This is a genomic window from Streptomyces massasporeus, assembly GCF_014648995.1.
GTDB lineage: Bacteria > Actinomycetota > Actinomycetes > Streptomycetales > Streptomycetaceae > Streptomyces > Streptomyces massasporeus.
This window is the reverse complement of the sequence record NZ_BMSE01000001.1, coordinates 113,529-169,808: the sequence shown is the minus strand read 5'-3', so window position 1 is coordinate 169,808 and position 56,280 is coordinate 113,529. Positions and strand designations below refer to the sequence as shown.

General features: G+C 72.2%; 52 protein-coding genes and 1 pseudogene. 34 read left to right on the top strand and 19 right to left on the bottom strand.

What is annotated here, in order from left to right:
- Positions 1 to 51: 51 nt before the first annotated feature.
- Positions 52 to 1,338: a cytochrome P450 gene (locus IE153_RS00775; protein ID WP_189587600.1), complete on the bottom strand. Its 1,287-nt coding sequence runs from the start codon at positions 1,336 to 1,338 to the stop codon at positions 52 to 54.
- A gap of 28 nt (positions 1,339 to 1,366) precedes the next feature.
- On the bottom strand, positions 1,367 to 2,716 hold the full coding sequence (locus IE153_RS00770; RefSeq protein ID WP_189587599.1) for a glutamine synthetase family protein: 1,350 nt from the start codon (positions 2,714 to 2,716) through the stop codon (positions 1,367 to 1,369).
- 337 nt (positions 2,717 to 3,053) lie between these two features.
- Here IE153_RS00770 and IE153_RS00765 point away from each other — a divergent pair, with 337 nt between their 5' ends.
- From IE153_RS00765 to IE153_RS00720, 10 genes are all read left to right on the top strand, one after another.
- On the top strand, positions 3,054 to 3,242 hold the full coding sequence (locus IE153_RS00765; protein ID WP_031108213.1) for a ferredoxin: 189 nt from the start codon (positions 3,054 to 3,056) through the stop codon (positions 3,240 to 3,242).
- A 1-nt stretch (position 3,243) separates the two neighbouring features.
- Positions 3,244 to 4,455, top strand: coding sequence for an NAD(P)/FAD-dependent oxidoreductase (locus tag IE153_RS00760; RefSeq protein WP_189587598.1), 1,212 nt, complete (start codon positions 3,244 to 3,246; stop codon positions 4,453 to 4,455).
- Positions 4,452 to 5,264 (top strand): acetoacetate decarboxylase family protein, encoded by an 813-nt coding sequence (locus IE153_RS00755; RefSeq protein ID WP_189587597.1) that lies wholly within the window; start codon positions 4,452 to 4,454, stop codon positions 5,262 to 5,264. Before IE153_RS00760 ends, IE153_RS00755 begins: the two co-directional genes overlap by 4 nt.
- 98 nt (positions 5,265 to 5,362) lie before the next feature.
- Positions 5,363 to 6,826 (top strand): aldehyde dehydrogenase, encoded by a 1,464-nt coding sequence (locus IE153_RS00750; protein WP_189587596.1) that lies wholly within the window; start codon positions 5,363 to 5,365, stop codon positions 6,824 to 6,826.
- A complete protein-coding gene (locus IE153_RS00745; protein ID WP_189587595.1) occupies positions 6,819 to 7,748 on the top strand; it encodes a 3,4-dihydroxyphenylacetate 2,3-dioxygenase in 930 nt (309 codons plus the stop codon). The genes IE153_RS00750 and IE153_RS00745 overlap by 8 nt, the downstream gene beginning before the upstream one ends.
- A complete protein-coding gene (locus tag IE153_RS00740; protein ID WP_189587594.1) occupies positions 7,741 to 8,586 on the top strand; it encodes a fumarylacetoacetate hydrolase family protein in 846 nt (281 codons plus the stop codon). Before IE153_RS00745 ends, IE153_RS00740 begins: the two co-directional genes overlap by 8 nt.
- Positions 8,587 to 8,699: 113 nt before the next feature.
- Positions 8,700 to 9,302: a TetR/AcrR family transcriptional regulator gene (locus tag IE153_RS00735; RefSeq protein ID WP_189587593.1), complete on the top strand. Its 603-nt coding sequence runs from the start codon at positions 8,700 to 8,702 to the stop codon at positions 9,300 to 9,302.
- Positions 9,303 to 9,462: 160 nt separating this feature from the next.
- Complete coding sequence (locus IE153_RS00730; RefSeq protein ID WP_189587592.1) at positions 9,463 to 10,923, top strand: APC family permease; 1,461 nt, start codon at positions 9,463 to 9,465, stop codon at positions 10,921 to 10,923.
- A gap of 62 nt (positions 10,924 to 10,985) precedes the next feature.
- Positions 10,986 to 12,476 (top strand): aldehyde dehydrogenase, encoded by a 1,491-nt coding sequence (locus IE153_RS00725; RefSeq protein ID WP_189587591.1) that lies wholly within the window; start codon positions 10,986 to 10,988, stop codon positions 12,474 to 12,476.
- Positions 12,473 to 13,168 carry a gamma-glutamyl-gamma-aminobutyrate hydrolase family protein gene (locus IE153_RS00720; RefSeq protein ID WP_189587590.1) on the top strand — a complete coding sequence of 232 codons (696 nt, stop codon included), beginning with the start codon at positions 12,473 to 12,475 and terminating at the stop codon, positions 13,166 to 13,168. The genes IE153_RS00725 and IE153_RS00720 overlap by 4 nt, the downstream gene beginning before the upstream one ends.
- Before the next feature lie 14 nt (positions 13,169 to 13,182).
- Here the strand turns inward: IE153_RS00720 and IE153_RS00715 are convergent, their stop codons facing one another.
- Positions 13,183 to 13,755: a MarR family winged helix-turn-helix transcriptional regulator gene (locus IE153_RS00715; protein ID WP_142156674.1), complete on the bottom strand. Its 573-nt coding sequence runs from the start codon at positions 13,753 to 13,755 to the stop codon at positions 13,183 to 13,185.
- Positions 13,756 to 13,858: 103 nt separating this feature from the next.
- Between IE153_RS00715 and IE153_RS00710 the strand changes: the two genes are divergently transcribed.
- Positions 13,859 to 14,800 carry a TIGR03619 family F420-dependent LLM class oxidoreductase gene (locus tag IE153_RS00710; RefSeq protein ID WP_189587589.1) on the top strand — a complete coding sequence of 314 codons (942 nt, stop codon included), beginning with the start codon at positions 13,859 to 13,861 and terminating at the stop codon, positions 14,798 to 14,800.
- A gap of 15 nt (positions 14,801 to 14,815) precedes the next feature.
- Here IE153_RS00710 and IE153_RS00705 read toward each other — a convergent pair whose 3' ends face one another.
- The gene (locus tag IE153_RS00705; RefSeq protein ID WP_189587588.1) at positions 14,816 to 15,847 is read right to left on the bottom strand and encodes a helix-turn-helix transcriptional regulator; all 1,032 of its coding nucleotides are present in this window, start codon (positions 15,845 to 15,847) and stop codon (positions 14,816 to 14,818) included.
- 206 nt (positions 15,848 to 16,053) lie between these two features.
- Between IE153_RS00705 and IE153_RS00700 the strand changes: the two genes are divergently transcribed.
- The 4 genes from IE153_RS00700 to IE153_RS00685 are packed head-to-tail and all read left to right on the top strand — an operon-like array spanning position 16,054 to position 21,294.
- Complete coding sequence (locus IE153_RS00700) at positions 16,054 to 17,064, top strand: sugar ABC transporter substrate-binding protein (protein WP_189587587.1); 1,011 nt, start codon at positions 16,054 to 16,056, stop codon at positions 17,062 to 17,064.
- Positions 17,065 to 17,073: 9 nt separating this feature from the next.
- Positions 17,074 to 18,582 carry a sugar ABC transporter ATP-binding protein gene (locus IE153_RS00695; protein ID WP_189587586.1) on the top strand — a complete coding sequence of 503 codons (1,509 nt, stop codon included), beginning with the start codon at positions 17,074 to 17,076 and terminating at the stop codon, positions 18,580 to 18,582.
- A complete protein-coding gene (locus IE153_RS00690; RefSeq protein WP_189587585.1) occupies positions 18,579 to 19,562 on the top strand; it encodes an ABC transporter permease in 984 nt (327 codons plus the stop codon). Before IE153_RS00695 ends, IE153_RS00690 begins: the two co-directional genes overlap by 4 nt.
- A gap of 31 nt (positions 19,563 to 19,593) precedes the next feature.
- Complete coding sequence (locus IE153_RS00685) at positions 19,594 to 21,294, top strand: amidohydrolase (RefSeq protein WP_229828586.1); 1,701 nt, start codon at positions 19,594 to 19,596, stop codon at positions 21,292 to 21,294.
- 10 nt (positions 21,295 to 21,304) lie between these two features.
- Here the strand turns inward: IE153_RS00685 and IE153_RS00680 are convergent, their stop codons facing one another.
- From IE153_RS00680 to IE153_RS00670, 3 genes are read right to left on the bottom strand one after another with little or no spacing between them, the layout of a single operon-like run.
- Positions 21,305 to 22,186: a metal ABC transporter permease gene (locus IE153_RS00680; protein WP_189587583.1), complete on the bottom strand. Its 882-nt coding sequence runs from the start codon at positions 22,184 to 22,186 to the stop codon at positions 21,305 to 21,307.
- The gene (locus IE153_RS00675) at positions 22,183 to 23,031 is read right to left on the bottom strand and encodes a metal ABC transporter ATP-binding protein (RefSeq protein WP_189587582.1); all 849 of its coding nucleotides are present in this window, start codon (positions 23,029 to 23,031) and stop codon (positions 22,183 to 22,185) included. Before IE153_RS00675 ends, IE153_RS00680 begins: the two co-directional genes overlap by 4 nt.
- The gene (locus tag IE153_RS00670) at positions 23,028 to 23,948 is read right to left on the bottom strand and encodes a metal ABC transporter solute-binding protein, Zn/Mn family (protein WP_189587581.1); all 921 of its coding nucleotides are present in this window, start codon (positions 23,946 to 23,948) and stop codon (positions 23,028 to 23,030) included. The genes IE153_RS00675 and IE153_RS00670 overlap by 4 nt, the downstream gene beginning before the upstream one ends.
- A 184-nt stretch (positions 23,949 to 24,132) precedes the next feature.
- Between IE153_RS00670 and IE153_RS00665 the strand changes: the two genes are divergently transcribed.
- The 4 genes from IE153_RS00665 to IE153_RS00650 all read left to right on the top strand — a co-directional run bounded on the left by IE153_RS00665 (position 24,133) and on the right by IE153_RS00650 (position 27,089).
- Positions 24,133 to 24,813 carry a helix-turn-helix transcriptional regulator gene (locus tag IE153_RS00665; RefSeq protein ID WP_189587580.1) on the top strand — a complete coding sequence of 227 codons (681 nt, stop codon included), beginning with the start codon at positions 24,133 to 24,135 and terminating at the stop codon, positions 24,811 to 24,813.
- A complete protein-coding gene (locus IE153_RS00660) occupies positions 24,810 to 25,787 on the top strand; it encodes a pyridoxal-phosphate dependent enzyme (protein ID WP_189587579.1) in 978 nt (325 codons plus the stop codon). The genes IE153_RS00665 and IE153_RS00660 overlap by 4 nt, the downstream gene beginning before the upstream one ends.
- Before the next feature lie 141 nt (positions 25,788 to 25,928).
- Positions 25,929 to 26,288, top strand: a complete 360-nt coding sequence (locus IE153_RS00655; protein WP_189587578.1) for a cupin domain-containing protein — start codon at positions 25,929 to 25,931, stop codon at positions 26,286 to 26,288.
- 96 nt (positions 26,289 to 26,384) lie between these two features.
- On the top strand, positions 26,385 to 27,089 hold the full coding sequence (locus IE153_RS00650) for an SDR family oxidoreductase (RefSeq protein ID WP_189587577.1): 705 nt from the start codon (positions 26,385 to 26,387) through the stop codon (positions 27,087 to 27,089).
- On the opposite strand, the gene IE153_RS00645 is transcribed toward IE153_RS00650, so the two are convergent.
- Positions 27,090 to 28,448: a vWA domain-containing protein gene (locus IE153_RS00645; protein ID WP_189587576.1), complete on the bottom strand. Its 1,359-nt coding sequence runs from the start codon at positions 28,446 to 28,448 to the stop codon at positions 27,090 to 27,092.
- Complete coding sequence (locus IE153_RS00640; RefSeq protein WP_189587575.1) at positions 28,445 to 29,302, bottom strand: AAA family ATPase; 858 nt, start codon at positions 29,300 to 29,302, stop codon at positions 28,445 to 28,447. Before IE153_RS00640 ends, IE153_RS00645 begins: the two co-directional genes overlap by 4 nt.
- Positions 29,303 to 29,448: 146 nt before the next feature.
- On the opposite strand from IE153_RS00640, the gene IE153_RS00635 reads away from it, so the two are divergent.
- Positions 29,449 to 30,021, top strand: coding sequence for a TetR/AcrR family transcriptional regulator (locus IE153_RS00635; protein ID WP_189587574.1), 573 nt, complete (start codon positions 29,449 to 29,451; stop codon positions 30,019 to 30,021).
- A 189-nt stretch (positions 30,022 to 30,210) separates the two neighbouring features.
- On the opposite strand, the pseudogene IE153_RS00630 reads toward IE153_RS00635, so the two are convergent.
- A pseudogene (locus tag IE153_RS00630) lies at positions 30,211 to 30,360 on the bottom strand (ABC transporter ATP-binding protein); the annotation flags it as partial.
- Positions 30,361 to 30,518: 158 nt separating this feature from the next.
- Between IE153_RS00630 and IE153_RS00625 the strand changes: the two are divergent.
- A complete protein-coding gene (locus IE153_RS00625; protein WP_189587573.1) occupies positions 30,519 to 31,313 on the top strand; it encodes an SDR family NAD(P)-dependent oxidoreductase in 795 nt (264 codons plus the stop codon).
- A 9-nt stretch (positions 31,314 to 31,322) separates the two neighbouring features.
- Here IE153_RS00625 and IE153_RS00620 read toward each other — a convergent pair whose 3' ends face one another.
- From IE153_RS00620 to rhaI, 6 genes are all read right to left on the bottom strand, one after another.
- Positions 31,323 to 31,958: a LutC/YkgG family protein gene (locus IE153_RS00620; RefSeq protein WP_189587572.1), complete on the bottom strand. Its 636-nt coding sequence runs from the start codon at positions 31,956 to 31,958 to the stop codon at positions 31,323 to 31,325.
- Positions 31,955 to 33,433: a LutB/LldF family L-lactate oxidation iron-sulfur protein gene (locus IE153_RS00615; RefSeq protein ID WP_189587571.1), complete on the bottom strand. Its 1,479-nt coding sequence runs from the start codon at positions 33,431 to 33,433 to the stop codon at positions 31,955 to 31,957. The genes IE153_RS00620 and IE153_RS00615 overlap by 4 nt, the downstream gene beginning before the upstream one ends.
- Entirely contained in the window at positions 33,430 to 34,185 is a 756-nt protein-coding gene (locus IE153_RS00610; RefSeq protein WP_189587570.1) for a (Fe-S)-binding protein, read from the bottom strand. The genes IE153_RS00615 and IE153_RS00610 overlap by 4 nt, the downstream gene beginning before the upstream one ends.
- A gap of 70 nt (positions 34,186 to 34,255) precedes the next feature.
- A complete protein-coding gene (locus IE153_RS00605; protein WP_189587569.1) occupies positions 34,256 to 35,719 on the bottom strand; it encodes a rhamnulokinase in 1,464 nt (487 codons plus the stop codon).
- Positions 35,716 to 37,755, bottom strand: coding sequence for a bifunctional aldolase/short-chain dehydrogenase (locus IE153_RS00600; RefSeq protein WP_189587568.1), 2,040 nt, complete (start codon positions 37,753 to 37,755; stop codon positions 35,716 to 35,718). The genes IE153_RS00605 and IE153_RS00600 overlap by 4 nt, the downstream gene beginning before the upstream one ends.
- Before the next feature lie 116 nt (positions 37,756 to 37,871).
- Positions 37,872 to 39,032: an L-rhamnose isomerase gene (gene rhaI / locus IE153_RS00595; RefSeq protein ID WP_189587567.1), complete on the bottom strand. Its 1,161-nt coding sequence runs from the start codon at positions 39,030 to 39,032 to the stop codon at positions 37,872 to 37,874.
- Positions 39,033 to 39,293: 261 nt separating this feature from the next.
- On the opposite strand from rhaI, the gene IE153_RS00590 reads away from it, so the two are divergent.
- The 11 genes from IE153_RS00590 to IE153_RS00540 all read left to right on the top strand — a co-directional run bounded on the left by IE153_RS00590 (position 39,294) and on the right by IE153_RS00540 (position 50,864).
- Complete coding sequence (locus IE153_RS00590) at positions 39,294 to 40,811, top strand: sugar ABC transporter ATP-binding protein (RefSeq protein ID WP_189587566.1); 1,518 nt, start codon at positions 39,294 to 39,296, stop codon at positions 40,809 to 40,811.
- Entirely contained in the window at positions 40,808 to 41,848 is a 1,041-nt protein-coding gene (locus tag IE153_RS00585; protein WP_189587565.1) for an ABC transporter permease, read from the top strand. The genes IE153_RS00590 and IE153_RS00585 overlap by 4 nt, the downstream gene beginning before the upstream one ends.
- A complete protein-coding gene (locus IE153_RS00580) occupies positions 41,841 to 42,851 on the top strand; it encodes an ABC transporter permease (RefSeq protein WP_189587564.1) in 1,011 nt (336 codons plus the stop codon). The genes IE153_RS00585 and IE153_RS00580 overlap by 8 nt, the downstream gene beginning before the upstream one ends.
- Before the next feature lie 30 nt (positions 42,852 to 42,881).
- Positions 42,882 to 43,964 carry a rhamnose ABC transporter substrate-binding protein gene (rhaS, locus tag IE153_RS00575; protein ID WP_189587563.1) on the top strand — a complete coding sequence of 361 codons (1,083 nt, stop codon included), beginning with the start codon at positions 42,882 to 42,884 and terminating at the stop codon, positions 43,962 to 43,964.
- 17 nt (positions 43,965 to 43,981) lie between these two features.
- The gene (locus IE153_RS00570; RefSeq protein ID WP_189587562.1) at positions 43,982 to 44,302 is read left to right on the top strand and encodes an L-rhamnose mutarotase; all 321 of its coding nucleotides are present in this window, start codon (positions 43,982 to 43,984) and stop codon (positions 44,300 to 44,302) included.
- A 16-nt stretch (positions 44,303 to 44,318) separates the two neighbouring features.
- Positions 44,319 to 45,743 (top strand): BNR repeat-containing protein, encoded by a 1,425-nt coding sequence (locus IE153_RS00565; protein WP_189587561.1) that lies wholly within the window; start codon positions 44,319 to 44,321, stop codon positions 45,741 to 45,743.
- An 84-nt stretch (positions 45,744 to 45,827) separates the two neighbouring features.
- Positions 45,828 to 46,853: a LacI family DNA-binding transcriptional regulator gene (locus tag IE153_RS00560; RefSeq protein WP_189587560.1), complete on the top strand. Its 1,026-nt coding sequence runs from the start codon at positions 45,828 to 45,830 to the stop codon at positions 46,851 to 46,853.
- 108 nt (positions 46,854 to 46,961) lie between these two features.
- Complete coding sequence (locus IE153_RS00555) at positions 46,962 to 48,263, top strand: alpha/beta fold hydrolase (RefSeq protein ID WP_189587559.1); 1,302 nt, start codon at positions 46,962 to 46,964, stop codon at positions 48,261 to 48,263.
- Between the two features lie 49 nt (positions 48,264 to 48,312).
- Positions 48,313 to 49,047: a PIG-L deacetylase family protein gene (locus IE153_RS00550; RefSeq protein WP_189587558.1), complete on the top strand. Its 735-nt coding sequence runs from the start codon at positions 48,313 to 48,315 to the stop codon at positions 49,045 to 49,047.
- 33 nt (positions 49,048 to 49,080) lie between these two features.
- Positions 49,081 to 49,986 carry an RNA polymerase sigma factor SigJ gene (gene sigJ / locus IE153_RS00545; protein ID WP_189587557.1) on the top strand — a complete coding sequence of 302 codons (906 nt, stop codon included), beginning with the start codon at positions 49,081 to 49,083 and terminating at the stop codon, positions 49,984 to 49,986.
- A gap of 35 nt (positions 49,987 to 50,021) precedes the next feature.
- Entirely contained in the window at positions 50,022 to 50,864 is an 843-nt protein-coding gene (locus IE153_RS00540) for a pentapeptide repeat-containing protein (RefSeq protein ID WP_189587556.1), read from the top strand.
- Here the strand turns inward: IE153_RS00540 and IE153_RS00535 are convergent.
- Positions 50,826 to 52,322: a cytochrome P450 gene (locus tag IE153_RS00535; RefSeq protein WP_189587555.1), complete on the bottom strand. Its 1,497-nt coding sequence runs from the start codon at positions 52,320 to 52,322 to the stop codon at positions 50,826 to 50,828. The genes IE153_RS00540 and IE153_RS00535 overlap by 39 nt on opposite strands.
- A gap of 109 nt (positions 52,323 to 52,431) precedes the next feature.
- Between IE153_RS00535 and IE153_RS00530 the strand changes: the two genes are divergently transcribed.
- Complete coding sequence (locus IE153_RS00530; RefSeq protein WP_189587554.1) at positions 52,432 to 53,040, top strand: TetR/AcrR family transcriptional regulator; 609 nt, start codon at positions 52,432 to 52,434, stop codon at positions 53,038 to 53,040.
- Positions 53,041 to 53,125: 85 nt separating this feature from the next.
- Positions 53,126 to 53,854: a DUF2470 domain-containing protein gene (locus tag IE153_RS00525; protein WP_189587553.1), complete on the top strand. Its 729-nt coding sequence runs from the start codon at positions 53,126 to 53,128 to the stop codon at positions 53,852 to 53,854.
- Here the strand turns inward: IE153_RS00525 and IE153_RS00520 are convergent.
- Both IE153_RS00520 and IE153_RS00515 read right to left on the bottom strand, forming a co-directional pair.
- Entirely contained in the window at positions 53,822 to 55,009 is a 1,188-nt protein-coding gene (locus IE153_RS00520) for a lactonase family protein (protein ID WP_189588510.1), read from the bottom strand. The genes IE153_RS00525 and IE153_RS00520 overlap by 33 nt on opposite strands.
- A gap of 179 nt (positions 55,010 to 55,188) precedes the next feature.
- The gene (locus IE153_RS00515; RefSeq protein ID WP_229828581.1) at positions 55,189 to 56,262 is read right to left on the bottom strand and encodes a hypothetical protein; all 1,074 of its coding nucleotides are present in this window, start codon (positions 56,260 to 56,262) and stop codon (positions 55,189 to 55,191) included.
- Positions 56,263 to 56,280 lie beyond the last annotated feature (18 nt).

Here is a 56,280-nt window from a genome sequence, read left to right as displayed (position 1 = left end):
CCGCCGGGGGAGGGCCGTGCCGTTTCCCGGCCGTCTGCCCGCAGGCTCGCGTCAGGCCAGGGTGACCTCCACCGGCAGCTTCTTGATGCCGTTGACGAAGTTGGAGCGGACCCGCGGGACGTCGCCGGTCAGGCGGATGTCCGCCAGGCGCGGGATCAGTTCCTCGAACATGATGCGGATCTCGGTGCGGGCGAGCAGGTTGCCCAGGCACAGGTGGGGGCTGCCCTTGCCGAAGGTGACGTGGTCGTTGTCGCGGCGCGCGACGTCGAAGTCGTAGGGGTTACCGAAGACCTCCTCGTCGCGGTTGCCGGAGGCGAACCACATCACCACCTTGTCGCCCTCCCTGACCCGCTTGCCGCCCAGCTCGACATCGCGCGTGGCGGTGCGGCGGAAGTGGTAGACGGGGGAGGCCCAGCGCAGGAACTCCTCGACCGCGACCGGGATCAGCGAGGGGTCTTCCTGGAGGCGGGCCAGCTGGTCGGGGTGCTGGATGAGGGCCAGCATCGAGTGGGAGATGGTGTGCCGGGTGGTCTCGTTGCCGGCGACGACCAGGAGCAGGAAGTAGTTGTCGAAGTCCTGCGGGGAGAGCGGGACGCCGTCGCGGGGTGTGGTGTTGACCAGGCGGGAGACCAGGTCCGTGCCGTCGCCGCCGCGGCGCTGCCGGGCCAGCTCGCGGCCGTACTCGAAGACCTCCAGCGAGGCGGGGGAGCGGAAGGGCAGGTCGCGGTAGCGCTCGCTCTCCTCGCTGTGCAGCAGGACGTCGGCGTAGTCGGGGTCGGTGTGGCCGATGATGCGGTTACCCCAGTCGATGAGCCTCTGGTTGTCCTCCGGCGGTACGTCCAGCAGCCGGGCGAGCACGTTGATGGGGAAGTCGGCCGAGACGTCCTCGACGAAGTCGAAGCGGCCCTTGGCGAGGGCGGCGTCGAGGGTCCTCGCGGTCAGCCCGCGCAGGAAGTCGGTGTAGCCGCTGATCACGTTCGCGCCGAACTGCCGCTGGATCAGGCTGCGCAGGGCCCGGTGGCGCACCCCGTCCAGTTCGAGGATCGAGGCGCGCTTCTTGATCTGGTCGTCGTCGACCTCCTCCAGGTTGACGAACTTCGTCGACGTGAAGGTCTCCGCGTCACGGTCCACCCGCACGATGTCCTCGTGCCGGGTCAGTGCCCAGAAGCCGGAGTTGGGCGCCTCCTCGGGCTGCCAGTGCACCGGGTCCTCGTGGCGCAGGGTGTGGAACATCCGCCACGGCGTCACACCGTCGGTGAAGCGGTCCAGGTCGGAGAGGTCCACGTCGGCCAGGGGCAGCGGCTCGCGCACGGCGTCGGTCGGGGTCTCGGTGTTCATCGGCAGCTCCTCGGCGTCACAGGGGGCGTCACAGGTGGTAGGCGTACTCGGTGAACTCCCAGTCCGTGACATGCCGGTGGAAGCGTTCGACCTCGTCGCGTTTGTAGGAGAGGAAGGACGTGGTGAAGCCCTTGCCGAGCAGGTCGGTCAGGGCGGTGTCCGCCTCCAGCGCGTCCAGCGCGGCGGACAGGGTCTGCGGCAGGACGGCGGAGCGGGCGGTGTCGTAGCCGTAGCCCTCCAGCGGGGCGGGCGGTTCCTCGCCGGCCAGCACGCCCAGCAGTGCGGCGGCCGTCGTGGCGGCGATCGCCAGGTAGGGGTTGGCGCTGGCGTCGCCGAGTCGCAGTTCGAGCCGGGCGCCGGTGCCGCGCTCGGGCGGGATGCGCACCATGGCACTGCGGTTGTCCAGCCCCCAGTCGATCAGCCAGGGCGCGAGGGTGTCCGGGCCGAAGCGCTTGTAGGAGTTGACTGTGGGGTTGAGCAGCGCGGCGAGGGCGGGCGCGTGGGCGAGGACGCCGGCGACGGCGTGCCGAGCGGTGGCGGACAGGCCGTACGCGCCCGACGGGTCGTCGAAGGTGTTGCGGCCCTTCTCGTCGTCGCAGGACAGGTGGAGGTGGAAGCCGGAGCCGCCCGCGTCGTTGAAGGGCTTGGCCATGAAGGTGGCCAGCCGGCCCTCCTTGCGGGCCAGTTCCTTGATCGCGGCCTTGAAGCGGAAGGAGCGGTCGGCGGCCGACACGGCGTCCGAGTGGACCAGGTTGATCTCGATCTGGCCGCCGTCGAACTCGTGGTTGCCGCTGATCGCCCCGACCTTCAGATCGCGTACGTGGCGCAGGGTGCGCAGCAGGTGGTTGTCGGGGTCGGCGCGCAGCCCGGCGGTGTAGACGACCCCGGGGTCGGGCGCGTAGCGGCGCCAGCCGCCCGACGGGTCCGGCTCGCACAGGAAGTACTCGAGCTCGGGCCCGACGACCGGCCGCAGCCCGTGCTCGGCGCACCGGGCGAGGACGGACCGCAGCAGATCGCGGGGCGACTCGGGCGCGGGCGCACCGGTCGCCGGGTCGACGACCTCGCCCAGACAGGCGGCCACCCCCGGCTCCCAGGGCAGCGGCACCAGTGTGTCGAGGTCCGGGCGGACGCAGATGTCCGGCAGCCCCGCGTCCAGCCCGCCGCTGACCGGGACCACGTCCCCCTGCGGGCTGGTGTGGTAGACGGCCCGGCAGAACGCCAGGCCGTGCTCACAGGCCCGGGGCAGCTCTTCGAGCAGCACGTCACGCGCCCGGTCGGTGCCGATCAGGTCGGGGTAGGTCACCCGGACCACGTCGATGCCGTCGGCGGCGAGCCGGTCCATGTGGCGGCGGACTTCTTCGGAATCGTGAGCGCTCACCGTTGTCTCCTCGGGCGGACGTCGGGACACCTCCGGGACACGGGGCCGGGGAGGCGGGTGGCGTGAGAGCGAGCGTCCGGGCGCGGCGGAGCCAGGACCGCCCGGTGCTTGTTTGATGCCAAACGGTAGGGCGGGGCGAGGGGCCCCGCAAGAGGGCCGGGGCAAGAATTTATCCATCCGGATAGCTCTTGACCAGACCCCTGCCCCTGCCTACCTTGTTTGAAGCCAAACGAGTTCGGGGTGCTTCTCACGCACCCCGTTGGCCGGGGCCCGGCCCCTTCCGGCCCGGGCCCCATTTCCTTCCGCTTCGACGCCCTCACATTCAGGAGGACCGGCCATGAAGGTCGTCGTCGACATGAACAAGTGCCAGGACCACGGACAGTGCGTCTTCTCGGCCCCCGACGTCTTCCGGATGGACGACGACGGCCGCCTGGCCTACGTCCCCGACCCCGACGACGCCCTGCGCGACGAGGTCGAGGAGGCCGCGGACGTCTGCCCGCTCCAGGCCATCCGGATCGAGGACTGACATGAGCGGGCGCATGATCGTCGCCGGCGCCTCACTCGGCGGACTGCGGGCCGCCGAGCAGCTGCGCGCCGCGGGCTGGACCGGCGGCATCACGGTGATCGGCGACGAGCCGCACCCGCCGTACAACCGGCCCCCGCTGTCCAAGGAGGTCCTCGCGGGCAAGGCCTCCTTCGACTCCCTGGCCTTCACGCCGAAGGCCTCCGCGACGGACGTGGAGTGGCGGCTCGGCACGAGAATCGTCTCCGCCCGGCTCGCCGGCCGGACCGTCGAACTCGACGACGGCGCGGTGCTCTCCTACGACGGTCTGGTCGTCGCCACCGGGATGCGGCCCCGCCGGCTGCGCTGCCCCGGGCCGGTCGCCGGCCGCCACACGGTCCGGACCATCGACGACGCCCAGGTGCTGCGGGACGAGCTGATCCGCCCCGGCGCCCGGGTCGTCGTGGTCGGCGCCGGGTTCATCGGCTGCGAGGTGGCCGCCACGGCGGTCGGCCTCGGTGCCGCCGAGGTGACCGTCGTCGATCCGCTGCCGCTGCCGATGGTCGCGCCGCTCGGGGAACCGCTCGCCCGGGAACTGCGCCGGCGGCACGAGGAGCGCGGGGTCCGCTTCGTGCTCGGTGCGGGTGTCGCCGGGTTCGAGGGCGGGGACCGTGTCACCGGTGTCGTGCTCGCCGACGGGTCCGTGCTGCGCGCCGACGTGGTGGTGGAGTCCGTGGGATCGGTCGCCAACACCGAGTGGCTGGAGGGCAACGGGCTCGACCTGAGCGACGGCGTGCTCACCGACGGGCAGCTGCGCGTCGGCGGCCGTCCCGACGTCGTCGCGGTGGGCGATGTCGCCCGCTTCCCCAACGCCCGCTACGACGGTGTGCCGCGGCGGGTCGAGCACTGGTCGGTGCCGACCGACTCGGCCAAGCACGCGGCGAAGGTGCTGGTCGCCGGCGACGCCGGCCCGGCGCCCTTCGCGCCGCTCCCCACCTTCTGGAGCGACCAGCACGACTTCCGGCTGCAGTCCTTCGGGGCGCCCGCCCTGGGGCTCGGCGACATCCGGGTCCTCGACGGCGACCTCACGGGGGACGTGCTGGTCGGGTACCACCGCGACGGGCTGCTGGTCGGTGTCGTCGCCCTCGGCGGACTCTCGGCGGCCCGGACCGCCGCCCGGTACCGCGCCGAACTGCTCCAGCAGCCCGCCCTCACCCCGCAAGGAGCCCTCTCGTGACCGGACTTCGTGGTTACTTCCACCCCAAGACCGCGACGGGCGTGTCGTCGCTGATCCCCTCTCCGCCGTGGCGCTACTCCGGTGACCTGCTCACCGTCGAGTACCGGACGGATCCCGCACGGGTACGTGAACTGCTCCCCGAACCACTGGCGTTGGCGGACGAGGACCCGGGCGCCGTCGCCCTGATCTGGGCCGACTGGCAGTCGTGCTCGGCGTCGGGGGAGGAGCTGCTGGATCCCGTGCGGGCGCAGTACAAGGAGGCCTTCGCGGTGGTGCGGTGCCGGTTCCGGGGACAGACGTACTCGCGGTGCGTCCACATCTGGGTGGACAAGGACTTCGCCATCGCGCGGGGGCTGCACCAGGGGTATCCGAAGAAGCTCGGCTCCATCCACCAGACGCGGCCGCACCCCTACGGACCCGCTCCGCGGATCGAGGCGGGGGCGCGGTTCGGGGCGACGCTGGCGGCTGCGGACCGGCGTCTGGCGCAGGCCGTGGTGACGCTGCGGGAGCCGTCCGAGAGCGGCGGGTTCGTCAACGCGCATCCCATGGCGCATCACCGGTGGCTGCCGTCGATCGAGAAGGGCAAGGGGCTTGCCCTCGACGAGCTGATCGAGTCCGGGGCCGCGTCCTTCGAGGGGGGGCAGCCGTGGGTGGGTGACGCGGAGTTGGATTTGTTCGAGGCGCCGACGGAGGAGCTGGCGCGGCTGGAGATCCGGGAGCCGATCGCTGCGTACTACCGGCAGGTCGGGGTGGTCTGGGACGGAGGACGGCTGCTGGAGGGTGGTACGTCCGGGGCGGGTGCCGAGTAGTGCCGGTGGGCGGGTGCGGCGTTCGTCGTGGCTTGTCGCGCCGTTCCCCGCGCCCCTGAAGGACGTGCAGCAGCCCCTCGTTGAATGGAACTCTTCTCATGTCTGACAACATCACCGTCGCCGGCGTGTCCGTCGACACCCGGCACTGGATCGGTGGCGAGCGCGTCGCCTCCGCCGGCAGCTTCACCGATCACTCTCCCATCGACGGCACCGTGCTCGGCGAGATCGCCCGGGGCGGTCCCGCCGAGGCTCAGGCCGCCGTCGCCGCCGCCCGGGACGCGTTTCCCGGCTGGGCCGCCACCCCCCGCGCCGAGCGCGCCCGCATCCTGCACGCCGTCGCCGACGGTGTCGAGAAGCGGATCGAAGAGCTGGCGATCGTCGAGACCACGGACAACGGGGCGCTGCTGCGCTCCCACCGGCGGGGTGTCATGCCCCGTGTCGCGCACAACTTCCGGTTCTTCGCCGACTGGCTGCTCCGGCTCGACCACGAGGACTTCGAAACGCGCGGCCACACCAACCACGTCAGCTGGGATCCGGCCGGGCCCTGCGTGCTGATCACGCCGTGGAACGCGCCCCTGATGCTGGCCACCTGGAAGGTCGCCCCGGCCCTCGCGGCCGGCGACACCGTCGTCCTCAAGCCCGCCGAGTGGTCGCCGCTGACCGCCTCCCTGCTGGCCGACATCGCCGCGGAGGCCGGACTGCCCGCCGGTGTCCTCAACGTCGTCCAGGGGTACGGCTCCGAGATCGGCGACGCGCTCACCTCCCACCCCGACGTGCGCCGCATCAGCTTCACCGGGTCCGTGCCGACGGCCAAGCGGATCGCAGAGTCCGCCGCCGCGAACCTCACGCCCCTGAGTCTCGAACTCGGCGGCAAGTCACCCCTGTTGGTCTTCGCCGACGCCGACCTCGACCTGGCCGTCGACCTCGCCGTGGAGCAGTACGACAACGCCGGGCAGGTCTGCCTGGCCGCGACCCGGCTGCTCGTCGAGGAGCCGGTGGCCGAGGAGTTCACCCGCCGGTTCGTGGAGAAGGCCACCGCCCTGCGGCAGGGCGACCCGCGTGACGAGGACACCGACATCGGGCCCACCATCCACCCCCGTCAGCTGGAGAAGATCGACGGCTTCGTGCGGCGGGCCGTCGCGGCCGGGGCACGGGCGGTCATCGGCGGGCGGCGCGGGGACGGCCAGTACTACGCGCCGACGCTGCTCACCGACGTCGCCCAGGACTCGGAGATCGTGCAGGAGGAGGTCTTCGGGCCGGTGCTGACCCTCCAGACCTTCACCGGTGAGGACGAGGCCGTACGGCTCGCCAACGACACCCGGTTCGGGCTGGCCGCCACCGTCGCGACCGGCGACCGGGAGCGTGCCGAGCGGGTCACGGCGCGGCTCGTCGCCGGCACCGTCTGGGTCAACTGCTTCTTCGTGCGCGACCTCCAGGCGCCCTTCGGCGGCTCCCGTCAGTCCGGGGTCGGCCGCGAGGGCGGCACCTGGAGCTTCGACTTCTACTGCGACCTGAAGAACACCGTCACCGCACCGAAGGGATGGGACCGGGACCATGGGTGAGATCGTCGGGGCCGGGCTGCTGGCCCACGTGCCCACCATCGTGCTGCCCGAGGCAGACCGGCTGGAGCTCAACGAGGGCAAGGAGATCACCCTCGTCACCGGGCTGCGGGAACTGCGCAGGGACGTCTTCGAGCGGGATGCCGCCAACGATTACGACACCGTCGTCGTCCTGGACTCGCACTGGGCGACCACCGTCGAGTTCGTCGTGACCGCGCAGACCCGCAGGGCCGGACTCTTCACCTCCGAGGAACTGCCGCGCGGCATGTGCAGGATGCCGTACGACTTCCCCGGCGATCCCGAACTCGCCCACAACGTGGCCGCGTTCGCCGACAAGCACGGCACCTGGATCACGCCGATCGACGACGAGTACCTGCCGATCTACTACGCCACCCTCAACCTCTGGAAGTACCTGGGGGAGGGGCTGCCGGACAAGCGGTGGGTCACCATCGGCGTCTGCCAGACCGGCGACATGGAGGACCACCTGCGGCTCGGGAGGGCGCTGGCCGACGGGATCGCCGTGACCCCCGGGCGGCGGGTGCTGCTCATCGCCTCCGGCGCCCTCTCGCACACCTTCTGGCCGCTGCGCGAACTGCGTGACCATGAGGCCGGCGACCCGGTGCACATCCGCACCCCCGAGGCCCGAGAGGCCGATCAGCAGCGCATCGCCTGGTTCAAGGAGGGACGCCACGACAAGGTCCTCGACACGATGGACGAGTTCTGGCGGTACAAGCCCGAGGCGAAGTTCTTCCACTACCTGATGATGGCGGGCGCCCTCGGCGAGCAGGCCTGTGTCGCCAAGGCCCGCCAGTACGGCGCGTACGAGAACTCCGTCGGCACCGGCCAGGCCCACCTCTGGTTCGACCGCCCCGCCGGCGGCTGGACCGCAGACCACACCCCCGCGCAGGAGTCCACCCATGCCTGAGTACCGCCGCATCCTCCTCGACGGCGCCGCCGTCCAGGTCACCGTCGACGGCGACGAACTCGTCGCCGGGGACGGCCGCCGCGTCAAGACCGGGACGGCCCGGCACCTGCCGCCGGTCGTGCCGTCCAAGGTCGTCGCCGTCCATCTCAACCACCGCAGCCGGGTCGACGAGTTCCGGATCGGGCTCCCCGGCACGCCGACCTATTTCCACAAGCCGACCTCGTCCCTCAACGCCCACCAGGGCGCGATCGTCCGCCCCGAGGGCTGCAAGTGGCTCAACTACGAGGGAGAGGTCGCCATCGTCATCGGGAAGACCGCCCGCAACATCGCGCCGGAGGAGGCGGGGGAGTACATCGCGGGCTACACCGTCGCCAACGACTACGGCCTGCACGACTTCCGCGACACCGACGCCGGCTCCATGCTCCGCGTGAAGGGCTCCGACACCCTCTGCCCGCTCGGCCCGGGCCTGGTCACCGACTGGGACTTCCACGGCAAGCGGCTGCGGACCTACGTCAACGGAGAGGTGGTGCAGGACGGTTCGACCGACGAGATGACCTGGGACATGCACTACCTCGTCGCCGATATCGCCCGCACCATCACCCTCTACCCCGGGGACGTCCTGCTGTCCGGCACGCCCGCCAACTCGCGGCCCGTCCAGCCGGGCGACGTCGTGGAGGTGGAGGTCGAGGGGCTCGGGCGGCTCACCAACCACATCGTCACCGGCCCGACCGCCATCCGTACGGACGTGGGCGCCCAGCCCACGGAATCGGAGGAGGTCCTCTCGACCGCGCTCGGCGGCGACTGGGAGTTCCGTGGCATCCGGCCGCCGCGTCGCTGATGAAGCGGCTTCCGGTCGCCATCGATGGTGTGGCCTCCGGCCCCCGCGCCGCCGATGGCGTCGCATCCGGTCCCCGCGCCGCCGGGCGGGACGCCCCGGGTAGGGTCACGGGCATGACCGAGCCCGCCGGGCGCCGACCCCGCAAGCGCGTGAACTACGGCACGGGCCGCGAGGCCCTGCTGGAGGCCGCCGTGCGGGTCGTGGCCCGGGGCGGGCTGCGCAGGCTCACCTACCGGGCCGTCGCCGAGGAGGCCGGGGTCACCCACGGCCTCGTCGTGCACCACTTCGGTTCCCGCGACGCCCTGATCGAGGAGGCCGTGGCCCACGCCATCCGCTCCTCCCTGAGCAGCAGCGCCCTCGAACCGGGTACCGGCGAGGTCGCCGACTTCTCGGTGGGTCTCACGGACATGGTGGAGGCCGGGCCGGACCTCCAGGCGTTCCAGTACGAGCTGCTCCTGGAGTCCAGGCGCCGCCCCGAGCTCCTGGCCCACCTGCGGTCCCTGTACGACGAGTACTTCGACGCGACCCGGCGCGAGCTCACCCAGATGCTGCCCGGCCCGGTCGACGAGGGCCTGTCCCGGATGGTGTTCGCCACGCTGGAGGGACTCGTCCTGCACCAGCTGGTCTTCGGCGAGCGCGAGGTCATCGACGAGGCCCTGGGCGAGCTGCGCTCGGTGCTGCGGCTGCTCGCCGAGCGGCGCGACGACGAGGCCTGACCCTCTCGGGCCTCCTCCCGCCCCGGACGCCGGCCCCCTGCCGTCCCGCACCCCGCAATTCCTCGTCCCTCACCCCTTGCCAAACGGATAGTTCCGCCCCACGATGAGGCAACTCGTTTGGCCTGAAACGATCCTTCCTCCCCTCTGGCAGGTGATCCGAGTGGACAGTCAGACGGTCTCCCGGCACGCGACGGAACCGGACGCGCCCACCGCAGGCACGCTCAAGCCCAACGCCCTCGGCGTCCTGGGCATCCTCTTCTTCGTCCTGTCCGCACAGGCCCCGCTGACCGGCATCGCCGGCGCGGCCCCCATCGCCGTGGCCCTCGGCAACGGCCCCGGCGTCCCCGCCGCCTACCTGGTGGCGGGCCTGGTGATCCTGCTGTTCTCGGTGGGCTTCGTCGCCATGGGGCGGCACGTGGTGGACGCGGGCGCCTTCTACACGTACATCGGCAAGGGTCTGGGCCGCACCACCGGCACCGGCAGCGCGGGCCTCGCGCTCTTCGCCTACTGCACCATCCAGGCCGCGATGTACGGCCTCTACGGCGCCATCGTGAGCGGCCTGGTCGCGAGCCACACCGGCCTCGATCTGCCGTGGTGGGTCTGGACGCTGGCCACCATGGCCGTCGTGCAGGCGCTCGGCGCGGCCGGCGTCGAGATGGGCGCCAAGGTGCTCGCCGTCTTCGTCCTCGCGGAGTTCAGCATCCTGTCGGTCTTCGCCCTGGTCACCCTCTTCAAGGGCGGCGGACCCGAGGGGCTCGGCCTCGCCGACAGCTTCTCCCCGTCCGCCGCCCTGGACGGCGCCCCGGGCGTGGCCGTGATGTTCGCCGTGGCCTCCATGTTCGGCTTCGAGGCCACCGCCATCTACGGCGAGGAGGCCCGCGAACCCAAGAAGACCGTGCCGCGGGCCACGTACCTCGCGGTCGTCGTCGTCACCGGCTTCTTCGCGCTGGTCTCCTGGATGCTCATCTCCTCCTACGGCGCCTCCAAGGCCACCGCGGCCGCGGGCCAGGCCCTGGAGGGCGGCGACGGCGCCGGGTTCGTCTTCGCGCCCATCGCGGCCGACTTCGGCGGCTGGGTCGGCGACGTGCTGCCCGTGCTGCTCGCCACGTCCCTCTTCGCCGGCATCCTCACCTTCCACAACTCGGCCAACCGCTACCTGTTCTCCCTCGGTCGCGACCGGCTGCTGCCGCTGCGGCTGTGCCGGCTCAACCGCCGTCACGCGCCCTGGACCGCCGGATGCGTCCAGACGGTCCTGGCCCTCCTCCTGGTGGTGCCCTTCGCCCTGGCCGGCAAGGACCCGGTGCTGACGCTGTTCTCCTGGTTCAGCGGCGTCGCCGTCCTGGCGATGATGCTGCTGTACCTGCTGACCTCGGTGTCGGTCGTCGTCTTCTTCCGCCGGGCCCGCCTCGACGCGCGCCTCTGGAACACGCTGATCGCACCCGCCCTGGGCGCGCTCGGCCTCGCGGGCGCGATCTGGCTCATCCTGGCCAACTTCACCACCCTCATCGGCGGCGAAGGCGCCACCGCCCTGTGGCTCACCCTCTCCGTCCCGGTCGTCATGGCCCTCGGCCTGGTCGCCGCGCGGGTGCGGGGCCGGACCGTGGCGGCCGCCGACGGCTGACCGCACGCGCCGCCGTCCGCGGGCAGCCCTCTCCATATCGTTTGAAACCAAAGGAGGTCCTCATGCCGGCCGTCCCCCACGACGAATGGCTGCGCCGTGCCAAGGCGTTCCAGCTCTCCGGTGGCCATCACATCGACGGCGCCGAGGAGGCCGGGGGAGGGGCGACGTTCCCGGTCGTCTCCCCGCGGGACGGCCGGGTCGTCGCCGAGGTCGCGGACGGCGGCGCCGCCGAGGTGGACGCGGCCGTCGCCGCCGCCCGGCGGGCCTTCGACACCGGCCCGTGGCCGCGCCTGGCACCCGCCGAGCGCGGCCGGGCCCTGCTCCGCCTCGCCGACCTGCTCGAAGAGCGGCGCGAGGAACTCGCCCTCACGGTCAGCCTGGAGATGGGCAAACCGATCTCGGACGCGTACGGCATCGAACTGCGCGCGGTCATCACCACCTTCCGCTGGTACGGCCAGCTCGCGGACAAGCTCACCGACGAGTCCCCGCACACCGCCCCGGACGCCCTCGCCCTGGTCACCAGGGAACCCACCGGGGTGGTCGGTGCGGTGGTCCCGTGGAACTTCCCGCTGACCCTGGCCGGCTGGAAGGTCGCCCCCGCCCTCGCGGTCGGCTGCACGGTCGTCCTCAAGCCCTCGGAGAACTCCCCGCTCTCCGCCCTGCTCCTCGGGCGCCTCGCCACCGAGGCCGGCATCCCGCCCGGCGTGCTCAACGTCATCACCGGCGACGGCCCGACAGCGGGCAGCGCCCTCGGCCTGCACCCGGGCGTCGACGTCCTGGCGTTCACCGGCTCCACCGCCGTCGGCCGCCACTTCCTGCGCTACGCCGCCGACTCCAACCTCAAGCGCGTCTGGCTGGAACTCGGCGGCAAGTCGCCCAACATCGTCCTGCCCGACGCCCCCGACCTCGACCGGGCGGCCGCCACCGCCGCCTGGGGCATCTTCTTCAACCAGGGCGAGATGTGCACGGCCCCCTCCCGGCTCCTCGTGCACTCCTCGATCGCCGAACGGGTCACCGAGGCCGTGGTCCGGCGGGCCCGCGAACTGAAGGTCGGCGACCCGCTCGACCCGGAGACGGAGATGGGCGCACTCGTCGGCCGGGCGCACCTGGACCGGGTGGCCGGACACATCCGCCGCGGCGTCGACGAGGGCGCCCGGCTGCGCACCGGCGGCGACCGCGTCCTCGCCGAGACGGGCGGCACGTACCTGGAGCCGACCGTCCTCGACCGCGTGGACCCGGGCTCGCGACTGGCGCGGGAGGAGATCTTCGGCCCCGTCCTGTCCGTGCTCGCCTTCGACGACCTCGACGAGGCGGTCCGCCTGGCCAACGCCACCGAGTACGGCCTCGCCGCCGGCCTGTGGACCTCCGACCTGTCCACCGCCCACCGGGTCTCACGCGTCCTGAAGGCCGGAACGGTCTGGGTCAACTGCTACGAGGAGGGCGACCTGACCGTGCCCTTCGGCGGCATGAAGCAGTCGGGCAACGGCCGCGACAAGTCCGCCCACGCGCTGGAGAAGTACACCGAGCTCAAGACCACCTGGATCCAGCTGTGACCCGCCCCCTGATCGCGGTCCCCGCCCGCTTCTCGGCCACGACCTCCGCCCTGCGGTACGCCGCCGAGGTCAACGCCCGCGCCCTGATCGAGGCGGTCTGGCGGGCCGGCGGCGAACCGGTGAGCATCCACCCGGCGGACACCGGCACCGCCGACCGGCTCGCCCGTTTCGACGGTGTCCTGCTCCCCGGCGGCGGCGACCTCGCCCCCTCCCGCTACGGCGCCACCGACACCCACGACACCGTCTACGACGTCGACACCCTCCAGGACACCTTCGACCTCGACGTCGCCCGGCACGCCCTGGAGTCGGGGGTGCCGCTGCTCGCCGTCTGCCGCGGCCTCCAAGTCGTCAACGTCGCCCTCGGCGGCACCCTGGAGCAGGACATGGGCGGACCCGAGCGCGAGCACCGGCATCTCGTGCACCCCGTCACCCTGGAACCCGGCTCGCTCGTCGCCCGGGCCGCCGACGCCGAGAAGGCGGACGCGTCCTGCTACCACCACCAGCGCGTCGACCGCCCGGGCAGCGGCCTGCGCGTCACGGCCCGGGCGGCGGACGGCACGGTCGAGGCCCTCGAACTCCCGGGCGCCGCAGGCTGGTTCACGGCCGTGCAGTGGCATCCGGAGGACACCGCCCATGAGGACCCCGCCCAGCAGGGCCTGTTCGACGCGCTCGTGCGGGCCGCGACCCGGTGAGGCCGCGGCGGGACTCAGGCCCGGGGCCGCCGCCCGCTGCGCCGCGGGGCCGGCTCGGCGCCGCCCAGCAGGGACTGCCGCCGCTCCTCACCGTGCTCCTCCACCTGGAGCACCACACTGCGCAGCCCCTCGGCGAGGCGGCGGCACTCGGCGTCGCTGAGCCCGGCGGTGACGAAGGCCTCCTCCTCGTTGAACGCCGGGAACACCCGCGCCATGAACTCCTCGCCCTCCGGGGTGAGGCTCAGCAGCACCAGGCGCCCGTCGCTCGGATGACCGTCCCGCCGGAGCAGGCCACGGGACTCCAGCGTGCGCACCACACCCGTCAGCGTGCCCTTGGAGATCCCCGCCTCCTCCGCCACGTGCCGGGTCTCCGACTCGCCCCACACCCAGACCACCCACAGCACCACGAAGGCCGTCCAGGTCAGGTCGGAACCGCGCAGCACCGAGTTCTCCAGATGCTGGCGCACGGCGGACGCGGCCCGGTAGATGTTCGCCACCGCCGCCATCTGCTCCCGGCGGATCGCGATGCCGCCGAGCTTCGCCGCGGCGAGCTTCTCGGCTTCGGTGATGGATCGGTGCCCCGGCACGGGCGGCTCCTTCGTCTGGTCACACGACTCACGCACGGGCGGCTCGTCCCGGCCGTCCGGTCGTTCGGACTCAAATTGTACGAAGCCGAAAGGAAAACCCGTCATGCCCAGCCCACCCCGCATGCTCCTCGTCCTCAGCGAGAACTGGACCCTCACCGGCGGCCGGGCCGATCTGCCCGCCGCCGTGCGCTGGGCCCGCGAGGCGGAGGACGCCGGCTTCGACGCCGTCATGGTCAGCGAGCACATCGTCCTCGGCCCCGACGCGGCGGCCGCCGGCATCATGGGCAACCCCCGTGACTACGCCCTGCCCGGCAACCAGGACCCGCTCACCCCCTGGCCGAACTCCCTGCTGCTGCTCGCCGCGATCGCCTCCGTCACCTCCCGGCTGCGTCTGGCCGCCGCGGCCGTCCTTGCCCCGCTGCGCCACCCCCTGCTGCTCGCCCGCGAACTCGGCACCCTCGACCTGATCAGCGAGGGCCGGCTCGTCGTACAGCCGACGGTCAGCTGGAGCAGGGACGAGTACGACGCCCTCGGCGTGCCCTTCACCCGGCGTGGTCGGCTCCTCGACGAGCACCTGGAGGTGTGGGCGAAGGCCTGGGGCCCGTCCCCGCTCTCCCACGACGGACCGCACTACCCCTTCCGGGACGTCTGGTTCGAGCCCAAGGCGCACCGCCCCGACGGCCCCCGGCTCTGGTTCGGCGGCCAGCGCCTGCACGGCCCCGTCCTGCGCCGCCTCGTCGCGTACGGCCACGGCTTCCACCCGCTCGGCCGGCCCACGCCCGAGGACCTCCAGGGGCTCCAGGAGGCGATGTCCGCGGCGGGGCGGGACATCACGGACCTGGAGATGATCGGCGGCACCCAGGCCGTCTTCCCCGACGACCGCTCACCGGCGGACCTCGGCGCGGCGCTCTCCGTGATCCCGGAGCAACGGGAGCAGGGCTTCACGACGTTCTGCGTCAAGCCGAACCAGTTCATCGACGACCCCGACGGCGTGGGGGAGTTCTGCCGCGAGGTCATGCGGCGCGTCGAGGCGCTGACGTCCTGACGGGGCCGGCCCGGATCACCGTTCGACGAAGCGTGCGAGGTGATCCGGGTCCGGCCGCAGCACCCCGTCCCGCACCGCGAGCGCGGTGGCCTCGGCCCGGGAGGCGCAGCCGGTCTTGCGCAGCAGATGCTCGACATGGCTGTGCACGGTCCGCGGGGAGAGGTACAGCGCCTGCGCGATGGCCTGGTTGGTCTGCCCCGTGGCGGCCCGGGTGAGCACCTCCAGCTCCCGGGGGCTCAGCCCGTACGGCAGTTCCGTGGGCGTCTCGTGCACCAGCACCGCGTCCGCCGCCAGGCCGGGCCCGGCCGGATGCCGGTGCAGAACGACCCGTCGCCAGCTGCCGCCGGCCGGCCACAGCAGCCGCAGGCGCTGCCCGTCCGTGCCGCTGAAGGCGTGCAGCAGCGCACCGAACCCGCCCTCCTCCCGCAGCACCCCGGGGCGGTCGCGACCGGGCAGGTCGAGGACGCGGCCGTCGCCCGTGACCAGGCACGCCGCGTCCTCGCCCGCCAGGCCGTGCAGGTCACCGGCGTGCGCCAGCGGGTCGGCGAAGGCGGCCAGGGCCGGGATCACGGAGGCGAGCAGCCGCCGCGCTTCGGTGTCGTAGGCGTTCGCACTCTCGGTGGAGAGGTGGACCAGGCCCACCAGCCGGCCCCGGTGCCGCAGCGCCCCGGTGACGCCGTCCCGGAAGCCGGCCGGGCGGACCCGCTCGGCGTAGAACCAGCCGTGGCGGAAGCGCGGACCGGCGTCCTCGGAGTCCTCCGCGTCCTCCGAGATGGACGGCGGCAGCTCCCGCCGTACGACGTTGCGGTACCACGGAGTGGCGACGAACTCCCCGGCCAGGGCCTGCGATGCCTCGGCCGTGTAGCCGATGCTCGCGATCTGGACGTGGGAGCCGGACAGCGGGTCGATCGTGAGCAGGGTCGCCGCGTCCAGGGGGAGCGCACGGGCGAGTTCGCACAGGGCCTGCGCGGAGGCCGAGGCGGTGTCGCGCTCGCGGGTGAGCATGCCGATGCGCGCGGCTGCCGCGATCTGGTGGTGGCTGGTCATGGCGAGCCTCCGGACGGCTCGGACAGCAAGGTCGTTTGGGGCCTAACGATAGGGCTCCCGTCCGTGTCCGGCAAGGTGCTCACCAAGCCCGGCCGTATCCGCGGTCGGTATTTGTACGGATGGTGCGACGTGCCCCGCGGGTCTTTCCTGTTCGGCACAGCCGGACGCCCGCTCCAGTCGGGCCCGCCCCTCGGAGAGCCCACGCCATGACCCCACCCCCGTACACCGCCTCGCGCAGACACTTCCTCGCCCTGTCCGCCGCCGCCGCGCTCGCCGCCGCGGGCTGCTCGGCACCGGAGAACACGGCCGCCTCGGCCAAGCCCTCACGATCCGGCGGCACCCGCCTGACGAAGATCGGCCTCGACTACCCCTTCACCCAGCTCCCGCTCTACTCGACGCTGGTCAAGCTCTCCACCGCCCGGGCGAAGCAGCACGGCATCTCCCTGCTGACGACCAGCGACAACGCCAGTGCCGACACCCAGGCCACCAACCTCACCACCTGGGTCGCCCGCAAGGTCCCGGCGATCGTGTCCTTCCCCATGGTGTTCGAGGCCGCCGAGCCCCTCGCCAAGGCGGCCCTCGACGCGGGGCTGATCTGGGTGACCTACGGCGGCTCCCTGGAGCACCAGAGCGCCGACATCCGGTTCAGCTTCCGCGAGGGCGGCACCCTGCTCGGCGCGGCGGCGGCGAAGTGGGCCCAGGAGCACCTCGGCGGCAAGGGCAAGATCGCCTTCCTCACGGACGACACCATCGAGCTGGGCCGCGAACGCACCAAGGGCATGATCGACGCCTTCACCAAGGCCGCGCCCGGCGTCGACGTGGTGGCGCGGGAGCAGTCCATCGACCCGGACACGGGCCTGTCCAGGACGAAGGCGATCCTCGCCAAACACCCCGACCTCAACCTCGTCCTCGGCGTCACGGACGCCGCCGCGTACGGCGGGTTCAAGGCCCTCCAGCAGGCGGGCCGGGCCAAGGACGACGCGAAGACCTTCGTCGGCGGCCAGGACGGCTCCGCGCCCTCCCTCCTCGCCGTCAAGCAGGGCACCTTCTACCGGGCCTCCGCAGCCCTCGCGCCGAAGGACATCGCCGCCGCCATCGTCGACGTGCCGCGCGCGGTCGCCGCCGGGAAGGCGAACCCGAGCGCCCAGGTGCCGATCACGCTCGTCCAGCGCGCCGACACCGCCCGGATCGACGCCCTGCTCGCCCAGAACGCCTAGGCGGTCGCCATGACGACCACCACCCTCCGCATCAGCGGCCTGACGAAGTCCTTCGGCGGCGTCAGGGCCCTCGACGGTGTCGACCTCACCGTCCCCGCCGGCCAGGTGCACGCCCTGCTCGGCCACAACGGCGCCGGCAAGTCCACCCTCATCAAGTGCCTGGGCGGCGCCTACCCGCCCGACGCCGGCACCATCGAGGTCGGCGGGACGTCGTACACCCGGCTCACTCCGCGCGCGTCCATCGCGTCCGGCGTGGCGATCATCTTCCAGACGCTCAGCGTGGTCGACGCTCTGACCGTGGCGGAGAACATCTTCCTCGGCCAGGAGTGGACCCGGCACGGCCGTATCGACCGGCGCGCCCAGGAGGAGGTCGCCGCCGGGCTGATGGAGCGGGTGGCCGCGAAGTGCTCCCCGCGCGACCGGGTGGGTGATCTGCCCATGGGCCAGCGCCAGTTGGTGGAGATCGCCAAGGCCCTCAGCCGCAGCGCCGCCGTCCTGGTCCTCGACGAACCGACCGCCGCCCTGTCCGGCGCGGAGACCGACGCCCTGGCGCAACGCGTCGAGGACCTGCGCACCCAGGGCCTCGCCATCGTCTACGTCACCCACCTCCTGGGCGAGGTGGAACGGCTCGCGGACGCCGTCACCGTCCTGCGGGACGGGAGGGTGGCCCACCACGCGACGGTGTCGGGGCGGACGCGCCGGGAACTGGTGGAGGCGATCGCGGGACGGCCGACGGAGGTCGTACCGAAGTCCCCGCGGCCTCCCGCCCCACCCCGGCTGATCGCCGAAGACCTGCGAGGACCCGGCTTCGGGCCCGTCGGCCTCTCCGTCGCCGAAGGCGAACGCGTCGGTCTGTTCGGGCTCATCGGCTCCGGCCGCACGCGCATCCTGGAGACCCTCTACGGCAGGCGCCGCGCCACCGCCGGCACGATCCGCGTCGGCGACCGCACCGTCGCCCCGGCCCGCCCGGCCGACGCGCTCGCCGCCGGTATCGCGCTCGTACCGGCGGACCGGCGGGCCCAGGGCCTGTTCCCGTCGATGACCGCGCAGGACAACGCCCTGCTCCCCTCGGTCAAGCCTCTCTCCCGCCTCGGGGTAAGGGCGTTGCGCTCCGAGCGGCGGGTGTTCGACGGGCTGGCCACGGCGGTCGGGCTGCGTCCGGCCCGCTCCCGGCTGCCGGCGGGCGCGTTCTCCGGCGGCAACCAGCAGAAGCTCGTCCTGGGCCGGTGGATCAACGAGGCCCGGCACGTGGACGTGCTGCTGCTGGACGAACCGACCCAGGGCGTCGATGTGGGGGCCCGGCAGGAGATCTACCGCGTGGTGTCCACCCTCGCCGAGGAACGCGGCACCGCCGTGCTGTTCGCCTCCAGCGACCCCGAGGAGGTCGTGGCGCTCGCCGACCGCTGCCTGATCGTCGCCCGGGGCCGGATCGTCGGCGAGCTCTCCGGCACCGAACTCACCGAACAGGCCCTGCTGTCGGCCGTTCACGCCCCCCTGACCGCCGAAGGAGCAGCATGACCACCGCCGACCCGGCCCTCCCGCGTCCCCGCCCGCTCGCCACGGGCGGACTGGCCGTCGTACGCCGCAACCCGCTCCTCGTCGTGCTCGTCGCGATGGTGCTGATCTTCCAGCTGACCACGGGCAGCTTCCTCGACCCGGCCAACCTGAGCGGCATCGCCACCGACGCCGCCACCCTCGCCATCGTCGCCGTCCCGCTGGCCCTGCTCGTCATCAGCGGCTACCTCGACCTGTCGGTCGGCTCCACGCTCGCCCTCGGCGGGCTGGTCGGGGGCTGGCTGGCGGGGCAGCACCACCAGTCGCCCGCCGTCGCCCTGCTCGGGGCGCTCGCGGCAGGGGCGCTGGTCGGGGCGGTCAACGGCGTCCTGTGCTGCTGGTTCGGGCTGTCCGCGTTCATCGTCACCCTCGGCATGCTGACCGCCGTACGCGGTCTGGCGCAGCAACTGTTCCCGCTGCCGCTGAGCGGCTTCGGCTCCGGCTTCGCCTGGATCGGCGGGGCCCGCGTCGCCGGGATCGCCGCGCCGGTCGTCATCGCGGCCCTCGTACTGGCCGCGGGCGCCCTGTTCCTGGCGTTCACCCCCGCCGGCCGGCACGTCTTCGCCATCGGCGTCAACCGGGAGGCCGCCCACCTCTCCGGCATCCACATCCGCCGCACCCCGTTCGCGCTGTTCGTCGCCACCGGCGTGGCCGCCGCCCTGGCCGGGGCCATCAAGGCGTCGGTGCTGGACAGCGCGGTGGCCGGTACCTCCGGCGCCGGGTTCGAACTGACCGTCCTCACCGCGGTGCTGCTCGGCGGCGTCGCCCTCACCGGCGGCACCGGTTCCATCCTCGGTGTCCTGCTCGGTGTGCTCTTCCTCGGCGGCCTGCAGAACGGCCTGACCCTGCTGAACGTGCCGACGTTCTGGCAGCAGATGGCCCAGGGCGTCGCGCTGGTGGCCGGCGCGGCCCTGGCCTGCTTCGCACCCCGCACCGGGCGCTGACCCGACCCACCCCACCGAAATGAGGTCATCCGTGAGCGACGACACCGCTCCCACGCTCGTCCTGACCGGCGGTCAGGTCCTCACCGTCGACGCCGGGTTCACCGTCGCCGAGGGCGTCGCCGTGCGCGGCCGGGACATCCTGGCCGTCGGCAGCGACGCGGAGATGCGCGCCCTGGCCGGACCCGGCACCCGGATCGTCGAGCTGGGCGGCCGGACCGTGCTGCCCGGCATCAACGACTCGCATCTGCACGGAGCCGCCTACGGCATGACGAAACCGCCGTTCGCCCTCGATGTCGGCCACCCGGCGGTGCGGTCCCTCGCCGACATCGCCGCGGCGGTCGGCCGGGAGGCAGACGGGGCACCCGCGGGGGAGTGGATCATCGGCCTGGGCTGGGACGCCGGCTACCTCGCCGAATGCCTGGCCGACCCGGGGCGCTTCCCGCACCGGCGGGACCTGGACGCGGTGGCACCCGATCACCCGGTCTGCCTGACCGACTTCTCGTCGCACATGGTGTGGGTCAACTCCGAAGCCCTGCGCCGCTGCGGCATCGACGCGGACACCCCGGCCCCGCCCGGCGGCGTCATCGACCGTGACCCCGACGGCAGGCCGACCGGCATCCTGCGCGAGTCCGCCGGCCGGCTCGTCCAGGCCGAACTCCCCGCCCCGACACCCGCCCAGCGCCGCCGGGCCATCCAGGGCGTGATCCGCGAGCTGCACTCCCGGGGCATCACCAGCTACACCGAGCCCGGCCTGGGGCCGGGCGGGGCGGATTCCCTCTTCGGCGGCCTGAGCACCGACAACTGGACCGCCTACGCCGACCTCGCCGCGAGCGGCGAACTCCAGGCCCGGGTCAGCGTCCTGCTCCTGCCCGCTCCGATGGGCGGCTGCGCCGACGACGTCCGCAGGGGACTGGCCGAACTGCGCCGCCCCGAGTCGGCCGACCCCCGGCTGCTGCGGGCCATCGGCGTCAAGATCTTCGCCGACGGTGTGCCGCCCAACCGCACGGCCTGGATGAGCGAGCCGTACCCGGACGGCGGCCACGGCGCCCTGTGCGTGCACGGCGACACCCCCGCGCTCCAGGTGCACGAACTGCGCGAGATGATCAGGCTCGGTCACGAGGCCGGCTTCCAGCTCGGCGTGCACGTCACCGGCGACCGGGCCATCGACCTCGTGGTGGACGCCTTCCTCGCGGCGAACACGGCCGCACCCCGGCCCGACGCCCGCCACTACGTCATCCACGGCGACTTCATCAGCCCGGGCAGCCTGGCGAAACTCGCCGCGCACGGCTACGGCGTCAACATGAACCCGGCCATCAAGTGGACCATCTCCGACCTGATGGACGAGGTCGTCGGCCCCGAACGCTCCGCCTACCAGTGGCCGGTGCGCTCGGCGCTCGACGCCGGGGTGCGGGTCTGCGCCAGCTCCGACGCCCCCATCACCGAGCCCGACTGGCGTCAGGGCGTGGCCTCCATGATGCTGCGCGAGTCCAAGGCCAGCGGCCGCCCCAGCGGCCCCGAGCAGTGCGTACCCCTCGCCGACGCCTTGCGCGCCTATACCTCCACCGCCGCCTGGCAGGACTTCGCCGACGACTTCAAGGGCACCCTCGCACCGGGCCGGGCCGCCGATCTGTGCGTCCTGGACCGGCCGTTGCTGGACCTCGACCCGCACGAGATCACCGAGGTGCGGGTGGATCTCACGGTCTTCGACGGGCGGGTCGTCTTCGAACGGTGAGGCCCGCCGCTCAGGCCTCCCGCACCACCGCGCGCCGCGCTCCCCACCGCCGGTTCCGGAGCCGCCCGGCCACCCGGCACACCGCGTAGATCGCGAAGGAGATCGTCGTGACGTAGGGGCTGATGGGGATGCTGCCGCCCAGGGCGAGCAGGATGCCGCCCTCGATGGAGGCCACGGCGAACAGCACGCTCAGCACGGGCAGCAGCACCGGCGACGCGGTGACGCGGGCGGCCGCCGCGGCCGGGGTGACGACCAGGGAGAGCACCAGCAGCGCGCCCACGATCTGCACCGACAGGGCGACCGCGAGCCCGAGCACCAGCATGAACGCGAAGGAGAGCGTACGCACCGGAACCCCACGGGCCTGAGCCACGTCCGGATCCGCGCTGGCGAACGCGAGCGGGCGCCACATCACCGCCAGGGCGGCCAGCACCAGGACGGACGTGCCGAGCAGCCACGACATCTGCGGGGTGTCCACCGCCACGATCTGCCCGGTGAGCAGCCCGAACTTGTTGGCCGCCCGGCCCTTGTAGAGGGCGAGGAAGAGCACGCCGAGTCCCAGACCGAACGGCATGATGATGCCGATCACCGAGTTGCGGTCCCGCGCCCGTGCCCCGAGGACGCCGATGGCACCGGCCGCCAGGAGCGAACCGGCGATGGAGCCCGCCACGACGTTCGCGTCCAGGAGCAGCGCCGCCGAGGCCCCGGCGAAGGACAGTTCGCTGATGCCGTGCACCGCGAACGGCAGGTCCCGCATCAGGACGAACACCCCGGCCAGTCCGCCGACCAGGCCGAGCGCGACGCCGGCGACGAGGGAGTTGCGGACCAGGGCGAGGAGTTGGCCGTAGTCGGTGAAGTCGAAGATCTGGTGCCAGATCCCGTCGGCGAGTGTCATGCGCGCACTCCGTCCGTCTCGTGGGCCTGCTCGGGGTGGTGCGGCGGGCCGGTCGTCTCGTCGGGAGCTCCCGCGACGACCACCCGGCCCCGGACGCGCACCACGTCGACCCGGGTGCCGTAGAGACGGGACAGCGACTCGGAGGTCAGCACCTCGTCGGGGGTGCCGACCCGGTGGCCGCCCCGGGCCAGGTACAGCACCCGGTCGGCCAGGCCCAGCACCGGGTTGATCTCGTGCGTCACGAACACCACCGCCGTGCCGTGGGAGCGGCGCCGGGCGTCGATCAGCTCGGTGACGGCCCGCTGGTGGTTCAGGTCGAGCGACAGCAACGGCTCGTCGCACAGCAGGAGACGGGGGTCGGTCGCCAGGGCCTGCCCGATGCGCACACGCTGCCGCTCGCCGCCGGAGAGCATCCCGAGCGGGACGTCGGCGTAGGCCGAGGCGCCGACCGACTCGAGGATCTCGTCCACCCGGCGGCGGATCCCGGCGGTGCGCAGCCGCGGCCCGAAGCGGTGGCCGTCGATGCCGAACCGGACGAGGTCGCGGGCGCGCAGCAGGGCCTGCGCGGACAGCGCCGCCTGCTGGGGGACGTAGCCGATGTGCCGGGCGGCCTCGCGCGCGGGGCCGCCGAGCACGGTCAGCGTGCCGCCGGACAGCGGCCGGCGGCCCAGCAGGGCCCGGACGAAGCTGGTCTTGCCCGCACCGTTCGGGCCCAGCACGGCGAGGAACTCGCCGGGCCGTACGTCGAGATCGAGACCGCTCCACACCGCGCGGTCGCCGTAGGACAGGGCGGCCGCGCGCAGGGTGACGACAGGCGGGCCGTCCTGCCGGGGTATCGGGGTCACGTGGCCAGCGCGCTCGCGAGCGCGTCGAGGTTGGCGGTCATCCAGCCGAGGTAGTCCTCGCCCTTGGGCAGGGTCTCGGTCACGGGCACGACGGGGATGCCGGCCGCCTTGGCCGCCGCCTCGGCCTTCTCGGTCTGCGGGCCGGAGGTCTGCTCGTTGTAGACGAGGGCCTTGACCTTCTTGCCACTGAACAGCGCGAGGCTCTCCTGGAGGACGCGCGGGGAGACGTCGTCGCCCTCCTCGATCGCCTCGCTGAACTCCGCGGGCGTTCTGTTCACCAGGCCGCTCGCCTCGAGCATGTACAGCGGCACCGGTTCGGTGATGGCGACGCCGTCGCCGCCGTGCGCCTTCTTGATCTGCGCTTCCCGGGCCTGAAGCGGCTTGAGTTTCGCTTTGAAGGCGGCGGTGTTCTTCTCGAAGGCGGCGGCATCGCCCGGGTCGGCCTTGGCGAGGGCGGTCGAGATCCGGTCGGCGACCTTGGCGACGGTGGGGAAGTCGTACCAGACGTGCTCGTTGAGTTCCCCGCCCTCGGGCGCGGTCCTGCCGGACACGTCGACCGCGTTGATCACCTCGGCGGAGTCGTTGTGTCCGCCCTTGAGCATGTGGTCGACGAAGTCGTCGTAACCGCCGCCGTTCTCGATGACGACCTTCGCCTTGGACAGCGCCAGCTGGTTCTGGGGGTTGGCCTCGTAGGAGTGCGGGTCCTGGTCGGGGTCGCTGATGACCGACGTGACGTCGACCCGGTCGCCGCCGATGCGCCCGGCGATGTCGCCGTAGACGTTCGTGGAGGCGACCACGGCCACACGGGCCGGTGCGCTCTTGCCGTCGGCCGAGTCCGACGAGCTGCCGCAGCCCGCGAGCAGAGCCAGTGACGCGCTGGTCAGCAGCGCGAGGCGGCGGGACGTGGACAAGGACATGACTCCTCCAGGGCGGACGTGCACGGGGGTGATCGACAGGCATCACGCTAAGTGGGAATGAATGTCAAAAGCAGGTTCGGGTGGATGTCATGTGAAAACCATTGCCAACTGTTGGCGGTCACGTGGACTATCTATCCAAGCTCTGGACGTGTGGTCTAAGGTGGTGGAGCTGAGAGGAGGCCGGATGAGCAGTGAGCCGGATGCCGAGCGGGATGCGATCCTCGCCGCGCTGAGGCCGGTCGTGGACGGAATCGCCGCGACCTTCGGGCCGGTGTGCGATGTCGTGCTGCACGATTACCGCCACCCCGAGGAGTCGGTGGTCGCCGTGGCCGGATCGCTGACCGGACGTGCGGTCGGGGGCGCGATGAGCGAGATCGGCATGCGCGTCCTCGCCCGTGGCGACGAGGCGCAGGACGAACTGAACTACGTCTCCCGCACCCGCAACGGGACGCTGGTGAAGTCCTCCACGATGGTGCTGCGGGACTCCACGGGAGCCGTGTTCGGCGCCCTCTGCGTCAACGTCGACGTCACTGCCGTCACCCAGGTCCACGGCCTGCTCGGCGCGCTCGCCGGACTCGGCACCGCCCCGGCGGAGCTGCCGACCACCACCTTCGGCAACGACATCGACGCCGTGGTCGACGCCCTCGTCGACGTCCACCAGTCGAAGCAGCGGGGCAGCTGGGCGGAGCTCGACCGCGCGGAGCGCCTGGAGCTGTTCGGCGGGCTGGACACCCGCGGTGTCTTCGCCGTGCGCGGCGCCGTCGAGCAGGTCGCCGCCCGGCTCGGCATCTCCCGCGCCTCCGCCTACAACTACCTCTCCCGGGCCCGGGCCGCCCACGACACTTCCACCGGAGGACCCGCGTGACGACCACCACCCCACCGGTCACCCTCGACGACGTCCGCGACGCCGCCGCCCGCCTCAAGGGCGTCGCCCACCGCACGCCCGTGCTGCGCTCGCGCACCCTGGACGCCCTCACCGGCGCCGAAGTCCACCTCAAGTGCGAGAACTTCCAGCGCGTGGGCGCCTTCAAGTTCCGCGGCGCCTACAACGCCGCCTCCCGTCTCACCCCCGAGCAGCTGTCCCGGGGTATCGCCGCCTACTCCTCCGGCAACCACGCCCAGGCCGTAGCCCTGGCGGCCCGCGAGCTGGGCACCACCGCGGTCATCGTCATGCCGGATGACGCCCCGCCGTCGAAGCGGGCGGCCACCGCCGGCTACGGCGCCGAGATCGTCACGTACGACCGCTACACCGGCGACCGCGTCGCCATCGCCGAGGCCCTCGCCGCCGAACGCGGCCTCGCTCTCATCCCGCCGTACGAGCATCCGCACGTCATGGCCGGACAGGGCACGGCCGCTCTCGAACTCCTCGAAGAAGTCGGGGAGGTGGATGCCCTGCTGACGCCGGTCGGCGGCGGCGGGCTGATGGCCGGCAGCGCCACGGCGGCCAAGGGCCTGCACTCCGGCATCCGCACCATCGGCGTCGAGCCGGAGGCCGGGGACGACACGAAGCGCTCGCTGGAGGCCGGCCGGCGCGTCAGTATCCCGGTCCCGCACACCATCGCCGACGGCCAGGCCCTGCACACGCCCGGCGAGCTGACCTTCTCGGTCAACCAACGGCTCCTCGACGACGTCGTCCTGGTCACCGACGACGAGATCCGGGACGCGATGCGGTTCGCCTTCGAACGCCTGAAGATCGTCGTCGAGCCGAGCGGCGCCACCCCACTGGCGGCCCTGCTCACGGGCCGGGCGGGCCCCCTGCCGCGGCGCGTCGGCGTGATCATCTCCGGCGGCAACATCGACACCGGGCGCTTCGCCGAGCTGTGCGGCGGCGGCCGCTGAGCGCGCCTTCCCCGAATGGCGGCCCCGGGTGGCAGGGCGGACGATTGAGTGGTAGCGGGCCGGCCGCCGACGGCGGTGTCCAGGGCCGCCGGGGAGGGCCGGCCCCGGCCGCGGAGCATCGCGGCCGGAAGGGAGCGCGTCATGCTGGAAGTGAAGACGCTCGACAAGCCCGATGAACGGCGTGATTTCCCCCGCGGCCACCTCGAAGCCATCCATATGACGGAACTCGACTTCGCCGTGGCCACCTTCGAGCCCGGCTGGCGCTGGACGGAGTCCGTGGCCCCGATCGCGGGGACCGCGACCTGCCAGATGCATCACTACTGCTTCATGGCGCAGGGCCGCATGCACATCCTCATGGACGACGGCGGGGAGACCGAGGTCGGCCCAGGCGACGTCTTCGTCGTCTCGCCCGGTCACGACGCCTGGGTCGTGGGTGACGAGCAGGTCGTGGTCTACGACTTCGAGGGGCAGACGGCGAAGGAGTACGCGAAACAGGAGTAGCGAGCCCTGCCCTTGCTTTCGGAAACCGATCGGTTTACGCTTCCCGACATGGGAAACCGATCGGTTTCCGTGCTGTGAGCAATGAGGGAGACTCCCATGACCGCCATCGAAGGTTCCGTCGCCCTGGTCACCGGCGGCAGCCGCGGCATCGGCCGGGCGCTCGTCGAGGCCCTGTACGAGCGGGGCGCGCGGAAGGTGTACGCCACCGCCCGTGACCCGCGCACCGTCACGCACCCCGACGCCGTACCGCTGGCCCTGGAGGTGACCGACCCCGCATCCGTCGCCGCGGCGGCCGAACGGGCACAGGACGTCACCCTGTTGATCAACAACGCCGGCGCGTCGGTGAACGCCAACTTCCTCGACTCGCCCGTCGAGGACGTGCGTCGCGAGTTCGAGACCAACTTCTACGGGCCGCTCCTGGTGACCCGTGCCTTCGTCCCCGTCATCGAGCGCAACGGCGGCGGCCACATCCTCAACGTCCACTCCGTGCTGTCCTGGATCGGCCTCGCCGGCTCCTACAGCGCGTCCAAGGCCGCCTTCTGGTCGCAGACCAACTCGCTGCGCCTGGACCTGAAGCCGCGGGGGATCGACGTCACCGGTCTCCATGTCGGCTACGTGGACACGGACATGACCGTCGGGGTCGACGCCCCCAAGTCCACGGCCGGATCCGTCGCCGCACAGGCCCTCGACGGCATCGCGTCCGGCGCCTACGAGGTCCTGGCCGACGACCTCTCGCGGCAGGTCAAGGCGGGACTGGCGGCCGACCCGGCCGCCCTCTACCCACAGCTCACCGCCGCCTGATCACACCGGCAGCAGCCGCGCCACCAGCGCGCTCAACTGCCGGGCGTTGCGGCACTCGTGCATCGCGACCAGCTCGGCGTAGGCCGGCGCGACGGAGTCGCCCGTGCCCCAGCGGGAGCGCTGCTCCGGGTTCAGCCAGTGGACGCGGCGGGCGCGTTCGGCGATCTGCCGCACGGCGGGCAGGTTCGGGTCGCTCCGGTTCGTGCGGGCGTCACCCAGCACGAACACGGTCGTGCGCGAACCGACCGCGTCCGCGTACCGCTCGGCGAACTCGCCCAGCGCCATGCCGTAGTCACTGCTGCCGTGGTAGCCCGTGACCGCAGCCTCCCCCTGGATACGGCTGCTCAGCCCCTCCGGGTCGGCCCGGCCACGCTCCAGCAGCCCGGTCACCTCGTCGATCCGGTTGACGAAGGCGAACACGCGCACCTTGCTGAACTGGTCGTGCAGCGCCTGCACCAGCAGCATCGTGAAGTCGGAGAAGCCGGAGACCGACCCCGACACATCGCACAGCAGCACCAGTTCGGGACGGGCGGGCCGCCGTCGGCGCAGCACGGGCTTCATCGGCACCCCGCCCGTCGACAGCGAACCGCGCAGGGTCCGCCGCAGATCGATCGCGCCACGCGAGGCGCGACGCCGCCGGGCGGCCAGCCGGGTCGCGAGCTTGCGGGCCAGAGGCTGAACCGTCCTGCGCAGCTCGGCCAGCCGGTCCTGCCCGGCGAACAGGAAGTCGACCCGGTCGGCGGTCGGGGCCACCGCCCGCCGGGCGATCTCGTCCCGGCCGCGCCGCTCGGCGACCCGCCGCCGCGCCTCCGCCGCCACCAGAGCGCGGAAGGCGTCGATGCGCCGCCGGACCTCGTCCTCCAGCAAGCGGTCCGCGAACCCCTGGCTCCCGCCCTGACCCCGGACGTTGTCGCGCACCCGGGCCAGCAGCGTCTGGGGCCGCAGCCGTTCGAGCGCCTGGTACGACGACCAGCCGTCCGACTCCGGCGAGGAACCGTAGCCGCCGAAACCGTCGACCGCCTCGATCGCCAGCCGGCCCAGCATCGCGCGGTCGTCGGCGGTCAGGGCGTCGGTCAGCCTGTCCCGCAGGTCCTCCCGCCCGGCCGTCCCCTGCTCCGGGCCGCCGACGCCGCGCGGGAAGTAGAGGTCGAAGACGGGGTCGAACACCTGCCGTTGTCCGTGCCCGTGCAGCAGGGTCGCCGCGAGGCCCTCGCGCAGCAGCTCCCGGTCCGCGAGGCCGAGTTCCCCGACGGCCCGCGCCGCGTCGACCGTCTCGCCGGTGCCGATCCGCATGCCGTGCGCGCGGAGCGCCCCGACCAGGGACGTCAGCCGCTCGGCGACGCCCGTCGGCGTCGTCACAGGGCGTCCAGGTCGAGCTTGGCCGAGGCCTTGAGGACGTCGTCCTGGTGTTTGAGCAGCACCCCGAGCGTGGCTCGCACGACCGTCTCGTCGAGGGAGTCGGCGCCGAGGGCGAGCAGGGTGTGCGCCCAGTCGACGGTCTCGGCGACCGACGGCACCTTGCGCAGGTCCATCGCCCGCAGCGCGCCCACGACCCGGACGACCGAGCGGGCCAGCGCCTCGTCGAGGCCGGGCACCTTCAGCCGTACGATCCGGCGCTCCAGCTCCTCGTCCGGGAAGCCGATGTGCAGGAAGAGACAGCGCCGGCGCAGCGCCTCGGACAGCTCCCGGCTCGCGTTGGACGTGAGGACGACGAAGGGGCGCCGCGTCGCCGTGATCGTGCCCAGCTCGGGAACGGTCACCTGGAAGTCGCTGAGCACCTCCAGCAGCAGGCCCTCCACCTCGACGTCCGCCTTGTCGGTCTCGTCGATCAGCAGCACCTTCGGGTCGTCGCCCCGGATCGCGGTCAGCAACGGCCGCGTCAGCAGGAACTCCTCGCTGAAGATGTCCGTACGGGCCTCGTCCCACGTCTCGTCGCGGCCCGCGCTGATGCGCAGGAGCTGCTTGGCGTGGTTCCACTCGTACAGGGCGCGGGACTCGTCGACGCCCTCGTAGCACTGCAGGCGGACGAGCCGCGCCCCGGCCACCGTGGCGACGGCCTTGGCGAGCTCCGTCTTGCCGACTCCGGCCGGGCCCTCCACCAGGAGCGGCTTGCCGAGCCGGGCGGCGAGGAAGACGGTCGTGGCGACGGCGGGGGAGGCGAGGTAGCCGGTCTCGGCGAGGCGTGCGGAGACATCGTCGACGGACGTGAACAACGGGGCCTCCAGGACGGCGGCGTCGGGCGGACGGACAGAGCACTATCTAAGCGCTTGTTCACCCACGCTGTCACGGGGTTCTCGTCCGGGCAGTCGGCTAAACCGATCGGTTTCCTCGGAGCCCGGGGCGAGGTACTCTCGGCCGTATGGCCACAACCGGCAAGGCGTCCACCAGGGACCGGCTCCTCGACGCGGCGGCCGAGCTGTTCTATCGCGAGGGCGTCTCCCTCGGTGTCGAGACGCTGTGCCGCAGCGCCGGGGTCTCGAAGCGGTCCATGTACCAGCTCTTCGCGAGCAAGGACGAGGTCCTCGCGGCGAGCCTGGCCCGGCGGCTCCCGGCGTACGAGGAGCGGCTGGCTCCCGGCCCGCACGCGGACGCCGGCACCCCGCGCGAGAGGATCCTGCACGTCTTCGAGCGACTGGAGAAGGCCTCGGCCGAGCCCGCCTGCCGGGGCTGCCCCTATCTCGCCGCGCTGGTCGAGCTGAAGGATCCCGAGCACCCGGCGAGCGTCGTCGCCCGCGGGGCGAAGGACTGGCTGCTGGGTTTCTTCCGCACGCAGGCCGCGGAGGGCGGGGCGCGCGACGCGGACCTGCTCGCCCGTCAGCTGATGCTGGTCTTCGACGGGGCGAGCGCCCGGGCCGGGGCACGGATCGAGACGCTGGACGGCCTGACCACGGCGACGGTGACCGCGCTGCTGGACGCTGCCGGCACACGGTGAAAGGGCGGCCGCCACCGCGACCGCCCGTGGCCCGGACCCTGTCCTCACGTGGCCGGCGCCACCGTGACCGCCCGTTGCCCGGACCTCGTCCTCACGCGGCCGGCGCCACCGCCCGCACCGCCGGGGTGCGCAGCACCCGCCGGGCCGTGGCGAGACCCGTCCCCATCGTCACCGCCGCGGCGACCGCCTGAAGGTGCCCCGCCGCAGCCCCAGCGTCACCCCGTCCAGGGCGGTCACGGCACTGTCGGCGCTCCCGTAGGTCTTGGTGACCTTGACCAGCCGCAGCGCCTGCGCCGCGGGTCCCGGGTCCTGGTCCTGTCGTGGGCCGGTGCGGAACATCGTCGTCGTCCCCCTTCGTCGACACGCCCTGTGTCTCGCCCTCGACGCTACGGAGCAGGGGGCGTGACCACACTGGCCGCAGAACCCGTATCCCGGGGTGTACTCAGCGACACCCCGGGGGTACTCGATCTCTTCCGTACGGAAAGGGCTGACACGGCATGCAGATCGATCTGAAGGGCCGCACCGCTCTGGTCACCGGCTCCACGCAGGGCATCGGCGCCGCGATCGCCGCGGGCCTGGCCGGGTCGGGCGCCCGGGTGGGCGTCAACGGCCGCTCGCCCGGGCGGGTGCAGGAGGCCGTGGACCGGATGAGGGGCGAGGTGCCCGGCGCCGACCTGGTGCCGGTCGCCGCCGACGTCACCACCGACGAGGGCGCACGGCAGGCGGTGGAGGCGCTGGGTCAGGTCGACGTCCTCGTCAACAACCTCGGCGTCTTCGAGTCCGCCGACCCCCTGGAGATCAGCGACGAGGAGTGGCGCCGCTACTTCGACGTCAACGTCCTGTCGGCGGTTCGCCTCACCCGGCTCGTCCTGCCCGGCATGACCGAGCGCGGCTGGGGGCGCGTCCAGTACATCGCCAGCGACTCGGCGGTCGTCATCCCCGCCGAGATGATCCACTACGGCATGTCCAAGACCGCCCTGCTCGCGGTGAGCCGGGGCTTCGCCAAGCAGGCGGCCGGCACCGGCGTCACGGTGAACTCCGTCATCGCGGGCCCCACCCACACGGGCGGCGTCGAGGACTTCGTGTACCAGCTCGTCGACCGTGACCTGCCCTGGGACGAGGCCCAGCGCGCGTTCATGCGGCAACACCGGCCGCAGTCCCTGCTCCAGCGGCTGATCGAGCCGGAGGAGATCGCCCACATGGTCGTCTACCTCGCCTCCGACCAGGCCTCGGCGACCACGGGCGGCGCCCTGCGGGTCGACGGCGGCTACGTCGACTCGATCCTGCCCTGAGCCCCTGGATCAGTCCTCGCCGACCAGGATCACCTCCAGCGTGCGCGGACCGTGCACGCCCTCGACCCGGTCCAGCTCGATGTCACTGGTCGCCGACGGCCCGGAGATCCACGTCAACGGGCGCGCCGGATCGAGGCGTTCGAGCCCCTGCGGCACGGACGACACGACCTGGCCCGGGACGCGTACAACACAGATGTGGTGGTCCGGGACGAGGGTGATCCGGCGGCGGCCCTGGTCGGGCGAGCCGTCCAGCACGAGGGTGCCGGTCTCGGCGATGGCGACCGCGCAGGCCGTCACCACACTGTCCACCCGGTCCAGTTCGGCCGGGGTGCTCTCGGCCCGGTCCGTCACCCGGGGCACCCCGGTCGCGGCCAGCCAGCCCTCGTCCAGCCCGGGCGGTACCAGCACCGATGCCGACCCGCGCTTCTCCAGCAGTCCGACGATCAGCCCGGCCAGCCCGTCCGAGTCCGTGCGGTGCACAAGGGCCCGGTAGTCCGCCAGGTTCTCCGCGAGCAGATCCACCGTCTGCGCGACGGTCCGCTGCCCGTGCTCACGGAGGTAGTCCCGCGAGAGGGGTGCCTCGTCGCCCGGTGCGTCCGCCAGCGCGCGCCGCACCCGCCCCAGGATCCGTTCCCTGCTGTTCACCTGTCCCCGTCCTTCCCGCCACGGGTGCGCTGCCACCAGTCCCGGAACGGCTCGGCGGGCACCGGCGGCAGCTCCCGGGTCCCGCTCCAGGCCCGGCCGGGGCCGGGCAGCGTCCGGGGATGGAAGCGACGCGTCCGGGAGGCGGCGCGCTGGCCCGTGCGCAGCACGCCCGGGTGCAGGAACGCCCAGCGGGCCGCGCGCATCGCCGCCCGCTCGGCGGCATGCCCCTTCGCGGGCCGCAGCACCACCTTGTTGCCCCGGCTGGTGACCTCGCCGCCCTGCACGATCCGCTCCCGCAGATGCACCAGCACCTCGGGGATGTCGATGGCGACCGGGCACACCTCGTAGCACGCCCCGCACAGCGACGACGCGTACGGCAGCGAGGCGTCGATCTCGCTGCCCGTGCCCCGCAGTTGGGGGCTGAGGATCGCGCCGATCGGCCCCGGGTACACCGACCCGTAGGCGTGGCCGCCCGCCCGCTCGTAGACCGGGCACACGTTGAGGCAGGCCGAGCAGCGGATGCAGCGCAGTGCCTGCCGGCCGACCTCGTCGGCGAGGGTGTCGGTGCGGCCGTTGTCCAGCAGCACCAGATGGAAGTTCTGCGGACCGTCCTCGTCCGTGGTGCCGGTCCACGTCGAGGTGTAGGGGTTCATGCGCTCGGCCGTGGAGGAGCGGGGGAGGGTCTGCAGGAACACCTCCAGGTCCTGCCATGCCGGCACGATTTTCTCGATGCCGACGACCGAGATCAGCGTCTCGGGCAGGGTCAGGCACATCCGGCCGTTGCCCTCGGACTCGACGACCACGAGCGTGCCCGTCTCGGCGACCATGAAGTTGGCGCCGGAGATGCCGACCTTGGCCCGCAGGAACTTCTCCCGCAGGTGCAGGCGGGCGGCCTCGGCGAGTTCGGCCGGTGTGTCGGTCAGGCCCTCGGGGGCGGGGCGGCCCCACTCGCTCATCTCCCGGGCGAAGATGTCCCGGATCTCGCCCCGGTTGCGGTGGATGGCCGGGACGAGGATGTGCGAGGGCCGGTCCTTGCCCAACTGCACGATCAACTCGGCGAGATCGGTCTCGTAGGCGTGGATGCCCTCGGCCTCCAGCGCCTCGTTCAGCCCGATCTCCTGCGTGGCCATCGACTTGACCTTGACGACCTCCGACTCGCCGGTCATCTTCACGAGTTGCGTGACGATGTCGTTGGCCTCGTCCGCGTCGGCGGCCCAGTGCACGACGCCGCCCGCGGCCGTGACCGACTCCTCCAACTGCACGAGGTAGCGGTCGAGATGGCGCAGCGTGTGGTCCTTGATGCGCTTGCCCGCCTCGCGCAGCTCGGCCCAGTCGGACACCTCCGTCACGGCCTTCGCCCGCTTGGCGCGGATGGTGTGCGTGGCGTGCCGGAGATTGCCGCGCAGGGTCGCGTTCCCCACGGCCTCCCGCGCGGCCTCAGGAAACGCCGGCATGCCGAGATACGTTCCGCTCATACGGCCGGTTCCTCCTCCGTGCTCGCCAGGATCTCCGCGATGTGCACCGGCCGCATGCCGGTGCGCAGCCGGGCCATCGTCCCGCCGATGTGCATCAGGCAGGAGTTGTCGGCCGCGCACAGCACCTCGGCACCCGTCGACTCGGCGTTGCGCACCTTGTCCGCGCCCATCGCGGCCGAGACGTCGGCGTTCTTCAGCGCGAAGGTGCCGCCGAACCCGCAGCACTCGTCGGCCCCCGGCAGCTCGGCGAGCTCCAGGCCCTTCACCGCCTGCAGCAGCCGCCGCGGCCGTTCACCGAGCCCGAGTCCGCGCAGCCCGTGGCAGGTCGGGTGGTAAGTCACCTTGTGCGGGTAGTACGCCCCGACGTCCGTCACACCCAGCACGTCGACCAGGAACTCGGTCAGCTCGTACGTCTTGGGCACCACCGGCGCCAGGGTGGCCGCGAGGGTGTCCCCGCGCCCCTCGGCCCGGGCCCGCTCGCCCATCCGCGGATACAGCTCCCGCACCATCGCCCCGCACGACCCGGACGGCGTCACGATCGCCTCGTACTCGCCGAAGACATCGGAGAAATGCCGGGCGAGCGGCTCGGCCTCGTGGCGGTAGCCGGTGTTGTAGTGCGCCTGCCCGCAGCAGGTCTGCCCGCTCGGGAAGTCGACGTCGACACCCAGCCTGGTCAGCAGTTTCACCACGGCGCGCCCGGTGTCCGGATACAGCGTGTCGTTGACGCAGGTCAGGAACAGGGCGACACGCATCGCGGCTCCTTGTGGTCGATCATCGGATGAGTGCAGCGTAGTAGGGGGACAAGGCCGGGGGGAGACCCCGTCATTCCCCGGCGAGCCGGGCCTGCGCGGCGTGCCACCGTTCGGTCCCGCCCCGGGGCTCGTACCGTGTGAGCGGCTGTGTGTTCACGAGCAGCCGCCGCATTCCGGCCAGGTCACCGACCAGCCCGTGCGCCCGCGCCTGCACGAGGACGTTGCCCAGCGCGGCGGCCTCGGTCGGCCCGGACACGACCGGCAGCCCGCACGCGTCGGCGGTCAGCTGGCACAGCAGCGCGTTGCGCGTACCGCCCCCGACCACGTGCACGACGTCGACCGCGTGCCCCGCGAGCCGCTGGGCGTCCGAGACGGCCTTGCGGTGCGCGAGGGCGAGGGAGTCGAGGATGCAGCGCGTCACCTCGGCCGGCGACTCGGGCACCGGCTGCCCCGAGGCCCGGCACGCCTCGGCGATCCGCTCCGGCATCCGCCCGGGCGCCAGGAACGCCGCGTCACCCGCGTCCACGACCGACCGCAGGGCCGGAGCCTTGGACGCCTCCAGCAGCAGCGCGCCCAGGTCCGTCTCGCCCCAGGCCCGCACGCACTCCTGGAGCAGCCACAGCCCCATGATGTTCCGCAGGTAGCGGACCGTGCCGTCCAGTCCCAGCTCGTTGGTGAAGTTGGCCGCCCGGCTCTCCTCGGTCAGCACCGGCGCGTCCAGCTCCAGACCGGCCAGCGACCAGGTGCCCGTGCAGATGTAGGCGAACCGCTCGCCCGACGCCGGGACGGCGGCGACCGCCGAAGCGGTGTCGTGCGACCCCACGGCCGTCACCGGCACCGGACCGGCGAGCCCGGTCTCCTCCAGCACCTCGCCGCGCAGCAGCCCGGACGGATCGCCGGGTTGCCGCAGCGGCGCGAACAGGTCCAGGTCGATGCCGAGCCGGGAGGCGATGCCGTACGCCCAGTCACGGGTGCGGGGATCGATCAACTGCGTCGTGGACGCGTTGGTCAGCTCGGTGCCCTGCTCGCCGGTCAGCCAGTACGTCAGCAGGTCCGGCACCAGCAGCAGCCGCCGGGCCCGGGCGAGCTGAGCCGTCGATCGTGCGGCGGTCAGCTGGTAGAGGGTGTTGAAGGGCGCGTACTGCAACCCGGTCGCGGTGTACAGCTCCGCCGCGGGCACGGTCGCCCACACCTTCTCCGCGACACCCTCCGTCCGGGAGTCGCGGTAGTGCACGGGATTGCCGAGCAGCGCCCCGTCCGCGTCCAGCAGCCCGTAGTCCACCGCCCAGCTGTCGATGCCGACGGAGTCGAGTCGTCCACCGCAGCGGGCACCGGCCGCCTTCAGGCCGTCGAGCACCCCGGCGTACAGCCCGAGCACGTCCCACCGCAGCCCCTCGGGCACCCGGACGGGCCGGTTGGGGAAGCGGTGCGCCTCGCTCAGCTCCAGCGAGTCCGGGCCGACGCGGCCGACCATGACGCGCCCGCTGGACGCGCCCAGGTCGACCGCGGCGTAGGACTTCACGGTCGCGCTCATCGCAGGAAGGCGGCCGCGACGCCGGCGTCGACCGGGATGTGCAGACCGGTCGTGTGGGTGAGGTCCCCACCGGTCAGCGCGAAGACGGCATTGGCGACGTGCTCCGGGAGCACCTCGCGCTTGAGGAGGGTCCGCTGGGCGTAGAACTCACCCAGCTTCTCCTCCTCCACCCCGTACACGGCGGCCCGCTTGGCGCCCCACCCGCCGGCGAAGATGCCCGAGCCACGCACCACACCGTCGGGGTTGATCCCGTTGACCCGGATGCCGTGCTCGCCCAGCTCGGCGGCGAGCAGCCGCACCTGGTGGGCCTGGTCGGCCTTGGTGGCGGAGTAGGCGATGTTGTTGGGACCGGCGAACACGGCGTTCTTCGAGGCGATGTAGACGATGTCGCCGCCCAGCTCCTGGGCGATCATCACCCGGGCCGCTTCCCGTGACACGAGGAAGGAGCCGCGCGCCATGATGTCGTGCTGGAGGTCCCAGTCCTTGGCGGAGGTCTCCAGCAGCGGCTTGGAGATCGAGATGCCCGCGTTGTTGACGACGAGGTCGACTCCGCCGAAGGCCAGCACGGCCGATCGGAACGTCTCGGCGATCTGCTCCTCGGAGGTGACGTCCACCGTCACGGCGACGGCCTTGTCGGGACCGCCCAGCTCCTCGGCGACGGCCTGGGCGTTCTGCGCATCGAGGTCGGCGACGACCACGCACGCCCCCTCGGCCACGAGCCGGTGCGCGATGGCCTTCCCGATGCCGCTGCCGGCACCCGTCACCAGGGCCACCCGGGTCGCCAGCGCCTTGGGCTTCGGCATCCGCTGGAGCTTGGCCTCCTCCAGCGCCCAGTACTCGATCCGGAACTTCTCGGACTCCTCGATCGGCGCGTACGTGGAGACGGCCTCGGCCCCGCGCATCACGTTGATGGCGTTGACGTAGAACTCGCCCGCGACCCGGGCGGTCTGCTTGTCCTTGCCGAAGGAGAACATGCCCACGCCCGGCACCAGCACGATCGCCGGGTCGGCGCCGCGCATGGCGGGGGAGTCGGGCTCGGCGTGCCGCTCGTAGTAGGCGGCGTACTCCTCGCGGTACTCGGCGTGCAGTTCCTTCAGCCGGGCGATCGCCTCGTCGAGCGGGGCATTGGGCGGCAGGTCCAGCACCAGCGGCCGGACCTTGGTCCGCAGGAAGTGGTCCGGGCAGGACGTCCCGAGCGCGGCGAGCCGTGGGTGCTCCGCGCGCGCGAGGAAGTCGAGCACGACCTCGGAGTCGTCGAAGTGCCCGACCTGGGGCCGGTCCTGCGAGGCGAGGGACCGCACGTACGGGGCGAGCGCGGCGGCCCGCTCCCGCCGTTCCGCGGCGCTCAGCCCGGCGTACCCCTCGATCACCGGTCCGAAGGGCTCGGCCCTGCCCCGCTCGGCGAGGAACGTCTCGGCGGTCCGGATGATGTGCAGCGAGTTCCGTTCGCACTCCTCGGAGGTGTCACCCCAGGCGGTGATCCCGTGCCCGCCGAGCACGCACCCGATGGCCTGCGGATTGGCCTCCTTCACGGCGGCGATGTCCAGCCCCAGCTGGAAACCGGGCCGTCGCCACGGCACCCACACCACGCTGTCCCCGAAGCACTCGGCGGTCAGCTTCTCCCCGTCGGCGGCACACGCGAGCGCGATCCCCGAGTCCGGGTGCAGATGATCGACGTGCGCGGCCTCGACCAGCCCGTGCATGGCGGTGTCGATGGACGGAGCGGCCCCGCCCTTCCCGTGCAGGCAGTAGTCGAACGCGGCGACCATCTCGTCCTCGCGCTCGACACCCGGGTACACGTCCACGAGCGCCCGCATCCGGTCCAGCCGCAGCACGGCGAGCCCGGCCTCGGTCAGCGTCCCGAGATCACCGCCGGACCCCTTGACCCACATCAGCTCGACATCACCACCGGTCACGGGGTCGGTCTCGGTGCCCTTGGCGGAGGCGTTGCCCCCGGCGTAGTTGGTGTTCCTGGGATCGCTGCCGAGCCGGTGCGATCGGGCAAGCAGAGCGGCGGCTTCGGGATGGGTAGGCATGAACGGTTCCTTCTCAAGAGGGAGTGGGTGAGGTGCCTTCTTTTCAGGGGCGCGGGGAACTGCGCGATCAACCACAGACCACCCGCACTCCGCAGATCACAGAACCCGGCAGACGCTCACGCACCCCACCCCGCCTGCTGCCCACCAACCCGCTCGGCAACGATCCGCTCACCCCACCCGCACCGCCGGTACGCAGCGAGCGGCTCGGGGTCCAACCCCATCTCCTCGCGCACTTCACGCAGCAACGGCCGCACATCCGTGTTGTACGCATCCATCAACACGGCATTGGCCTCCAGCACATCACCACCGCGCTGCGCCGCCCTCAACGCGTCACCGTCGACCAGCAGCGCCTTCGCCGTCGCCTCCTGCACGTTCATCACCGACCGGATGATCGCCGGGATCTTCGCCTCGATGTTGTGACACTGGTCGAGCATGAAGGCGACCTCGGGCGTGAACCCTCCACCCCGGATCACCTCATACATGATCCGGAACAGCTGGAACGGATCCGCCGCCCCGACCATGAGGTCGTCGTCCGCGTAGAACCGCGAGTTGAAGTCGAACCCGCCGAGCTTCCCCTCGCGCAGCAGCGTCGCCACGATGAACTCGATGTTCGTCCCCGGCGCGTGATGCCCCGTGTCGACGACGACCTGCGCCTTGGGCCCGAGCTTCAGGCAGTGGGCGTAGGCGGTACCCCAGTCCGGCACATCCGTCGTGTAGAACGCCGGCTCGAAGAACTTGTACTCCAGCAGCATCCGCTGCCCGTCCCCGAGCCGCTCGTAGACCTCGGCGAGCCCTTCGGCCAGCCGGTCCTGCCGCCCCCGGATGTCGTCCTGCCCGGGATAGTTCGTCCCGTCGGCGAACCACAGCTTCAGATCCGCCGAGCCCGTCGCGTCCATGATGTCGACGCACTCCAGCAGATGATCCACGGCCTTCCGCCGCACGGAAGCCTCCGGGTGGCAGATGCTCCCGAGCTTGTAGTCGTCGTCCTGGAAGGTGTTGGAGTTGATCGCCCCGAGCTTCACGCCCCGCTGCTCGGCGTGCTTCGCCAGCGCCGCGTAGTCGTCGACCTTGTCCCACGGAATGTGCAGGGCCACGGTCGGGGCGACGCCGGTGAACTCGTGCACCTTCGCCGCGTCGTCCAGCTTCTCGAACGGGGTGCGCGGCACACCCTGCTGCGCGAACACCTTGAACCGCGTGCCCGAGTTCCCGTAGGCCCACGACGGCGTCTCGACGGCCTGTGTCTTGAGAGCGGCCTTCGCCGCGGCGAGCTCGGTCACGTCAGGCTCCTGTGACATCGGGTCGTGACGACCACTGAATGAAACGATTCAGAACGCGAAGTTATGGGCCCCCCGAAGGGGTGTCAACCCCTGCGGTCGAGACGGTTTCCCGTGACTCATGCGTGACCTTCTGTCCTCGAAACTTTTTCGACCGGAACCCATTGACGTGACATGCGCGGCCCGCCTAACGTCCCGGCAACCCAGTTGAAACCTTTCACGACGCCGAGAGGGCCGACCCGCCGGCGTCGTCGAGGAGCCCTCATGACCCACCCGTCCACCACGGGTCCGGCCCCGGTTCTCGCGCTGAGAGACGTCTCCAAGTCCTTCGGCGCGGTCCGTGCACTGCGGGACGTCTCCCTTGAGCTGTTCCCCGGGGAGGTGCACGCACTCGCCGGTGAGAACGGTGCCGGCAAGTCCACGCTCATCAAGACGCTCGCCGGAGTGCACCGCCCGGACGCCGGCCAGGTGCTGCTCGACGGTGCGCCCGTCGCCTTCCACGGACCCGGCGACGCCCGCGACGCCGGCATCGCCGTGATCTACCAGGAACCCACGCTCTTCCCCGACCTGTCGATCGCCGAGAACATCTACATGGGCCGCCAGCCGCGCCGCGCCCTCGGCCGGATCGACCACAAGGCCACCCACAACGCGACCGCCGCCCTGATGCAGCGCCTCGGTGTCGAACTCGACCCCGACCGGCCCGCCCGCGGCCTGTCCATCGCCGACCAGCAGATCGTCGAGATCGCCAAGGCCCTCTCCTTCGACGCCCGCGTCCTGATCATGGACGAGCCGACCGCCGCCCTCACCGGCAGCGAGGTCGCCCGCCTCTTCGGCGTCGTCCGCACCCTGCGCGACCAGGGCGCCGCCGTGCTGTTCATCTCCCACCGGCTGGAGGAGATCTTCGAGATCTGCCGCCGGGTCACCACCCTGCGCGACGGCGCCAGGATCGCCAGCGAGCCCCTGGAGGGCATGACCGAGGACGACCTGGTGCGCCGCATGGTCGGCCGCGACCTCGACGAGCTCTACCCCAAGCAGGACGTGACTCCGGGCGAAGTCGCCCTGAGCGTGCGCCGGCTGACCCGCGAGGGGGTCTTCACCGACGTCTCCTTCGAGGTCCGGCACGGCGAGATCGTCGGCCTGGCCGGGCTCGTCGGCGCCGGGCGCACCGAGGTCGCCCGGGCGGTGTTCGGCATCGACCGCCGGGACGCCGGCGAGGTCTCGGTCCACGGCACGTCCCTGGTCAACGGCGCGCCCTCCGCCGCCATGGCCGCCGGAGTCGCCCTGGTCCCGGAGGACCGGCGCGCCCAGGGCCTGGTGATGGACATGTCCATCGAGCGGAACATCGGGCTCACCGGGCTGCGTACGACCGTGAAGGCGGGGCTGATGGACCGCGGCGCCGAGCGCAGCCGCTCCCTCGACTGGGCCGTCAAACTCCAGGTGAAGTACGCCCGGATCGCCGACACGGTCAACACGCTGTCCGGCGGCAACCAGCAGAAGGTCGTACTCGCCAAGTGGCTGGCCACCGGCCCGAAGGTGCTGATCGTCGACGAGCCGACCCGCGGCATCGACGTCGGCACCAAGGCCGAGGTGCACCGGCTGCTGTCGCAGCTGGCCGCCGACGGCGTGGCCGTCCTGATGATCTCCTCCGACCTGCCCGAGATCCTCGGCATGGCCGACCGCGTGCTGGTCATGCACGAGGGCCGGCTCACCGCCGAGATACCGCGCTCCGACGCCACCGAGGAAACCGTGATGGCCGCAGCCACCGGGAGGGCCGCCGGATGACGGTCGTCACCCCGCAAGAAGCCCCCGTGGCCGACGTGCCCAAGTCGAGCGGCACCCGGCTGGTCGACCGCGTCTTCAAGATGCGCGAACTCGCCATCCTGCTCGTCTTCCTGGTGATGATCGGCGTCACCCAGGCGGGCAACAGCGAGTTCCTGTCCGAGCAGGGCATCAAGGACCTGCTGCTGAACGCGACGATCCTGGTCCTGGTCGCCACCGGCCAGTCCCTCGTCGTCATCACCCGCAACGTCGACCTGTCCGTCGGATCCACCCTCGGCATCAGCGCGTTCGCCGCCGGCACGTATCTCCAGGGCGGGGGCGACTCCGTCGTGGCGATCGCCCTGGCGGTCCTGCTCGGCGTCGGCTTCGGACTGCTCAACGGACTCCTCGTCAGCCTCGGCCAGGTGCCCGCGCTCGTCGTCACCCTCGGCACGCTCTACATCATCCGCGGCATCGACTCCATCTGGGTCGGCTCCCGCCAGATCACCGCGGCCGATCTGCCCGGCGGATTCGTCGACTTCGGCTCCGGCGGCCTCTCCGCGGTGCCGTACCTGGCACTGATCGCGCTGGCGGTGCTCATCGCCACCGCTTACTACCTCAAGCACTTCGCCAGCGGCCGCGAGCTGTACGCGCTCGGCTCCAACCCCGAGGCCGCCCGCCTCGCCGGCATCCCCGTCCGCAAGCGGATCCTGGCCGCGTACACCTTCTGCGGCGCCCTCGCCGGACTCGCCGGCGCGATGTACCTGGCCCGCTTCGGCAACGTCGACTCCGGCACCGGCAACGGCTACGAACTGACCGTCGTCAGCGCGGTCGTGGTCGGCGGCGTCGTCTTCACCGGCGGCTCCGGCAGCGTCTACGGTGCCGCCCTCGGCGCCCTGCTGCTGACCTCCATCAACAGCGTGCTGCCCGCCCTCGGCGTCAGCTCCGTCTGGGTGCTCGCGATCAACGGCATCCTGCTCATCCTCGCGATCGCGGTCGACCGGGTCGTCGCGCTGCGCGTGGCCTCCGCCCTGAAGAAGAGGAACGCCCGCCATGGCTGACATCTCCCTGAGCCGAGCGGTCCGCTGGTCCGCCTTGAAAAGGTGGGATACAGCGGTCGGCGTCCTGCTCGTCGTGGTCCTGCTGTTCTCCTTCGGTTTCGTCGACGGGTTCGGCAACGCGCTCAATCTGTCGTTCCTGATCGGCAACACGCTCCCCATCGCGCTGATCGCCCTGCCCATGACCCTGCTGGTCGTCTCCGGCGAGATCGACCTGTCGGTCGCCTCCACGGCCGGATTGTCCGGCGCCGTGATGGGGGCCCTGTGGAACCAGGGCATGACCATCGAGACGATCATCCCGATCTGCCTGCTGCTCGGTGTCGTGTGCGGACTGGTCAACGGGCTGCTGGTGACCAGGCTGGGGCTGCCGTCCCTCGCCGTGACCATCGGTACCCTCGCCGCCTACCGGGGCATCGCGCAGATCGTGCTCGGCTCGGACGCGGTGACCGACTTCCCCACGCAGTACCTGGACTTCGCGGCCGGGCGGATCGGCGACACCTTCATCCCGTACGCCTTCCTCCCGTTCCTCGTCCTGCTCGCCATCGCCGTGGTCGCGCTGCACGCCACGCCGTTCGGGCGGTCGCTGTTCGCGATCGGGGCGAGCGAGGAGGCGGCCCGCTTCGCCGGGATCCGGGTCAGGCGGCAGAAGCTGATCCTGTTCACGCTGACCGGTCTGATGGCCTCCCTGACCGGCGTCTTCTGGGCGCTGCACTACGCCAGTGCCCGCTACGACAACGCCACCGGCCTCGAACTGTCCGTCGTGGCCGCCGTGTTGCTCGGCGGCATCGACTTCGACGGCGGCAAGGGCACGTTGGGCGGTGCGATCGCGGGGGTGTTCCTGCTGGGGGCGTTGCAGAACGTGATGAGCCTCCAGGACGTGTCCGCCCAGTCCCAGATCGTCGTCACCGGCGTCCTGCTCGTTCTGTCCGTGCTCGGCCCCCGGGTCGTACGGCAAATCTCCACAGCGAGGGCGGGTCGCAGAGCCGCCTCGACTCCCACCTCGTAACCCAGCCCTTCCTCGTAAAGGACCAACGCCATGCGCAAGTCAACCCTGCGCCGCAGCTGCGCGGCCCTCGCCACCGCCACCTCCCTCGCGCTCGCGCTCACCGCCTGCGGCGGCACCACCAAGAAGGACGTCGCCAACGAGGGCGGCAGCGCCGCCACCGCCGGCAAGGCCGACCCGAACGCGGCCACCAAGAAGGGCCTGACCGTCGGGTTCCTGCCCAAGCAGGTCAACAACCCGTACTTCACCAGCGCCGACAAGGGCGGCGAGAAGGCGCTCAAGGAGCTGGGCTCCAGTTACAAGGAGGTCGGCCCGTCCAGCGCGACCGACACCGCCGGGCAGGTCTCCTACGTCAACACGCTCACCCAGCAGCAGGTCGACGCGATGGCCGTGTCCGCGCAGGACCCGGGTGCGCTGTGCACCGCCCTCAAGCAGGCCATGAAGAACGACATCAAGGTCGTCACCTACGACTCGGACACCAAGACCGACTGCCGTAACGCCTTCGTCTCGCAGGCCTCCGCCGAGGACCTGGGCCGTACCGAGGTGCAGTTGCTCGCCAAGCAGATCGGCTACAAGGGCGAGATCGCGATCCTGTCCGCCGCGCAGACCGCGACGAACCAGAACACCTGGATCGACTTCATGAAGGACGAGCTGAAGAAGCCCGAGTACAAGAACATGAAGCTGGTGAAGACCGCCTACGGCAACGACGACGCCCAGCAGTCCTTCCAGCAGACCCAGGGCCTGCTTCAGGAGTACCCGAACCTCAAGGGGATCATCTCCCCGACCACCGTCGGCATCAAGGCCGCCGCTCAGTACCTGTCGGGCTCCAAGTACAAGGGCAAGGTCAAGCTGACCGGCCTCGGCACCCCGAACGACATGCGCAAGTACGTCAAGAACGGCACCGTCGAGGCGTTCGAGCTGTGGGACCCGGCCAAGCTCGGCGAGCTGGCCGCCCGCACCGCCGTCGCCCTGTCCTCCGGGCAGATCACCGGCAAGGAGGGCGAGACCTTCAAGGCCGGTTCCATGGGCGAGTACACCATCGGCAAGGACGGCGTGATCAGCCTCGGCAAGCCGACCGTGTTCGACGCGAAGAACATCGACCAGTTCAACTTCTAGACCCCGGGAGGTCGTTGATGCAGCGCGTGTGCTTCCTGCTGAAGGTCCGGGCGGAGCGCCTCGACGAGTACCGCGAGCGGCACGCCGCGGTGTGGCCCGAGATGCTGACGGCACTCTCGCAGACCGGCTGGCACAACTACTCGCTCTTCTTGCGCGAGGACGGACTGCTCGTCGGCTACCTCGAGACCGAGGACTTCGCCGCCGCCCGGGCCGCCATGGAAGCCACCGACGTCAACACGCGCTGGCAGGCGGAGATGGCGCCGTTCTTCGAGTCGCTGGACGGCGCCCGGCCCGACGAGGCCATGAAACCGCTCACCGAAGTGTTCCACCTCGCATGACGATGGAGTCCACGAGATGCACAGACGTACCTTGCTGGCCGCCGCCCTCGCGGGAGCAGTGGTGACCCCGGCCCTCGCCTCCGGCACCGCGCGGGCCGCCGACCCCGGCCCCTCGGTCACCCGGACCGGCACCACCACGCTCGACGGCCAGGCGATCTTCTTCGTGTCGTACGACGGGCTGGTCAACAACAACGCGTTCCAGAAGAACGGCCTGCTGACCTACAAGGGCTACCAGTACGCAGTCTGGTACACGGCTGACCGCAATGCCGTCGTCGGCCGCCGCGTCCTCGGCGGGAGCACCTGGTCCACCGTGAAGGTCGGCCACACCCTCAAGGCCAGCGACTCCCACAACGTCATCTCCATGGGCGTCTCCAAGGTCGACGGCCGGCTGCACCTCAACATGGACTCCCACAGCGACGGCTTCACCTACGTCAAGTCCGTCGCCGGGCTCATGGACAACCCCGCGGGGCTGAGCTGGACCGCGAGCCGCTTCGGGGCGCCCCGGTCGACCCTGGACGGGGTGGCGCTCACCTCGCAGTTCACCTATCCGCAGTTCGTGTCGACGCCCGACGGCAAGCTCCAGCTGAGCTACCGCGTCGCCGTCTCCGGCAACGGCCGCAACGCCCTCGCCGAGTACGACGGCACCAAGTGGACCGACCTCGGCGAGTGGTCCGCCTCGACGGGCACGTACATCAGCGAGCACGGCTCCTCGACGGCCCGCAACATGTACCTGCACGGCATCGACTACGACCGCAACGGCCGGCTGCACTCCTTCTTCACCTGGCGCGAGCAGAACGGCGCAGTGATGTGCAACGGCGGCGGCATCACCAACCACGACACCGGCTACGTCTACTCCGACGACCGCGGCCGCACCTGGCGCAACAACGCCGGCACCGTGGTGGGTGTGACGGGCGGTTCCGACAAGGTGTCCGTGACCGACGCCGGCCTGGTGATCGACCCGCTCAACCCGGACCACTCCCTGATGAACCAGGAGAGCCAGTTCACCGACTCCGCGGGCCGGCCGCACGCGATCATCTCCTACGTGCCCGGCCGGTTCGGCCAGTGCACCACGAACTACGTCGCGGACCGCACCGCGGGCGGCCGTGCCTTCCACGTCCGCAAGGACGCCTCCGGCACCTGGCAGAAGACCGAGATACCGGTCCCGCTGAACTCCAGCCAGCGCACCAAGCTGATCCTGGACAAGTACGACAACGCGTACGCGGTCTTCCCCTTCGGAAGGATCGCCGCGGCCTCCGCCGCCTCCGGGTACACCGACTGGAGGATCCTCTTCGACGGCAGCGGACTCAACGCCTTCGGCGAGGTCGTCATCGACGAGACGCGGGTCGCGCAGGACGGGGTGCTGTCGTTCATGTACCAGGAGAAGTCCAGCGGCACGACGCCCTCGGCGCTGCACGTGACGGACTTCCGCCTGCCCGCCTGACCGCATCCGGTTCCCGGGGCGGCATGCCGGTAATGTGAGGCCGCCCCGGCCGCCCCTCGTCTCCCCTCTGGAGGTCCCTGCCCGATGGCCCAGTCGGTGGGTATCAAGGACGTCGCCCGCGTCGCCGGAGTCTCCGTCGGCACGGTCTCGAACGTGATCAACCGCCCGGACACGGTCGCGACCGAGACCCGGGCCCGGGTGCTGTCCGCGATAGACCGGCTCGGCTACGTCCGCAGCGAGTCCGCGCGCCAGCTGCGCGCGGGCCGCAGCCGCATCATGGGGCTGCTCGTCCTCGACATGGGCAACCCCTTCTTCGTCGACGTGGCGCGCGGCGCCGAGCGTGCCGCCCGCCGGGCCGGACTCGGCGTGATGGTCTGCAACAGCGCCCAGAACCCGGGCGAGGAGGCCGAGTACCTGTCGCTCTTCGCCGAGCAGCGGGTGCGCGGCGTGCTGCTCACCCCGGCCGACGCCACCGGCCGCAACATCGAGGCGTTCCGCCGGCACAACATCCCGTTCGTCCTGGTCGACCGGGTCGCCGAGGGCACCACCGAGTGCTCGGTCTCCGTCGACGACGTGGCGGGCGGCGCCCTCGCGGTACGCCACCTCGTCGACGCCGGGCACCGCTCCCTCGCCTACGTCAGCGGCCCGCCCGGCCTGAACCAGGTCAGCGACCGCCGCACCGGCGCCCTGGAGGCGCTCGCCGAAGCCGGGCTCGGCCCCGACGCGCTGCGCGAGCTGCCCACCGAACGGCTGGACGTCGCCGCCGGCCGCGACGCCGGGGCCCGGCTGCTCGGCCTCGCCGACCGGCCCACCGCCGTGTTCTGCGCCAACGACCTGCTCGCCCTCGGCGTCCTCCAGGCCATGTACGCGGCCGGCGTCGGCGTCCCCGACGACCTCGCCATCGTCGGCTACGACGACATCGAGTTCGCCGCCGCCGCGGCCGTCCCGCTCACCTCGGTGCGGCAGCCCGCCGTCACCATGGGCGCCATGGCCGCCGACCTGCTCCTGGAGGAGACGGAGGAAGACGGCGCGGCGCGCGCACACGAGCACCGCAGGGTCGTCCTCCAGCCCGAGCTGGTGGTCCGCCGCTCCAGCCTGTCCGCCCGCTGAGCCTGAACGGCCGTTCAGCAAGGTTTCATGATCGAAGGGCTCACCCGCGGACGATCGCTGTGATGAACTGGGACGCGGCCCGAAAATCCGTCCGTCCCGGGAGCCCTGTTGACCGTCAGCTACCGCCAGCCCGGAGTCCTCCTCACCGATCGCCGCTTCACCGTTCCCCTCGACCACGGCCGCCCCGACGGCGAGACGATCGAGCTGTACGCCCGCGAGGTCGTCGCGAGCGACAAGACGCACCAGGACCTGCCGTGGCTGCTCTACCTCCAGGGCGGCCCCGGCTTCGGCGCGGACCGCTCCGTCGGTCGGCCGGGCTGGCTCGGCCGGGCCCTCAAGGAGTACCGCGTCCTGCTGCTCGACCAGCGCGGCACCGGCCACAGCGCACCCGCCAACCGCCAGACGCTCCCGCTGCGCGGCGGCCCGGCCGAGCAGGCCGGCTACCTCACGCACTTCCGTGCCGACGCGATCGTCCGTGACTGCGAGGCCATCCGCGCCGAGCTCACCGGCGGCAAGCCCTGGACCGTCCTCGGGCAGAGCTTCGGCGGTTTCTGCGTCACCAGCTACCTGTCCCTCGCGCCCGAGGGCCTGGCGACGGCCGTGATCACCGGCGGTCTGCCCGCCCTGGACGCCCACGCCGACGACGTCTACCGGGCCGCCTTCCCGCGCATCGAACGCAAGGTCGCCGCCCACTACGCCCGCTACCCGCAGGACGTCGAGCGCGCCCGCCGCATCGCCGAGCACCTGCTGCACCACGACGTGGTCCTGCCGAACGGCTACCGGCTCACCGTCGAGGCCTTCCAGTCCCTCGGCATCGCCCTCGGCACCGGCGACGGCACCCACCGCCTGCACTACCTCCTGGAGAACGCCTTCGTCCGCACCCCGCAGGGCTCCATGCTCTCCGACGCGTTCCAGGAGCAGGTGCAGTCCATGCTCTCCTACGCCCGTCACCCGCTGTACGCCCTGGTCCACGAGTCGATCTACGGCCAGGACGCCCGGCCCACGGCCTGGTCCGCCGAGCGGGTCCGCGCCGAGTTCCCGCAGTTCGACGCCGCCAAGGCCCTCGCGGGCGACGAGCCTCTCCTGTTCACCGGAGAATCGATTCACCCCTGGATGTTCGACTGCGACCCGGCGCTGCGCCCGCTGCGCGAGACCGCCGACCTGCTCGCCGCCCGCACCGACTGGACGCCCCTGTACGACCCCGCCCGCCTCGCCGCCAACACGGTGCCGGTGGTGGCGGCCGTCTACCACGACGACATGTACGTCGACACGGCCCACTCCCTGCGCACCGCCCGCACGATCCGGGGCCTGCGCACCTGGATCACGGACGAGTTCGAGCACGACGGCATCCGCACCGGCGGTCCCCGCGTCCTCGACCGGCTGCTGGCGCTGGTGCGGGGCGAGGCGTGATGCCGCGCCTACGCCCGGTGATGCCGGTGGGGCGGACTAGTCTGCGGATATGACGCCCACTCAACTGCAGCCCATGCCCGACGACTGGCGGCGTGCCCTCGCGGTCGTGGCGCACCCGGACGATCTCGAGTACGGCTGCTCGGCGGCGATCGCGGCCTGGACCGACGAGGGCCGCGAGGTCGCCTACGTGCTCGCGACCCGGGGAGAGGCGGGCATCGACACGATCGAGCCCGCGCGGTGCGGGCCGCTGCGCGAGCGGGAGCAGCGGGCGAGCGCGGCGGTGGTCGGCGTGTCGGAGGTGGAGTTCCTCGACCACAGGGACGGGGTCGTCGAGTACGGCACCGCGCTGCGCCGTGACATCGCCGCCGCCATCCGCCGGCACCGGCCCGAGCTGGTCATCACGCTCAACCACCGCGACACCTGGGGCGGCGTCGCCTGGAACACCCCGGACCACCTGGCCGTGGGCCGGGCCACGCTGGATGCGGCCGGCGACGCCGGCAACCGGTGGATCTTCCCCGAGCTCGTCGAGCAGGGCCTCGACCCCTGGGACGGCGTGCGCTGGGTCGCCGTCGCGGGTTCCAGCACCCCCACGCACGCCGTCGACGCGGCATCCGGCCTGGAGCGGGCGGTGCGTTCCCTGCTGGAACACCGCACGTACATCGAGGTGTTGACCAGTGAGGACCCGGAGACGTACGTGCGCGGCTTCCTGACGCAGCACGCCGAGAGGACGGGGGAGCGGTTCGGGGGCCGGCCGGCGGTGGCGTTCGAACTGTTCAGCAGATGATCAGCGGTTGATCGACAGACGACGGGGGAGACCATGACAGGCAACGAGGAACTGGCGCACCGCTTCGAGGAACACAGGGGGCACTTGAAGGCGGTGGCCTACCGCATGCTCGGATCTCTCTCCGAGGCGGAGGACGCCGTCCAGGAGGCCTGGCTGAAGCTCAGCCGCACCGACACGGACGACATCCAGAACCTCGGCGGCTGGCTGACCACGGTGACCGGCCGGGTCTGCCTGGACATGCTGCGCTCGCGCACCGCCCGCCGCGAGGAGCCGATGGGCGACACCCAGGACACCGTGGGGGCCTTCGTCCCGGACCCGGTGCTCCGGCCGCTGTCACACATCGACCCGGCCGAGGAGGTGCTCCAGGCCGACTCCGTGGGCCTGGCCCTGCTCGTCGTGCTGGAGAACCTGGCGCCCGACGAGCGGCTCACCTTCGTGCTGCACGACATGTTCGCCGTACCGTTCGACGACATCGCGCCGATCGTGGAGCGCAGCGCCGCCGCGACCCGGCAGCTGGCGAGCCGCGCCCGGCGCCGGGCGCGCGGCGCCACGCCGTCGAACGAGCCGGACCTAGGCCGGCAGAAGCAGGTGCTCGACGCCTTCCTGGCCGCCTCGCGCGCCGGGGACTTCGAGGCGCTGGTGGCCGTCCTGCATCCGGATGTGCTGCTGCGGGCCGACTCGGGAGCCCTCGTGCGGGGAGCGGCCGCCTCCAAGCTGGTGCAGGGAGCGAAGGCGGTGGCCGAGCAGGCGCTCATGTTCGCCCCGTTCACGCTGTCCGCGGAGCTGGTGCTGGTCAACGGCGCGGTCGGAATGATCAACGCGCCGGAGGGCCGCATCGAGTCGGTGATGGGCGTGACGATCGCAGACGGCCGCATCACGGACATGTACATCCTGGCCGACCCCGAGCGGCTGCAACGCTTGGAGGTGCCCGGGGCGTGAGGTGACCGCACCCGACCGATGACGTGTCGTTTCGTATGCTGAACGGCATGCGAGATCATCAGGCCGGGCGGGCGGAACTGCGCGGCGACTGCGAGCGGTGTTTCGGGCTGTGCTGCGTCGCCCTGCCCTTCTCGGCCTCGGCCGACTTCGCGGTCGACAAGGCCGCCGGCACGCCCTGCCGCAACCTCCGCGAGGACCACCGCTGCGGCATCCACGCCAGGCTCCGGCAGAAGGGATTCACCGGCTGCACGGTCTACGACTGCTTCGGCGCCGGGCAGCAGGTCTCGCAGATCACCTTCGGCGGACAGGACTGGCGGACCGGGCCGCCGGAACGGGCCCGCCGCATGTTCGAGGTGTTCCCGGTGGTCCGGCAGCTGCACGAACTGCTGTGGTACCTGACCGAGGCGCTCGCCCTGCCCGCGGCCCGACCCGTCCACGCCGAGCTGCGCGAGGCCCTGGAGAAGACCGAGGAGCTGACCGCCGGGACCCCCGAGGAGCTCGCCGGGCTGGACGTGGCGGCGCACCGCCAGGAGGTCAACGTCCTGCTGCTGAGGACGAGCGAGCTGGCCAGGGCCGGCACCAAGGGCCGCAGGAAGGACCGCCGGGGTGCGGACCTCATGGGTGCCCGCCTCAAGGGCGCCGACCTGCGCGGTGCCAGTCTCCGCGGCGCCTATCTCATCGCCGCCGACCTCACCGGCGCGGACCTGCGGGGCGCCGACCTGATCGGTGCCGACCTGCGCGACGCGGACCTCACGGACGCCGACCTGACCGGGGCGTTCTTCCTCACCCAGCCGCAGCTGAACGCGGCCCGGGGGAGTGCCGGGACCCGGCTGCCCGGGTCAGTCACCCGCCCCGGGCACTGGACAGCGCAGGCCTGACGCCGGCTCCGGCTTCGCGGAGCGGCGCTCCGGCCGCAGCCTGAGGCCCTCCGGCATCAGTGTCAGCCGTTCCGTCACGCGCAGTCGGTAGGCGGGGTCGGACCGCAGCTCGTAGCGCCGCAGCAGCAGCCCGAGCACGAGCGTGGCCTCGTGCAGCGCGAATTGGCGGCCGATGCACGCACGCGCGCCCGTCCCGAACGGCTTGAAGGTGTGCGGGGGCCGCGACCGTACGGCCTGCGCGTCGAAGCGGTCCGGGTCGAACCGCTCGGCGTCCGCGCCCCACACCTCGGGGTCCCGGTGCAGCATCGGTGTCAGCACCAGTGCCCAGGCCCCGCGGCGCATCGGGTGCTCCCCGGCCAGCACCGTGTCCTGTCGGGCCTCCCGGGAGAACGCGGGCGCGGTGGGCCACAGCCGCAACGACTCGTCCAGCACTCGGCGGACGTAACGCAGCCGGGCCACCTGCTCGTAGGCGGGCTCCTCCGTGTCCCCCCACACCCGGTCCACCTCGGCGCGGGCCCGGGCCGCGATCTCGGGGTGGCGGGAGAGGTGGTGCAGGGCGAAGGAGAGTGCGCCCGACGTCGTCTCGTGCCCGGCGACGAGGAAGGTGATGACCTGGCGGCGGACGTTCTGGGGCGCCAGCCGCTCCCCGGTCTCGGGGTGGGCGGTCTCCAGCATGCGGTGGAGCAGGTCGCCGTCGCCGCCGCCGGTGGCGCGCCGGGCCCTGACCAGTTCGTCGACCGTGTGGTTGAGGTGGGCGATGTCGGCCGCGTTGCGGCGGGTCGCGCTCCGCAGCAGAAGGGGAGCCAGCGGGAAGGGCACGGTGTTGAGCCGCTGCGCGTAGGTCAGCGTGCCCACCATCGCGGTCACGAAGGGGTGCGGCCGGGAGCGCTCGAACGAACCGAAGTCGTGCCCGAAGCCGGTGCGCGCGATCGTCTCCAGCGTCAGCTTGGTCATGTCGCCGGGCACGTCCACCGCCCGGCCCGTCGCCGCCGCCCGGTCCCAGTGCTCCGTCAGCCGCCGGGCGACGTCCAGCATCATCGGGTGGTAGCCGGCCATGGCGTCGCGGCTGAACCCGGGCGCGAGCACCTCGTGGGCCAGTTGCCAGTTCGGCTCGTGGTTGTACGCCGTGAACAGGCCGTCCCCGGCGACCGGCCGCAGATTGGCCACGCCGAGCCCCACGTGCTTGGCGAACCGCGACTCGTCCGCGAGGTCGGCAGCCTGCCGGGCACCCCACACGAACACGAACTCCTTGCCGAACGCCTTCCGCCGGAACACCGGCCCCAGTTGGCGGGCGTAGCGCAGCGAGTCCTGCAGGGGAGTGCTCCGGTTCACGCCCACCACGTCGCCGAGGAGAGGGATCCGGCGCGGCGGATGCGGGATGCGGTCCAGCTCCGGCCAGCCCAGCTCGGCACTCCGGAAACCCTTGGGCTCCCCGGTCCGTATCGGCGCCTGGGTCATGACGCGATCTCCCTTGATCCGGCGGCGGATGCGCACGTGTTGTACGTGGGTTCAATAGCGCGGTTCAGTCTGATCCGGTTGTTGAACCGACGTCAAGTAAAGTGCGGGCATGGCCGCGAACCAGGGCGGGCGCACGCGCCGCCGGCTCAGTACCGAGGAGCGCCGGGAGCAGCTCCTGGCGGTCGGGGCGCGGCTCTTCTCGGAGAGCCCCTACGACGACGTGTGGATCGAGCAGGTCGCCGAGATCGCCGGGGTGTCACGCGGGCTGCTGTACCACTACTTCCCGACCAAGCGGGACTTCTTCGCGGCGGTCGTCGAGCGCGAGAGCGAGCGCATGCTGCGCATGACGGCGGCGGTCCCCGGGGTCCCGGTCCGCGACCAACTCGCCGCCGGCCTGGTGACGTTCCTGGAGTACGTCGAGGCCCACGCGCACGGCTATCGGGCCTTCCACCGCGCCGACGCGGCCGGGGACCAGGCGGTCCGGCGGGTCTACCAGCGTGCCCTGGCCGCACAGGAGCGGCAGATTCTCGCCGCGCTCGCCGCGGACCCCGAGTTCGGGCCCGCCTTCGAGGACCGGCCGGAGGTCCGGCTGGCCGTGCGCGGCTGGCTGGCGTTCACCACGGCCGTCTGCCTGGAGTGGCTGCGCGGTACGGAGTTGGGCCGGGAGCAGGTGCGCGAGCTGTGTACGCGCGCCCTGCTCGGCGTCCTCACGCCCTGAAAGGTCTCGAAAAGAGCACGTGACGTGGTTGGCGTGCACCCCGATCTTCGGTAGGTTAGGTGAGGCTTACCTAAGGAGGTCTGGGATGGGTGACGACAGCCACAGCTGGACGGCGGCTCCCGCCGCGGCGGAGCGGGCGCGCTCGGTGCTCGCCGCCGCGTGGTCCTGCTCCGTGACCGCGGAGGGCGCGCGGGAGGAGCTGGTCGGCGCGCACACCGTGGGCGACGACGGCCGGGTGCTCGTCGAGGTGCCGGAGGACAGCGCCCTGCTCGCGGCCGCCATCTGCGCGCCCCGCGGTGAGCCGTCCGCCGTGCTGGAGTTCGCCGACGTCGCGCCCGTCCCGCTCCGCAACCGGATCCGCTCCCGGCTGTGGCTCGCGGGCTGGTTCGCCGTCGAGGGGGAGCGGCTCGCCTTCACGCCCACGCGGGTCGTGCTGCGGCAGCCGTCCGGCTCCGTGGTCGTCGACCTCGACGAGTTCGCCGCCGCCGCACCCGACCCGCTCACCACGGCCGAGGCCCGGCTGCTGACCCATCTCGCCGACTGCCACGCCGACGCCGTCGAGCGGCTCACCCGGCTCGTCGACTCCGACAGCCTGCACGGCGCGGTCCGCGTCCAGCCGCTCGCCGTCGACCGGCACGGACTGACGCTGCGCATCGAACGGGCCCGCACCCACGGCGACGTACGCCTCGCCTTCCACGCCCCCGCGGACGACGTCGCACAGCTCACCGAACGCATGCACATCCTGCTCGGCCAGGCCACCGCCGCGTCGTGCCCGCGGGCCCTACAGCGGCAGCGCACAGACGGCGACGGGTGAGGGGAACGATTCTCCTGCGCGCCGCAGTTCGCCGTTCGCCTCGTCCACGTGGAAGACGGTGACGGTGGAGGACTTCTGGTTCGCCGCGAACAGCAGCGTGCCCTCCGGCGAGAAGGCGATCTGCCGGGGGAAGTCCCCGCCCACCGGCACCGTGTCGAGCAGCCGGAGCCGGGCGCCGTCCGCCTCGACGGCGTAGCGGGTGAGGCTGTTGTGGCCGCGGTTGGCGAGATAGGCGTGGCGGCCGTCGGCGGTCACCAGGATCTGCGCCGGGTAGCTCGTGCCGGAACCGGTGCCCGTGGACTGCGCCGCGCCGACGGTCACGCGGCCGGAGGCCTTGTCGTACGAGCAGACCGCGACGGTGTTGTCGGCCTCGTTGGCGAGGTAGGCGTACCGGCCGTCCGGGTGGAACGTGAGGTGGCGCGGGCCCGCGCCCGGCCGGGTGTGCGCCTGCGCGACCTCGGTGAGCGTTCCCGCCTTCTCGTCCAGCCGGTAGGTGTAGACGGTGTCCGTGCCCAGATCGACGGCGAGGACATGGCCCCCGTCCGGGCTCGTGACGAACTGGTGGGCGTGCGGGCCCTCCTGGCCGGGGCCGGGCGGCGGGCTGGTGTGCCGGACGAGGTCGGTGCGCTCGCCGAGAGCGCCCGAGGCGTCGATGGGGTGCACAGCCACACTGCCCGTGCCGTAGTTCGCGCTGAGCAGCCAGCGCCCGCCCGGATGCACCGACAGATGACAGGGCGCCGCCCCGCCGGTACTCCGGCTGCCCAGCACCTTCCGGTCGGACAGCCGGACGGCGGTCACCGCGCCGTCGTCGCGCTCGTCCACCGCGTACAGCGTGCCGCGGTCCGGGTGGATCGCGAGGTACGACGGGTCGCCGACGCCGGGGATCGTGCCGGCGCCGGTGATCCGGCCCGTCGCCGTGTCGTACGTGGCCAGGCCGATGCCCTTGCCGCCGCCCTCGACGGACGTGTAGGTGCCGAGGTACAGCGGGCGGGGCCCGGAGGGGCGGCGAGCCTCCCGTGACGTGCTCGGCTCCGGAGCCGTGCTCGGAGTCGTGGCGGGCGCGGGCGTGTTGTCACAGGCCGGCAGCGCCGCCACTGCGGTCCCGCCCGCCAGTGCGCCGACGAATCGGCGCCTGCTCCAGCCACCACTGTCCATGTCGCCCCTCAGGTCGTCACTCGTCCCCGTCGTGACAGCCACCCTGGCGTTTCCCGGCCCCCGCGTGCAACCACGGCAGGGGCGTTGCGCGCGGTGCCGTCCGTCGTGGCGGGCCCGACCGTCCCCGTCCGCGACATCCCCGGGGCGGTCCTCCCCGACCGCGACCCGCCCCGGGGCGATTACCAGTCCCCGTCCTCGACCGGCTTCACGGACCGGAGCGTGTCCGTGGGGGCCAGGTCCTCCGCCTCCTCGTCGTAGTAGTCGAACCAGGGCAGGCCCGCCCTCGTGTAGGCGGCCCGGTCCACCGGAGACGGAGGTGCGGCCTCGCCGGTGATGCGGCGCCACTCCGGCGGCGTCACCAGGTGCACGAAGACCCGGCCCGCCGGCTGCCGCGACCAGTCCGAGAGCGGCCTGTCGTCCTGGTAGACCTCCTGCCGCATGGAGCCGCCGACGCCGAGACCCATGGCGGCGGCCGCGCGCGGAGCACTCGCCGGTGCCGCGGGCGCGGCTCCGGGGGCCGGCGGGGCCGCACCGGTCGCGGCCGGTGCCGGGACGGCGCCCGGCGCTGACGGCGCCGCCATCGGCATCGCGGCGCCGTATCCTCCGGCGGCGGGCGCACCGTACCCACCGGCGGCAGGGCTGCCGAACGCGGCCGGCATCGCGGCGCCGTAGCCGCCCGGCGGCGCGGGCGCCGGGGGCACCTGCCGCCGCTGCTCCTCCTCACGCCACCGCGCCAGTACCCGGTCGTTCAGCGCGAAGGACTGCAGCTGCACGCCGCCCCACACCTCCTCGCCCGTGACCTGCCCCTCGACCGTGGCGCCCAGGCCGAGCGGGACGGCGACGAACTGCCGGACCGTGCCCGTGCCGGAGTTGATGCCGTCCAGCCAGGGCTGGCGGGGGAGCACCACATAGTTCTGCGGGCCGCGGGCCGGGCGGTCGCTCCAGGGCCGGCCCGAGACCGCGCACACCTTGCCGACGCCGACCTGGAGCGCGGCGGGCTCCGAGGTGCCCGCGAAGCTCAGCCACATCGCCTCGCGCAGATACACCGGCAGCATCACACCGCCGCGCGCCCGCCACGCCTCGGGAACCCGGTCCGCGTAGTCGGCGACCCGGCGCACCGGGAACTCCCCGAGGCCCGGCGGCAGCGGATGGGTGCCGGTCTCCGGCAGGCGCAGGGTGCGGATGAACCGCACGGCCACCCCGCCCGGCAGCCGCAGTGTGTTCCCGTCGATCCGCACGGTCGTGTCGGCCATCGGCCCGCTCCTCGCATC

Bases quoted from the DNA above. Each gene is read 5' to 3' on its own strand.
- IE153_RS00775 (WP_189587600.1), bottom strand. From the start codon at position 1,338: ATGAACACCGAGACCCCGACCGACGCCGTGCGCGAGCCGCTGCCCCTG.
- IE153_RS00765 (WP_031108213.1), top strand. From the start codon at position 3,054: ATGAAGGTCGTCGTCGACATGAACAAGTGCCAGGACCACGGACAGTGC.
- IE153_RS00760 (WP_189587598.1), top strand. From the start codon at position 3,244: ATGAGCGGGCGCATGATCGTCGCCGGCGCCTCACTCGGCGGACTGCGG.
- IE153_RS00750 (WP_189587596.1), top strand. From the start codon at position 5,363: ATGTCTGACAACATCACCGTCGCCGGCGTGTCCGTCGACACCCGGCAC.
- IE153_RS00745 (WP_189587595.1), top strand. From the start codon at position 6,819: ATGGGTGAGATCGTCGGGGCCGGGCTGCTGGCCCACGTGCCCACCATC.
- IE153_RS00740 (WP_189587594.1), top strand. From the start codon at position 7,741: ATGCCTGAGTACCGCCGCATCCTCCTCGACGGCGCCGCCGTCCAGGTC.
- IE153_RS00735 (WP_189587593.1), top strand. From the start codon at position 8,700: ATGACCGAGCCCGCCGGGCGCCGACCCCGCAAGCGCGTGAACTACGGC.
- IE153_RS00725 (WP_189587591.1), top strand. From the start codon at position 10,986: ATGCCGGCCGTCCCCCACGACGAATGGCTGCGCCGTGCCAAGGCGTTC.
- IE153_RS00710 (WP_189587589.1), top strand. From the start codon at position 13,859: ATGCCCAGCCCACCCCGCATGCTCCTCGTCCTCAGCGAGAACTGGACC.
- IE153_RS00705 (WP_189587588.1), bottom strand. From the start codon at position 15,847: ATGACCAGCCACCACCAGATCGCGGCAGCCGCGCGCATCGGCATGCTC.
- IE153_RS00700 (WP_189587587.1), top strand. From the start codon at position 16,054: ATGACCCCACCCCCGTACACCGCCTCGCGCAGACACTTCCTCGCCCTG.
- IE153_RS00695 (WP_189587586.1), top strand. From the start codon at position 17,074: ATGACGACCACCACCCTCCGCATCAGCGGCCTGACGAAGTCCTTCGGC.
- IE153_RS00690 (WP_189587585.1), top strand. From the start codon at position 18,579: ATGACCACCGCCGACCCGGCCCTCCCGCGTCCCCGCCCGCTCGCCACG.
- IE153_RS00680 (WP_189587583.1), bottom strand. From the start codon at position 22,186: ATGACACTCGCCGACGGGATCTGGCACCAGATCTTCGACTTCACCGAC.
- IE153_RS00670 (WP_189587581.1), bottom strand. From the start codon at position 23,948: ATGTCCTTGTCCACGTCCCGCCGCCTCGCGCTGCTGACCAGCGCGTCA.
- IE153_RS00665 (WP_189587580.1), top strand. From the start codon at position 24,133: ATGAGCAGTGAGCCGGATGCCGAGCGGGATGCGATCCTCGCCGCGCTG.
- IE153_RS00655 (WP_189587578.1), top strand. From the start codon at position 25,929: ATGCTGGAAGTGAAGACGCTCGACAAGCCCGATGAACGGCGTGATTTC.
- IE153_RS00650 (WP_189587577.1), top strand. From the start codon at position 26,385: ATGACCGCCATCGAAGGTTCCGTCGCCCTGGTCACCGGCGGCAGCCGC.
- IE153_RS00635 (WP_189587574.1), top strand. From the start codon at position 29,449: ATGGCCACAACCGGCAAGGCGTCCACCAGGGACCGGCTCCTCGACGCG.
- IE153_RS00625 (WP_189587573.1), top strand. From the start codon at position 30,519: ATGCAGATCGATCTGAAGGGCCGCACCGCTCTGGTCACCGGCTCCACG.
- IE153_RS00615 (WP_189587571.1), bottom strand. From the start codon at position 33,433: ATGAGCGGAACGTATCTCGGCATGCCGGCGTTTCCTGAGGCCGCGCGG.
- IE153_RS00610 (WP_189587570.1), bottom strand. From the start codon at position 34,185: ATGCGTGTCGCCCTGTTCCTGACCTGCGTCAACGACACGCTGTATCCG.
- IE153_RS00605 (WP_189587569.1), bottom strand. From the start codon at position 35,719: ATGAGCGCGACCGTGAAGTCCTACGCCGCGGTCGACCTGGGCGCGTCC.
- IE153_RS00600 (WP_189587568.1), bottom strand. From the start codon at position 37,755: ATGCCTACCCATCCCGAAGCCGCCGCTCTGCTTGCCCGATCGCACCGG.
- IE153_RS00590 (WP_189587566.1), top strand. From the start codon at position 39,294: ATGACCCACCCGTCCACCACGGGTCCGGCCCCGGTTCTCGCGCTGAGA.
- IE153_RS00585 (WP_189587565.1), top strand. From the start codon at position 40,808: ATGACGGTCGTCACCCCGCAAGAAGCCCCCGTGGCCGACGTGCCCAAG.
- IE153_RS00580 (WP_189587564.1), top strand. From the start codon at position 41,841: ATGGCTGACATCTCCCTGAGCCGAGCGGTCCGCTGGTCCGCCTTGAAA.
- rhaS (WP_189587563.1), top strand. From the start codon at position 42,882: ATGCGCAAGTCAACCCTGCGCCGCAGCTGCGCGGCCCTCGCCACCGCC.
- IE153_RS00570 (WP_189587562.1), top strand. From the start codon at position 43,982: ATGCAGCGCGTGTGCTTCCTGCTGAAGGTCCGGGCGGAGCGCCTCGAC.
- IE153_RS00565 (WP_189587561.1), top strand. From the start codon at position 44,319: ATGCACAGACGTACCTTGCTGGCCGCCGCCCTCGCGGGAGCAGTGGTG.
- IE153_RS00560 (WP_189587560.1), top strand. From the start codon at position 45,828: ATGGCCCAGTCGGTGGGTATCAAGGACGTCGCCCGCGTCGCCGGAGTC.
- IE153_RS00550 (WP_189587558.1), top strand. From the start codon at position 48,313: ATGACGCCCACTCAACTGCAGCCCATGCCCGACGACTGGCGGCGTGCC.
- sigJ (WP_189587557.1), top strand. From the start codon at position 49,081: ATGACAGGCAACGAGGAACTGGCGCACCGCTTCGAGGAACACAGGGGG.
- IE153_RS00540 (WP_189587556.1), top strand. From the start codon at position 50,022: ATGCTGAACGGCATGCGAGATCATCAGGCCGGGCGGGCGGAACTGCGC.
- IE153_RS00535 (WP_189587555.1), bottom strand. From the start codon at position 52,322: ATGACCCAGGCGCCGATACGGACCGGGGAGCCCAAGGGTTTCCGGAGT.
- IE153_RS00530 (WP_189587554.1), top strand. From the start codon at position 52,432: ATGGCCGCGAACCAGGGCGGGCGCACGCGCCGCCGGCTCAGTACCGAG.
- IE153_RS00525 (WP_189587553.1), top strand. From the start codon at position 53,126: ATGGGTGACGACAGCCACAGCTGGACGGCGGCTCCCGCCGCGGCGGAG.
- IE153_RS00520 (WP_189588510.1), bottom strand. From the start codon at position 55,009: ATGGACAGTGGTGGCTGGAGCAGGCGCCGATTCGTCGGCGCACTGGCG.
- IE153_RS00515 (WP_229828581.1), bottom strand. From the start codon at position 56,262: ATGGCCGACACGACCGTGCGGATCGACGGGAACACACTGCGGCTGCCG.